Below are 48,545 nucleotides of genomic sequence, written 5' to 3' on the forward strand. Positions count from 1 at the left end.
TAGTTTCAATGATGGTTACCCCTAATTTGGATGCGGCAAGGGCGTTGCATTGCTGCTCGTACTGGCCACGCATAGGTATCATCAGCACTTTTTTGCCCAGGAAAAGAGCTTCTGCCGGGCCTTCAAAACCGCCGCCGGTAAGCAGCCCCTCGCAGTTGGCCAGGCTGGTGTTAAAGGCCTCGTTATTCACCGGGAAAACCTTTACGTTACCTTCGGTGTAGGCCGTTTTGGTGCGTTTGCTAAAAATGTGCCATTGCGCATCTGTCTGGCTTAGGTTCTTAACCAATTTGGTATCGCTGTAAGCAGGCAGGTAAACCGTGTAATGGCCATGGTTGGCGGTTGCCATATTACGAATGTCGCTGCGGATTACCGGTGTATGGATAAAATCGGCATAGCGCTCAAAATGAAAACCGATGTGATGCGTAGTGGGCGAATAATATTTAAACAACCACTCGGCATAGTTCCATTTATTTGGCCGGGGTGTGTTCTTAGAAACGAACGAGCATTGGTGGCTTAATGATACCGATTCTTTGCCCTGCAGCCGGCAAGCCCAGGCACTAACGGGTTCAAAATCGTTAATGATCAAATTATAATCGTCAAGCGGCAGGCTGTGCATATCCTTCCAAAGCTGGCGCAGGTTCATGAGTTTAAAGGTGGCCCAGTTATCAACCCCGCCATTTTTACCAAACACAAAGCTAAATCCGTGGAATTTGTATTTAAGCGGCTGGCTCAGGCTCACTTCGGCCTCGGTACCGCTTACCAGCAGGTCTACCTCGCCATACTGTTGTAACAGCGGCACAATTTCACGGGCCCGGCTTATGTGACCGTTCCCTGTACCCTGTATACCAAACAATATTTTCATGCAGATAGAATTCCCGGCAATTTAGTAAAACAAATATGTTTTACAGATGAATAAATAGTAAAGAAGGGGTAAAGCGATAGTAAAGTGGTTGGGAATAAAGGCCCTTAATCAAAAACGGACATGGAAAGGCCGATGACATCGTCAAAAAATTCCCGGTCATTTGTTGATTTGGCCGATACCCGTATGCCTTTTACGGTATTTACGGTAAACCGGGCCAAAGCGCGGGCATCCTTACCTGCAGGTATTTCGCCATTATCCTGCCCTTTTTTAATGGCAGCGTAAAATGCATCTTCTATCTTCACGTCGTTCTCGCAAATTAAACTGTTCACCTGCTCATCATGGGGGCCCGTTTCAACTTCGGCATTAACCATAAAACAGCCTTTGCGCTGCACATCGGCAGATAGCTGGCCGATAACCAGTTCTAACAATTGCCGTATAGCTTGCTTTGCCGACGGCGCGTTACTTACAATTTTGCACATCGCGCCCGACCCTGAATCACGGTAGCTTTCTAACGCTTTAATATATAGCGTATGCTTATCCCCAAAAGTATCATACAGGCTCGACCGGCTGATGCCCAATCCATCTACCAGCTCCTGCATAGAGGTTGCGCTGTACCCTTTGTGCCAAAAAAGCTCAATCGCTTTTTTGAGCACCGCTGTTTCATCAAAATCTTTGGTTCTTGCCATAACGAAAAAGCCTTGCCCTTTAAAGGCAAAGCTATATAAATTAAAATTGTTTTAACCCCTGCCTGCCGGCAGGTTGGTGCTTAACGCACACCGCCGCTGGCAACAATAGTTTCGCCTGTTAACCAGCGCGATTCATCAGATGCCAGGAATGTGGCCACTAATGAAATATCTTCTGGCTGGCCAATACGGCCCAGCGGAGTGGTGCGTTCGATTTCTGTTTGGAAACCACTGCCTATAAAACCTGCGGTATGTGTACCTTCTGTTTCGACCATGCCGGGATTCAACGAATTAACACGGATGTTTTTACCGCCCAGCTCTTTAGCCAATACTTTGGTGATAGATTCAACGGCACCTTTAGTAGCGGTATAAACGGCACTTTCTGGAGGGGTGATTGCGGTTACAGCCGAGCCGATGTTGATAATACTGCCACCTTTTTCGTTAAAATTATTTACTGCTTCGCGCGATGCTAACAACAGGCCCAGCACATTGATGTTAAATTGGCGGTGAAATTCATCTTCGTTAATATCTGCCAACGCGCCAAACTGGTAAACGCCTGCATTATTTACAAGGATGTCTATAGCGCCATAATTGCTTTTTGCCTGGTTGAACAGGTTAATTACATCTGCAGATTTTGATACATCGCCCTGTATGGCTATGGCCCTGCCGCCATTGGCAATAATATCGGCGACTACTTTATCTGCGCCTTCTTTAGCCGAAGCATAATTTACTACAACTGCCGCACCGTTTTCGGCTAGACTTTTTGATATCTGTGCACCTATACCTTTTGAAGCGCCGGTAACTACTGCAACTTTGTTTTCTAACTTTTTCATTTGTTTTGTTATTGGAATGTTTGTTCCACAAATGTACAATCATAATGGAATAATCGTTCCGATATTATTTTTTGTTGTTTTGAAATGACAAATGGTAGCAGGCTTGTCTTAGATGAGCAGTCGAAGCTTTTAATAAGCGAAGCGCCGGGTAGATGACTTATGTAGTCGGCTAATTAGCTTTAGCACTGAATTGATTTTAACCCGGTTCCTGCCTAAACCGTTCCAGCAGTTTATTGACATCCAGTTTGGCGTCCAGATCTTCTGCGTCGGTTATATCGTCTTCGTCGCTATCCGTCTTAAAGTCATCCGCGTGGTACTTAAATACCTTCCAGTCGCCGTTGCTGTACTCCAGTGAGGTAAGGCTTTCTACCCAGTCGCCGCTGTTAAGGTATAATACAGAACCGGTATCCTCTGTAGATTGTATAGTACGGATCTCGGCGTGGTGAATGTGGCCGCAAATTACATAGCTGTATTGCTTCTCTACAGCCAGGTCGGCAGCGGTTTGTTCAAAGGCGTTAATAAATTTAACGGCATCTTTAAACTTGGCCTTAATTTTTTGCGAAAAGCTCATTTTTGGCCTGCCTGCAGCGGTAAGCAACCAGTTACTCATACTGTTGATCAGGATAAGGGTATCATACCCTACTGCGCCGAGTTTTGCCAGCCATTTGGAGTGCTGCATGGTAACATCAAACACGTCGCCATGAAAGATCCATGCTTTTTTGCCATCAATGTTCAGTACAATTTTATTAAGCAACTGAAACGAGCCGAGGTTAAGATCGGTAAACTTGCGCAGCATTTCATCATGGTTGCCGGTAAGGTAATAAACCGGTACCCCCTCGGTAACAAACTTAAGGATGCGGCGCACCACTTTCATATGGCTTTCCGGCCAGTACGATTTGCTGAATTGCCAAATATCAATGATATCCCCGTTAAGGATCAGCATTTTTGGCTTGATAGATTTAAGATATTTAAGGAGTTCTTTAGCGTGGCAGCCGTAGGTGCCCAGGTGCACATCTGATATAATTACAATGTCTACTTCGCGCTTTGCCATCAAAGTTTTGAGGTTACTGTTCCGGCCGGTAAAATGTACCGGTAATTAAGGGCAGGGCTGCTATGTAGACTGTTATTCGTCGTCCTCGTCCTCATTAACCTTAAGTTCGTAAGGGCTAAGATAAAAAATGCCTAACAGTACCAGCAATCCTACTACAAACAAATAAGCAAATTCAAAATTCATCTTGTATTGTTTTTACAAATATCCTATAATCAAGTAATTATATTGTTAAGACTTTGTTAAATGTAAAAGGTTACTGATAACTCAACTTAATTTAACGCCGGCTTATATACGGCCTAAGCCCCTTAGCAGATGTTAAGTTACAGGTTCTGTATGAAAACAGCATGAAATAACCGGCGGGGGGTGTTTGGGGTAGTTTCGGCATATCATTTTCTTTCAGATTAGTGGTGACAATGCTCTGTCACCTGCCAAAAATGAAAATGGTTGATTATGTGATGTTTAACGTTTCGTACAAGTGTTCACGGCCGTGAACATGAACACTATTTGAAGTTTTGTTGCGAAAAGTTACTTTTTATACGCTCCAATTGCTTTAAATGATGCAATAAGTGGATACGGATAAATTTAAACCATTGCTGCGCATTGAGCATACCCATACGTGGGTGCTGCCACCGCGCATTTTTAGGGGCGCCTGCTACAAGCCCTTCAATAGCCTCGATGCGTTTACGGCACTTGATAATAAGGTTTTTGCCTTCTTCCTGATCTATCTTTTTAGGGGCCATTTTTTCGGCAATAGCTTCAGGGACTTTAATTTTAAACGGCGGGAAACTTTCTGTAAGTAAAAGGTACCAACCAATAAGGGTTACCCCTTTTTTAGTGGCAGGGCAATTGTTATTGGTGCAGCGTTCCAGCGCTATGGTTGATGCCAGTGTAGCTTTCATGATATGATCATACACTTCTGCATAGCTCCACCCGCCCATTTGAGGCGTTTGCAAAAACTCGCTATTGGTGATAGTGTCCAGCCAATCGCGGTAAGCGTTTAAGGCATCTTCTATTTTGCGGCGCTCGCTGGCAATATTCATAGCATTAAAGTTAGCTCTTTTAAATGATTGATCTGCACGGGCACATCTGCAGGTTTTTCCAATCCCAGCGGGTTAAAATAAATAGCGTCCATGCCAAATGCCAGGGCGCCGCGTACATCGGCTTCCAGGCTGTCGCCAATCATCAGGCTTTCCTGCACAGTGGCACCTGCAAGGTCAATCGCATGCTGAAAGATCAGTGGATCAGGTTTGTTCACGCCTACCACCTCAGATATGATCACATTTTGAAAATAAGAGGCAAGATTGGTGCCGGCTACCTTTATTTCGGTAGATTCTTTAAACCCGTTAGATATCAAATGCAAAGTATACTTGCTTTGCAAATAAGCCAGCGTTTCATGCGCATGCGGGAACAGGTTTGTTTTAGTTGGGCCGAGGGCAACGTAAGCATCTTCAAAATCAACAGGCACAAGATCCGGCGCTACACCTAACTCGATAAACGTAGTTTTGAAACGCTCCTCTCGCAGCTCATCTTTCGTGATTTGCCCCAGGTGATATTTAGCCCAAAGCAGGTGGTTGTTTTTGGTATAGGTTTCAATGAACAGATCAGCGGAAGGAAGGCCCAGGTTACTTAGATTGTGGATTCCATAAAGCTCGTGCAGGGTTTCCTCGGCATTTTTATCAAAATCCCAAATGGTGTGGTCAAGGTCGAAGAAGATGTGTTTGTAAATTTTAGATGTTGGATTGACGATTTCTGACTGAAGCATGAGGCAAAGTTAGTGGTACTTCAATGTAAACAAATAGATAACTAAAATTGGAATGGAAAAAGGCAAGGCGAAGGAAAACCAGTAACCGATATTATACAACTTAACCCTAAATGATTCTGCACTCTGAGGATTAAACCATGTGTCTGCAATATATCCTAAACTATAGAAAACATTAGCGATTAGTATCATAAGTAAATACCCCACTCCTTGAAATGCGATTGTAAATAGGGTGACTTCAAATTCCTCGTTCGGTGCAATAAAAATCTCTCCGACAATACAATATGCTAAAAACGCCAAAACGCCTGCAACCACTAAACCTTTATTATACTTAAGTCGTCTATTCTGCCACCATAGCCAGCAGTCTTTCTTTTCAGGTTTAATCATTCCAAATCGTAAATCTAAGATCTTCCATTGTAAATTCCCCTTACGCTTTCTCCCCAAACGCCAAATCCCCTGCATCACCTAGGCCGGGTACAATATAACTTTTGCTGGTCATCTCTTCATCAACCGCGCAGACCCAAATTTTGGCTTTGGGCAGGTTGGCGCGCACGTGGGCTATACCTTCCATACTGGCTATAACCGATACAATATGCAGATCGGCAATATTGTATTGCGCCATCAGCTCTTTACAAACCAGCACAAGGCTTTGGCCGGTGGCCAGCATGGTATCTATCATTATTAATGTTTTGCCATCAAGGTTGGGGGTACTGATATGGTCTACCTGTATGGTAAAGCTGCCACTTTTTTTAACCTTACGGCAGGCGGTTACAAAGGCACTGTCGGATTGATCAAAGATGTTCATAAACCCCTGGTGCAGCGGCAGGCCGGCACGCAGGATGGTGGCCAGCACGGGCTGCACATCGGGCAGGTTTACGTTGGCAATACCTAAAGAAGTGGTTACTTCGCTTTCGGTATAGCTAAAGCTTTTACTCACTTCATAAGCCAGTATTTCGCCCAGTCGTTCCTGGTTTTTACGGAAACGGAATTTGTCCTGCTGCGAATTTACATCGCGCATTTCGGCCAGGAACTGGTTGGCTATACTGTTGGTTTGGTTAAGTACAAAAAGCATTGTTAAGGTATCGTTGTTACCGCTATCAGAGGATTAAATATAGCGTTAAAAATTGCAGGAGTAAAATAATTCCGCCCATCAATCCTCTGCTGACATAGGGCTGTCATTGCACAGCATTTATTTTGTATGAACTTTAGGCCAGGATAACGGTTGTAAAATGATGGCGGTTGACTAAAATGCTTAGCAAATCCTGACAGCCTAATCACAAATCTATGCCCTTAAATCACTATTTTTGAATAATGGATTTTAAAATAACTTCTCAATACGTACCTACCGGCGATCAGCCCGGCGCCATCAAACAATTGGTTGAAGGTGTAAACAGCGGCGATCCGTTTCAAACCCTTTTGGGGGTTACCGGGTCTGGTAAAACGTTCACTATCGCCAACGTTATTGAGCAAACGCAAAAGCCAACGCTGATTCTGAGCCACAACAAAACGCTGGCTGCACAGCTATATGGCGAGTTCAAGCAGTTTTTTCCGGAGAATGCGGTGAACTATTTTGTATCCTATTACGATTATTATCAGCCCGAGGCATTTATCCCCTCGTCAAATACTTATATAGAAAAAGATCTGCAGATAAACGAAGAGATTGAGAAGCTGCGTTTGCGTACCACATCGGCTTTAATGAGCGGCAGGAGGGATGTAATAGTGGTATCGTCCATATCCTGCATTTATGGTATGGGTAACCCCGAGGATTTTGCCAATTCGGTATTTAAGTTTGCCGTAGGTACGCGCATTAGTCGCAATGCATTCTTACACCGCCTGGTAGAGATACTTTATGCCCGGACTACCGCCGATTTCAAACGCGGAACGTTTCGCGTTAAAGGTGATACGGTGGATATCTTTCCGGCTTATATGGATTTTGCCTATCGTATCAGTTTTTTTGGCGACGACATTGAAGAACTGAGCACCTTTGACATTACCACCGGAAAAACCATCGAGAAGATGACACACATGGTGGTTTATCCGGCTAACCTTTATGTTGCCCCGCGCGAGCGTTTTCAGCAATCGGTTTGGGCTATACAAGAGGAGTTAGAGAGCCGTAAGAAGCAATTTATCGATGATGGCCGCTTTATTGAGGCCAAACGATTAGAGGAACGGGTCAATTACGACCTGGAGATGATCCGCGAATTGGGTTATTGCAGCGGTATTGAAAATTACTCCCGCTTTTTTGACGGCCGTGCGCCGGGTATGCGCCCCTTCTGTTTGCTGGATTACTTTCCGGATGATTACCTGATGGTGATTGATGAAAGCCACGTAACCGTTCCGCAGATCCGTGCCATGTATGGCGGCGACAGATCGAGGAAGATCTCATTAGTTGATTATGGTTTTCGTTTGCCTGCGGCGATGGATAACCGCCCGCTTAACTTCCAGGAGTTTGAGCGCCTTGCCCCGCAAACCATTTATGTAAGCGCAACTCCTGCCGATTTTGAATTGGAAAAATCGGGCGGTGTAGTTGTGGAGCAGGTGATCAGGCCGACGGGTTTGCTGGATCCGCTGATCGATGTTCGGCCGGTAATCAACCAGGTGGATGACCTGCTGGACGAGGTGGACAAAACCATAAAAATGGGTGACCGCATTTTGGTGACCACCCTTACTAAACGTATGGCCGAAGAACTGGCCAAATACATGGACAGGCTCGGTATTAAGTGCCGTTACATCCACTCGGAGGTAAAAACACTGGAAAGGGTTGAAATTTTAAGGGGACTGCGGCTTGGCGAATTTGATGTCCTTATCGGTATCAACTTACTGCGTGAAGGGTTGGATTTGCCCGAGGTGTCATTAGTAGCCATTTTAGATGCTGATAAAGAAGGTTTCCTGCGGTCGGAGCGATCATTGATCCAAACCATCGGTCGCGCCGCGCGTAATGACCGGGGGAGGGTGATCATGTATGCCGATACGATCACAGATTCGATGCAGATAACCATGGATGAAACCATGCGCCGCCGGGAACTACAGATAAAATATAACGAAGAGCATGGCATTACCCCCAGAACAGTGGGCAAAAGCAAAGCGGAGATTATGGAGCAAACCTCTGTTGTGGACTTTAAAGGCGGTGTACAAAAGGCGTATGTAGAGGCTGACACTGTATCAATGGCTGCCGACCCTATTGTGCAGTACATGACCAAGCCTGACCTGAAGAAATCTATCGATAATACCCGTAAGGATATGGTGGCGGCCGCCAAAAACATGGACTTCCTGCTGGCCGCTAAATTGCGTGATGAAATGTTTGCGCTTGAAAAGATGATGGAAGAGAAGTTTAGTTAAACTGACACCGTTATCATATTGAAACTTTTTTAACGTTATATACTTATATTTGTAAGCTAATTTTTAACAAATGATACTTATTCGTTTTCTGATCATATCTATTTGTATTTTATATATCCTGCGCGCATTGGTACGTATTTTTTTACCTATGTTTTTTAGCAGCGTAGTTAACAAGGCGCAGGAACAAGCACGTCACCAGCAAAATTATCAACAGCAGCCACGGCAGGACGGCCGTGTACGGGTTGACCATGTACCCGCCGGAAAAAAAGGCACTGTGCCCGATTCTGAAGGTGAATTTGTTGATTACGAAGAGATTAAATAATATACATGCTGCCCGAAGGATTATACAAACGCCGTAAGCACCACACTACGCCTCCAACGGTGTTGCTGGTGCTAACTAATTGTATTGTACTGGCAGTTTTAATCCAGCTTTTTACCGGCTGCACCAGTATTAATAACTTTTTTTGGGCAGCGATAGCCGCCCTTGCACTCTACAATGTGTACACCATCAGGCGTAACCCTGACGAGTACAACCGCATAAATGCCATCATCTACGTTTTAACCATCCTCTTGATGGTCGGCTTCTTCTTTTATTTTAGCAGTCAACCCCATAACTGCTAAGCGGATATCTTGTAAAACTTATCGTTTCTATTATCATTCAATTTTCTATTTTTGAAGATTAATAATATTATCCCTTAAAAGATTTAAATGAACAACTGGTTTAAACGTAATGGCACGCACATAGCTGTTATTGCACTTTTTTTAGCTATCTGCTTTTTATACCTTACGCCTGCATTCCAGGGCAAAACGTTAGGCCAAAGTGATGTTATCGGCGCGCAATCAACTCAAAAAGAGATCAACGATTACCGTGCAAAGGATACTACCATTTTGTGGACTAATCAGATTTTTGGCGGTATGCCGGTGTTCCAGATCTGGGCCCCATATCCTGCTAACATTACCACACACATCGTATCGGCTGTTAAGGCAACTTTCCCTAACCCGGTAGATACAGTGCTTATACTTTTGGTGGGTACTTACTTTTTATTTAATGTACTAAAACTAAACCCATGGCTTGCTGCAGCAGGCGCCATCGCGTTTACATTTTCAACCTATAATATTATTTTGCTGGTTGCAGGCCACTCTAACCAGGCCTTTGCAATAGCGTTTTTTGCGCCGGTGCTGGCCAGCATTATCCTTACTTTAAGAGGTAATTATTACCTGGGTGGTGCCTTATCAGCACTGTTTCTGGCGATGGAGATACGTGCCAACCACGTACAGATGACTTATTACCTGATGCTGGCTATAATTATTCTTGTAGGTATTGAACTTTATCATGCTGTTAAAGCTAAAACTACTGCCAGGTTTGTAAGATCAATGGCGTTTTTGGCGGCTGCAACCGTGCTGGCACTTGCAGTTAACGCGTCTCTTTTATGGAGCACTTACGATTATGGTACCGAAACCATACGCGGTAAATCAAACCTTACTAAAAATACTAAAGAACCAAGCAACGGGTTAGACCGCGACTATGCCTACCAATATAGCCAGGGTGTAGCCGAGAGCTTTACCTTTTTAGTGCCTAACGCTGCAGGTGGTGGCTCAGGTATGGATAACATTGATGAGAATTCTGAATTTGTAAAGGTATTTGCCCAAAAAGGCATTCCGCAAGAGCAAATTGGTACCGCTATCAGCCAGATCTCACGCTTCCCCGGCTATTCGATGTATTGGGGGCCCAAACGCCCGTCAACCTTTGGCCCATACTATTTTGGGGCTGCAATATGCTTCCTGTTTATACTGGGGCTGATTGTGGTTCGCAGCAGGCTTAAGTGGTGGCTATTGGGTACAGTAGTGTTAACCATGCTGCTGTCATTTGGTGGTAACTTCCCGTATCTGTCGGATATTTTCTTCAATTACTTCCCATTGTATAACAAGTTCCGTGCGGTCGAGTCGATCCTGGCGGTTACCGGGTTGTGCTTTCCCATCCTTGCGTTTTTAGCAGTTAAGGAATTTATTGACAATCCGGATAAAACATACCTGTTCAACAAACTCAAGATCGCTTTCTTTATCACCGGAGGATTAACACTGATACTTATCGTTATCCCTGAATTGTTATTAAGCTTTAAACCGTTTGACCAGGCCGAAGGGATCAAAACCCTTGCCCAGGCTTTAAATAACGACAGCGCTACAGCAAATGCCGCAGCAAATGCGTTAGTGCGCGACAGGACAGCCCTGGAGCGCAATGATGCCATCAGGTCGATGATATTTATTGTAATTGCCTTTGGGTTGCTTTGGGCCTTTGTAAAGCAAAAGATAAATGTTACCATCATGTCTGTTGGGTTTTTGGCTATTGTTTTGGTAGACATGTGGCAGGTAGACAAGCGTTATCTGAAAGAAACCAACTTTCAGGATAAGCAGGATGCTGCACAGGCGGTACAGCCCCGTGAAGTGGATACTTTTATTATGAAAGATAAAGATCCAAACTTCCGCGTGTTTGATATGACTGAAAACGGCGCTTACCTTAAGCAGGATACCTACAACCCGTTTTTTCATAAATCTATCGGCGGCTACTCGGCAGCACGCCTAAAACGATACGAAGAGTTACTGGATAATCAGTTCAGCAAAAGCATTAATCAGGATGTGTTGGATATGCTGAACACCAAGTATATTATTACCACCGACCCTAAAACTAACCTGGCCAGTATGCATGCCAACGCAACTGCCTGCGGCAATGCCTGGTTTGTAAAAAGTGTTAAGTATGTTGCCGATGCCGACGAGGAGATGCTTGCGATTAGCAGCTTTAGCCCGAAGGATGAGGCGATGATAGATAAGAGCTATAAGTCTTTAGTGGAATCGAAACAACTTGGTAGTGATGCAAACTCAACTATTAAACTGGTGAACTACAACCCGGATCATTTGGTTTACCAAAGCAGTTCGGCCGCCAACCAGGTAGCGGTTTTCTCTGAGATCTATTATAACAAAGGCTGGAAAATGACCATTGACGGCGTTGAGCAGCCTTTTTATCGTGCAGATTACCTGTTGCGTGCAGCAACCATTCCTTTGGGTAACCACACCATTAAGTTCGACTTCCACCCGGCATCTTACTACACCGGCGAAGGAATTTCAATGGCAGGCTCGGTACTGTTAGTGCTTGCCCTTGGCGGTGCAGCCTTTATGGAAACAAAAAAGAAGAAATTAGCGTAAGGGTTTCAGATCAATATTTAAAGCAGCGATGAGAATTTCATCGCTGCTTTTTTTTGCTCTTTATATTTGATTGCTATCTAAACAGGTTACGCGCCCTTTTTTACAGACAGGCTCTTCATCAATTGATCGTAAAGGTCGGTACCGGTGGTTTTGTGCGGTTTAAGCTTCTTAACTTTAGCTGTTTTCCCTTTTGCTTTTGCGGTAATGATCTTCAGCAATTCATCTGTATAATCGTTTTTAAATTTGCTTACATCAAATTTTTCGGCGTACTGATTAATTAGTGCCAGGCCTACATCAAGCTCCTTTTTACTCACGTTTACATCATCTGATATGTTCAGGTCGTCTGTCTCGCGGATCTGTTGGCCAAAGCGGATGCGGGTGATCACCAGCACATTTTTTACCGGGTGCACTATGCAAAGGCTTTCGGTGCTGCGCAAAACAAACCTCGCCAGGCCGGCCTTTCCGGATTTTTTTAGGGCCTGGAGCAACAATGCATAGGCTTTGTTATTTTTGGTATCCGGCTCTGTGTAGTATGATGTTTCGTAAAACATAGGGTTAACATCGGCAATATCTACAAAGCTTTCTATCTCAACCACTTTGCTTTTTTCGGGCGCGGCGGCTTCAAAATCAGCATCGTCCATTATTACGTAATCATCGTTGAGTTTATAGCCTTTTACGATTTTATCATATGGCACCTCTTTATGCGTGCTTTCGTTTACCCGCTGAAAACGGATACGGGAGTGGTCGCGCCCGTCAAGCATGTCAAAGTCAAGTGAGGTAGTTTGTACCGCCGAATACAGTTTTACCGGTATGCTTACCAGCCCAAAACCAAGTGAACCTTTCCAGATAGATCTCATAACAGTACTGATTTTTGTACCTGTTATAACTACTTAAACGCCGAACGGTTTTAACATCAGCAGATTAAGTGTTTCGCAGTTGTGGCTTTTTCCAGGTGATAAGCCGCCACATCACTTCTGCAGTAAGTAGCGTGGCTACCGCAAACGTGGCCGCCTGGATAGATTTAGGGGTGGAGGTGAACGCAGCGGCCACTGCGATTAAGTAAACGCCGAACGGTAAAATAAGTGCCGCAAGCAACCCGAAAGTATTTAGCGGGATCCTGAACGGGCGTTTAATATCCGGTGCCGAGATGCGCAATTTGATGAGCGAAATGTACTCGAGCGATAGACCCGCGCCGTAAACGGTTACATCGATGATCATTAGCGAATCAAATGGCCATAATATCATAAAGCTAACCACTGCCGAGCATAAAAAAATGGAGTTATAAGGCGTTTTAAACCGCCTGTGCAAATTGTTGATCCGGGTGGGCAGAAACCCGTCATCGGCCATGGCCTTTGGCACGCGGGATACGGAAAGGAGAACAGCCGAATAGATGCCCAGCGAACTGGCCATGCCGCCAGCGGCTAAAATAGCGCCCAGCCAGCGCCCTTTTACTAATTCGCCTAAAGCCGGGAAACCACTATCGTTAAATAAGTCATGATTAATACCTGCCTGCAAAGCTACTACTACCGCAAAAAAGTAAATCACCATGGTAAGGGCAAATGCTATCAGTGTCGCTTTAAGGTATGACCGTACCGGACGCTCCACCTCCTGTGCGTAAGTAGTTACATTATCCCAGCCCTGGCAGTTCCACATAACCGTATAAAGCGCCATACCCAGTGACGAGAATTTTAAACCATGCAAACTTTGTGCGGGTACGCTAATGCCACCGTAACGATATATGCTGATGACAAAGAGAATGATGAGTGGCGACAGTACTGCTGCACCTAAAAATAACGACACCTTGCCTACCTTAACAATTCCTAAAATATTTAACCCCGCAGCCAGCCACACAATTGTGATGCATATAGGTACCCGGTAAGCCTCTATCCCCGGGCAAAAGAACGCCGCGTAACCCACAAAAAGTACCGGATAGATAGCAAGGTCGATAAATGTGTAAAGCACCGTCCACCAGCCTTCGTAAAAGCCCCAGCGGTTGCCCAATGCGTGGCGCACCCATTCGTAATAACCGCCGGTAACTGGCATCATGCTGTTAAGCTCCAGCACGGTAAAAATTGCCGGCACATCCCAAAGCAACGGTGTTATTAATAAAACTAAAATTGCGGCATGCTCACCTGCATAGGTCAGCAACGGCTCCAGCCCGTAAGGTCCGCCAGATACAGTAAAAAACACCAGGGCAACCAACTGATAGGGTTTTATTTTCCTGTTGATACGGGGTGGTTGCATGCCCCTAAAATATCATAAATATTTAAAGCTTAAGCGGGGCTGGCTCAATTGGTAAATTTCATTGCCTTAAATTATGTGTTTTAGTGTAACTTTTGTTAACTAACTTTATCCAGCAATGCGTGTCTGCACTGGGCACCTGTTTATAACCTCTTTATCTTGTTAATAACCTTTGCGTTGACACCTCAACCAATTTTTGCACATTTGTAGTGTTCACATTACACTTTCGGCACATGGATCAGTACTTTATAATAGATTTCGACAGTACGTTTACACAGGTTGAAGCTTTAGATGAATTAGCCCGCATCTCGTTAAAAAACCACCCTGACAGGGAAGCTATCTACAAACAGATTGAAGACCTGACCAACGCATCGATGGAGGGCAAGCTGTCGTTTACAGAAAGCCTGCAGGCGCGGGTACGGTTACTTTGTGCTAACCGCGACCACCTGAAACAGCTGATCAGTCACCTGAAAAAGAAAGTGTCGACATCCTTTACCCGCAATACCATATTTTTTAAAAACCACCAGGACGAGGTGCTGATCGTATCGGGCGGGTTTAAAGAATTCATTACGCCGGTAGTTACCGAGTATCATATCAAAAAAGAAAATATCTACGCCAATACCTTTGTATTTGATGATGAAGGCAACATCATCGGTTATGATAAAGAGAACCCGCTATCGCAAGAGGGCGGTAAAGTGAAACTGCTTAAAGAATTGAATTTACAAGGTGAGATCTTTGGAATTGGCGACGGCTATTCTGATTTCCAACTAAAAGAATCGGGGATGATCAAACGCTTTTTTGCCTTTACGGAAAATATTGAGCGTAAATCTGTTACCGAAAAGGCAGACCACATCACCCCAAGTTTTGACGAGTTTTTATACATCAATAAGCTCCCGCGTGCTATATCATACCCAAAAAACCGCATCAAATGTTTGGTAGTGGGTAATATTGAAGAAGAGTCGCTGGCGCAAATGAAACGCGAAGGTTACAACATCCGCCACCGGGATAGTGTAGAAGAAAAATATCTGGATGAAGCAGGCGTGCTGTTTTGTGACGAAACTAACCAGCCTACACCCGACCAATTGCAGAATGCGGGCAGGCTAAAGGTGATTGGTTGTTTTGGCAAGGTAAACAGCCGCAAACTGGCAGATACAGCCTGCGAGAAAGGCATTATCATTTTTGACGACCCCAAGCAAAACCCCCGCAATTTTGACTTTATCCCCCGCAGAGTAATGGCTTTTATGAACGAGGGCCGCACCCACATGAGTTGCAACTTTCCCGATCTGCAACCGCCACGCAACAACAACGCGCACCGTTTAATTCACATCCATAAAAACGTGCCGGGCATCCTGGCCAAGATTAACGAGGTGTTTGCCAGTCATAACATTAATATAGTGGGAGAATTTTTGGTGACTAACCCGCAAATTGGTTACGTAATTACCGACGTTAATACAGGATACGATCCACAGGTGCTTAATGAACTAAAAGGCATTGATCAGACGATCAAATTTAGATTGCTATACTAATCCTATAAATCATTGAGCTTGCCAGCCTGAAGGATGTTAAAGGATGACGGATAATTTAACAGGAATGGCATAAGGTTATAACCGTCAGTAATAGGAGTTCCTGCCGTTCCTAGCGTAACGCCTTAACGTTTGTAAATTGCTTTAGCTACCACTATTCATTTCCCAGCATCGGTACAACCAATACAGGTACTTCAGAATTACGCACAACAGTTTCGGCAACACTGCCCATCAGCAAACGGTCTATACCGCTGCGGCTGTGCGTACCAATTACAATCAGATCGGCACCAAACTCTTTGCTGCAGCTCAGGATGCCGTCGGATGTTGATCCAAACTCGTTAAAATGGGTAACTTGCAAATCGCCGGCGTAGCTTCTGATGGTGCGGTCAATAATATTTTCACCGGCATTATTTTGTATTTCCATCAGCTCAATCTGATTAATTGCACTATCCTGCATAGGCATGCCCATAATGGTATCGGTGGTGGTAACAGGGGCTACACCTGGCTCAACAATGTGCACCAGGCCAACATGCGCGTTAAACGTTTTAGCTAAATCAAAGCCATATGAAGCTGCGTATTCCGCAAACTTACTATCGTCTATCCCTATCAGTATCTTGCTAATTTTCATGATTGTAGCGGTTTGGTTTTACCTGTTATAACAAAATTGGGCTAATATGTTTTTACTACTTGTTCGCGCCTTTGTATACTTTTCATAAATTCTTGCAATATTTGGGCAAATCTTAAATGAAAGATCTCGCTTTGGTATTTGTTGGCGGCGGCGCCGGTAGCCTGGCCCGTTATATGGTTGGTAAATTTTACCAGCAGTGGCAGCCCGCGTTCCCCTATACAACATTAACAGCGAATTTTTTAAGCTGCCTGGTGTTTGGCTTTGTGCTGATACTTGGGGTTCAAAAGCTCAATATTAATTTTTCCCTTAAGCTACTGCTGATAACCGGTTTCTGTGGTGGTTTCAGCACCTACTCCGCCTTTACTTTCGAAACTGTTGAGCTATTTAAGGCGGGGCAAACCGGGATGGCGTTTGTAAACATTGTGATCAATTTTCTTTTATCGGTAACGGGGCTGTACATTGGCCTGTGGTTTGGCCGTTTAGTTTTTAGCATATGAGCATCACTCCCGAGATAGAAAAAAGGCTTACCCAACTGCAGGAAAAATACAATGCCATGGGCCAGGATATGACATCGTACCTGGACGGGCTGTTGCATGCCGATTTTTTAACTTATTGGGATTATATTCACCTGGATACCCTGCTAAGTTTGCAAAGCCCTAAAACGCCCTTTCCGGATGAAGAGATCTTCATCATGTACCATCAGATAACAGAGCTGTATTTTAAACTGTCGTTACATGAGTGTAAGCAAATAGCAGGGCACGAAAATTTGACCGTAGCTTTTTTTACCGCACGCTTAAAACGTATTAACCGGTATTTCGAGGCGCTTACCCAATCGTTCGAGATCATGGTAGATGGTATGGAAAAGGAGCAGTTCCTGCAATTTCGGATGTCGTTATTGCCGGCCAGCGGGTTTCAAAGCGGGCAGTACCGCATGATAGAGATTTACGCCACCGATTTCATCAACCTGGTAGCGGCAGATCAGCGCCAAACCATGTCTACAGCACCTATCGGGGAACAGTTTGAGCATATTTACTGGAAGTTTGGTGCGACGGAACTATCTACCGGTAAAAAAACGCTTACCCTTAAACAGTTCGAGCATAAATACGCAAAAACGTTTATTGAATTGGGGAAATCGGTAAATCAGACCAATTTTAACGCTTTGTTACAAAACTTCAAATATAAAGCACAGATTACCAGTGAATTAGAAAAACAACTGCGTGAGTTGGACGTGAACGTGAACATCAACTGGCCGTTATCTCACTACAAATCTGCAGTGCGTTACCTGCACCGCGAACCCGAAGAGATTAAAGCCACAGGTGGCACCAACTGGCAAAAATATCTGCCTCCGCGTTTTCAGCGCCGGATTTTTTACCCGTCACTATGGAGTGTGGATGAACTGGAAAACTGGGGAAAAGCCTGGGTAGAAAAAGTTGTTGGCGAGTTGTAATTAAGGTGGCAGTTGTATTTGGTTGGCATTTAAGGATCAGCTACTGATCTTTTTTCTTAGCAGCCTTTCTATTTCATCAAGCTTCTCAAACTCATTTATGATAACTATTACCCGCGGTTGATTGCGCTTACTCAGCAGTTCGATGCCGCGCTTAGTGATGTTAAGTTTTCTGATATTGTTAAAAGCCAGTACTTTATCAGGAACATTTAGCGCGTGGAGTGTTAATTGATTACTTTCAATTATCAGCTTGCTGCCATCTACTCCGTCGAAATACTTCTTACGGCCAAAAAACACCACCACAAATAACACTATTGATACAGCTACAAATATAAACAGGTGTTTGTTGTCGCCACTTTTATATACCAGGCTGTAATAAAACGCGGCGGTGATGGCCAGGTAGGCAATTATCATAGTAATTACCCAGCTGCGTTTCAGCCCTGCGGCTCCTTGTTCTGTTAATTTGTAAACGGGCATGTTTGTTGTAGATAAGGTGCTGTAATATACGGCCTCAAATCGTTAATTATATACAAAATTTCCTAACTTGCCATTTTTCGAAATAATACATACTGCCATGACCGACACACTGGACATCAAAATAACCAAAACCCAAAATTCCCGTTTATCTGAAACGGACTTTAATACGCTGCCTTTCGGCAAAGTTTTCTCCGACCACATGTTTTCGGCAGATTATATAGACGGGGAATGGAAGAATTTCGAGATATTGCCATATGGCCCTATTTCTTTAAGTCCTGCTATATCGGCACTGCACTATGGGCAATCATTTTTTGAAGGCATTAAAGCCTATAAGCATGCAGACGGTAAGGTTTCTATCTTCCGACCGGATAAAAATGCAATCCGTTTCAATAAATCGGCAGACAGGTTGTGCATGCCGCAATTGTCAGAAGAATTGTTTGTACAAACTATAGCAGCCCTGGTCGATATCGACCGCGACTGGATTCCGGGTAAAGCGCACCATGCGTTGTACATTCGCCCTTTTATGTTCGCTACAGATCCGTTTCTGGGGGTAACGCCATCGGCTACTTATAAATACATGGTGCTGATAGGCCCGGTTGGCCCTTACTTTTCTAAGCCGTTAAGAGTAAAGGTAGAAACGCATTACACCCGCGCTGCCGAAGGTGGTATGGGCTATGCTAAAGCTGCCGGTAATTACGGCTCGTCTATGCTGCCAGCCCGCAAGGCTGCCGAAGAAGGATTTGACCAACTGATTTGGACAGACTCCAAAGAACATAAGTACATTGAAGAAATGGGTGCCGCTAACGCGATGTTCCTGCTGGATGGTGTTTTGATCACTGCCGAAGCTAAGGACACCATTCTTGATGGCGTTACCCGCGATACGGTGATTGCTTTGGCTAAAGATTGGGGCATCCCGGTAGAAGAGCGTAAGGTATCTGTTGCCGAATTGATTGAAGGTGCCAAAAATGGCAAACTAACCGACGCTTTTGGTGCCGGTACTGCTGCGACTATAGCATCCGTAGCGTCGATTAGCTATAACGGAGAGGAGCATTTCTTAAGTGACCCTGCAACGCGCGAGTTTTCAAAGAAAGTTTTAACTACGCTCGATGATATCAAATACGGCCGCGCAGAAGATACCCACGGCTGGAATTATATGGTATAGTTTTCTAAACCGGAGATTGAAAAGCCCTGCTGAAAAGCGCGGCTTTTTTAGTTATAATGAAGCGCAAAAATCTATAAAACGTTCACGTTCACCGCCGTGAACACCTGTGAATGTTGTTAGTTATCTGATAATTAGACTTTTGATAAATTGACTACTGACACGACATTGCCACCATTAAAGCTGCAAAATTCCTTACGTAAATCTACAGCGTTGCCCTCACTACAATATATGGGGATAATGCCTTACTCTCTACCGGTACCAGTTTGGTAAAGATCTTACCGGCCATCCAAATTGTTTTGACCAGTGCCTTAGCGAAACCGGATTGCTCGGATTTATTTTCCAGCCAAACGGAAAATTTAAAGTGGTAATAAGCCTCAACGTTTTTAAGCCCAAGATCGGTACAGGTATTTTTTAGCAGGTTAAGATCCATGCTGCTGATGTTATGCTTGTCGTAGTTGTCTTTATCAAAATTCTTTTGCACCCAGCCGTTTACGCTTTTAAAATTAGGCAGTGTAATAAAAAGTGTGCCGCCGGGCTTTAAAAATTTAAGATGCTCGTTAATAATGAACCTGGTATCGTTAAAGTGCTCTATCAAGCCGAAAGAAAGAACAAGGTCGAATTTTTCAGCAGGTTGATAGGTGAACAGGTCGGCCTCTACAATGTCTATGTCGCCGGGTTGCATATCGTTAACCTGCAGCAGTTCGTTTACCAAACCTGGGTGGATAAAGTAATCCAGTAATGTGGTTTTTAAATGCTGATATTTCTTTAGATAGATGGCATAATAGCCTGGAAAACCACCTAATTCTACAGCGTTTTGTATGCCTTTTTCTTTAATGATACCGGCCAGTATATCGCCGAAAACATAATTGGGTTTTATCTTAAATATCAACCCTTTTCGTGATTCCCAAAAAGCTTTCCAGAAGGCCCGGTCGGTTAAATTATTCTCCATTAACTATTTTCAATACGGTTTACCGTTTCCGAATTACTTCCTAAAATACGTGCGGGGTTCCCAACCGCAACGCTGTTGGCGGGGATGTTTTTCACTACGACCGCACCGGCGCCTATTGTCACATTATCACCAATGGTAATATCGCCAATCACACATACATTGGCGCCTATATCCACATTATTGCCTATAACAGGGCAGGCGCTCAGGCTGCCGTTTGCCAGTTTCTTGTGTCCGATGGTAACACCGTTACGCAACGTGCAGTTATCGCCAATGATCGTTTTAAAATTAACAACCAATCCCTGCCCGTGGTAAAAGACCAGGTTTTTGCCTGCTGTTAGTTTACGGGGCAGCTCAATTCCCAGCACCCACTCCACAAAAAAACGATAGATGATCAAATACCAAAAAAACAGGATCTTGAGTAACATATACCTGTTTATAGCATTTACCAGCCTAAACATAAACAGCACCAATCGCCCTTTTATATTGCCCCGGTTGGCCGTCCAATCCTGGAATAAATAAGCGAAAAAGTTCATCTTTACTGCGGGTTTAGCTGCTGCACTTCGTAATGATACCACGAAGTGTTCAAAAGTAAAATTTTTAATTTTAGTATCATTATACTTGCCACGATAAATGATCCGGACGGAATGAAGGTTGCGCTTATAAATACATCTGATGCTGGCGGGGGCGCTGCAGAAGCTTGTATGCGCCTGTTAGCTGCCCTGCTGCAACAGCAAGTTGATGTTAGCATGGTAGTGCAAAACAAGCGCCGGGATAATGACCGCGTTTATACAGTGCAGCACAACGCTATCGATAAACTCCGCAGCAATTTCAACTTTTTTTGCGAGCGGCTGCCATTCATCGCGTTTCAGGAACGGGACCGGAGGGTTAGGTTTGCTTTTTCGACCGCAAATGCCGGGACGGATATCAGCAACGAGCCGGTGATCCGGCAGGCAGATATATTGCACATCCACTGGACAAACTCCGGCTTCTTATCGATTGATGACCTTAAAAAACTTTTGGCCCTCAACAAGCCAATCGTTTGGACACTGCATGATATGTGGGCGTTTACAGGTGGCTGCCACTATGCGGGCACTTGCAATCATTTTTTGAACCAATGCGGTAATTGTTACTTTCTGCGGAAACCCGATAACAACGATATATCACATAGCGGATGGCTGCGCAAAAGCGACATGTACAGTGCGGCAAAAAATATCAGTTTTGTAACTTGCAGCAACTGGCTGGGGCAGGTAGCTAAAACAAGCTCATTACTTAAAAATGCAAGCATCCGCGTAATTCCTAACCCAATTGATACAGCGCTGTTTTCTCCTAAAGACAAATTGTTAATGAGGAAAAAATGGGGTGTTAGTACGGATGCAAAAATCATATTGTTTGGTGCTGCCAACATTAACGACAGGCGAAAAGGCATCACTTACCTGGTAGAAGCTTTAGCTATATTAAAAGCTAATCATCCGCAGGGAGAAAAGGTGGAAATGGTGATCTTCGGTAAAAACAACCACTTCGATATCAACACACTGCCATTTGCGGTTACGCAATTGAATACTATCACATCGCCTAACGACATGGCCGAAATTTATGCTATGGCAGATGTGTTTGTTAATCCTTCTATTGAAGACAACCTGCCCAACACTATTATGGAAGCTATGGCTTGCGGCACGCCCTGCGCAGCCTTTAATACCGGCGGCATACCGGATATGATTGATCACCAGCAGAACGGCTACCTGGCCAATTATAAATCATCGGCAGATCTGGCTGCGGGTTTAAATGAATTGTTAAACCTTAAAACTGAGCAGTTCGCCACTGCCGCCCGCAATAAAGTTTTGCGGGAATTTAACAACGATAAGGTGGCATTACAGTATATAGATTTATACCGGTCTGTTTTGGAGGGAAGTGCGGTATGATGCCCACGCTATCCGTCATCACCGTAGTTTATAATAACGCCCGCGATGTGGAGCGGACCATTCTGTCTGTTTTAAACCAAACCTACGGGCAGATAGAATATATTGTGATTGACGGTGCATCAACAGATGGCACTTTGGATAGCATTAAAGGCTACGAAAGCCGCATCACTAAGTTTATTAGCGAACCGGATAAAGGCATTTACGATGCCATGAACAAAGGACTAAAACTGGCTACCGGTGATTATGTAATCTTCATGAACTCAGGCGATGAATTTTATGCGGAGGATACCATTGCCAGAGTTTTCGGTACTGCAGATGATGCGGATATTTATTATGGCGAAACAGAGATGATCAACGATGAACTGCAAAGCCTTGGCCAACGTCGGCATAAAGCCCCTCACAACTTTACCTGGCGCAGCTTTAATTACGGGATGAGTGTAAGCCATCAGGCTATCTATATTAGACGCTCGCTTGTTGATCTATACGACCATAAATATCAACTCAGCGCCGATGTGGACTGGATCATTCGTGCTGCTAAAAAAGCTAAAACGAGTGTTAAGGTTAACGGCTATGTTGCCAAATACCTGGTAGGCGGCATGTCAAAGGCTAAACACAAGCAAAGCCTTCTGGAGCGTTTTGATATTATGAAAAAACATTACGGTTTAATACCTACTGTTTTTAATCACATGATTATTGCCTTTAACCTGGGCTGGTACTTTCTTAAGAACAAAAGAACGAATGACTGATCTAACCGTACTGCGCGACATTTTATATAAAAACTAATCTTCTTTTAAATTAAAAATATAAATAATTAATATAATTAGTCAAACTATTGGTTGTAAACCACGTTGTTATATCAAACGAAACAAACAACCAAAGATATGGCAACTACAACAAAAGCAGCGCCAAAAAAGGCAGCTACAAAATCTACATCAAAAACGGCAACCAAGGCTGCTAAAGCACCTAAAGTTCCGGAAAATACAGAGATAGCTGAAGAATCGGCATTAAATGAACTGTTTATAGATGAATTAAAAGACATCTATTGGGCAGAGAAACATCTTACCAAAGCGTTAGCTAAATTATCTAAAAAAGCTACTACTGATGAATTGCGTGGCGCTATCCAAACCCACATTACGCAAACAGAAAATCAGATCACCCGCCTGGAGCAGGTATTTGATGTAGTAGGTGAAAAAGCTACTGCGAAAAAATGTGAAGCTATGGCTGGTTTGATCAAAGAATCTGAAGAGATTGTTGAAAGCACCGAAGACGGCAGCATAACCCGCGATGCAGGTATAATTTCTGCATGCCAGAAAGTTGAGCATTACGAAATTGCTTCATACGGTACGCTTAAAACGCTTGCCGGTGTACTAGGTTATGCCGAAGCAGTAGAATTGCTTGATGCAACCCTGCAGGAAGAAAAACAAACTGATGAAATTTTAACACAGGTTGCAGAAGGTACTATCAATCAATCAGCTAAAACAGAAAAAGCATAAGCTGAAATACTTAGTCATTTATAGAAAGGCGGCCTTATGGCTGCCTTTTTTTGTTGATAACCGCCACTTTCTAAAATGTACGTTTTAAAAAGCAGGTTGCCAACATTATCATACAAGCAGGTTGTAAACAGGGGCACCTGGTATTCATTTAAATGACTAATTAAATAAAACAGTTGCCCTTGATAAAGATTAACCAAGTTTTATAGGTTATTTAATTTGAACTTAAACTTGGCAGGGTAGTTGTATAGTTAGTAACAAAACAAACAATATCTACTATTATGGAATCTACAGAAAAATCAGTTGAAGTTTTAAATGATCTAATTGAAATTAACAACGACCGTATAGATGGCTTTGAGCGCGCATCAAAAGATTTAGGCAATGTCGACGTTGACCTTAAAGCAGTATTTGAGAAATTCGCGAGCGACAGCCGTCGTTACGTACAAGAGTTAAGCCAGGCAGTTGGCGAAGCAGGTGGCGAGGTTGAAACAGGAAACACTGCAACCGGTACAATTCACCGTGCATGGTTAGATGTTAAAGCTACATTTAGCGGCCACGACCGTAAAAGCATTTTAGAAGAATGCGAGCGCGGCGAGGATGCTATTAAAAAAGCATACCGTGATGCATTGGCCGAAGGTGCTTTGTCTACACAGCATACCCAGGTTGTTTCACAACAACAACAAGGTATTAACGAAGGTCATGATAGCATCAAAGCGTTAAGAGACGCACAGGTGTAACCTGAAATTTATATACAGAAAAGCCGCCTGGTGTATTGCCAGGCGGCTTTTCTTCATTTTGGGGTATTAGTTAACACTAATTTTAAATCGCTTTACAGGTTAAAACCGTATATTTGTAATCGTTATAAATAACATCAACACACTAATTTTTATTTTGTGATTATATTAATTTTCTTCCTGGGGCATTGGTTTCTATCCTTGTTCTTCCAAACATTTTTTCTGCATCGTTACGCTTCGCATAAAATGTTTACTACTAATAAATTTTTCGAGCGTACGTTTTACATCATGACTTACGTTTTTCAGGGGTCATCGTTCCTTAACCCGCGCGCATACGCAATTATGCACCGCGAGCACCACGCTTACAGTGACACCGAAAAAGACCCGCACTCTCCGCACTTTTTTAAAGATGTTTTTCAGATGATGTGGCATACCGTATTAAGTTACCGCGATCATATCAAAAGAAATAAAGAGCCTGAAGAGCGCTTTAAAGGCAATTACCCGGAGTGGAGGTTTTTAGATTACATTGGCTCGTCTATTTTATCACGGTTAATATTCGGCGCATTTTATGTTGCCTTTTACGTTGCATTTGCCACCCAGTGGTGGATGTATCTTTTAATCCCCATCCATTTTATGATGGGCCCGCTGCATGGCGCCATTGTAAACTGGTGCGGCCACAAATACGGCTACGCTAATTTTGATAACAATGATAAATCAAAAAACACCACTCCGTTCGACTTTTTTATGCTGGGTGAATTGTTTCAGAATAATCACCATAAACGCCCTAACAATGCAAACTTTGGTGCTAAATGGTTCGAGATCGATCCTGTTTACCCGGTGATGAAAGTGATGCACTGGGCGCGCATAATCAGGCTGCGTAAGGCATATTTGTAGGACAATTTATTTGTTAAAGTATAAAGCGAAGACGTCAGATTGGCGCTTCGCTTTTTTTGTAAAAAGCTTTCTGCTTTTACCTTTCTGCATTTAGCTTATATTTGCCATCTATATTATTCTACACATGAAAGTATCAGTATTAGCGCAGAATTTAAGCGGTTCGGAAATTATAAAAATAGCCGGCGAAATAAACGAGTTAAAAAAGCAAGGGCAAAATATTGCCAATTTAACCATTGGCGATTTTGACTCGAACATTTATCCTGTCCCTGCCGAATTAAAAGAAGGCATTATTGAGGCCTATAATCAAAACCAAACTAATTATCCGCCGGCCGATGGTATGCTTAGCCTGCGCGAGAGTGTATCAGGTTTTTTAAGCAGCCGAATGGGTTTGGATTACTCCGCTAACCAAATCCTTATCTCGGGTGGTTCGCGCCCGCTGATATACTCTGCGTACCTGGCGTTGGTTGATCCGGGCGATTGGGTAGTTTTCCCTACACCTTCATGGAATAACAATCACTACTGCGATTTAACCGGTGCGGAACCTATTCTGGTACAAACCCGCCCCGAAAATAATTTTATGCCTACTGCGGATGAATTGCGCCCGCACTTGAAAGGCGCTACACTGCTTGCACTGTGCTCGCCGCTGAACCCCACGGGTACCATGTTTGGTAAAAAGGACCTGGAAGAAATTTGCGACCTGATAATTGCCGAAAATAAAACCCGTACGGAAGGCGAAAAGCCGCTTTATCTGCTTTATGATCAAATTTATTCGCAATTAACCTTTGGCGGTCATACCCATTTTGACCCCGTTACCCTACGGCCGGAATTGAAAGATTATACCGTATTTATTGATGGCGGATCAAAATGTTTCGCGGCCACAGGCGTGCGTGTGGGCTGGGGCTTTGGACCGTCGGCTATTATCAACAACATGAAGGCTATTGTTGGCCACATGGGTGCATGGTCGCCCAAAGCGGAGCAGGTTGCTATGGCCGGTTATCTGGGTAATGATACTTATGTAGATGCTTACCTCGATCAGCTTAAGACGGACATCCAGGCCAGCTTAAGTACTTTGCACGAAGGAATGCAGCAACTAAAAGCCGAAGGGTTTAATGTCGACTCGATTGAACCGATGGGCGCTATCTACCTAACCATCAAAGTTGATTACATAGGCAAAACTACGCCGGATGGTATAATCCTGAGCAACAGCACCGACGTGAACTTTTACCTGATCAAAGAAGCGGGTGTAGCCTTTGTGCCATTCTCTGCATTTGGAACAGGAGATGACGTAGCCTGGTTCCGGGCATCGGTTGGTGCAAGCACACTGGTAGATATTCAGCAAATGATCCCGCGCATCCGCGAGGCATTGGCAAAGCTGAAATAACAAGAATATAAAAGAGACGCGAAACTTCGCGTCTCTTTTTGCATTATATAAGTTACTATGCCAAACGGAACTCTCTTTCTAATACCCGTGCCACTTGCTGATGAAGCTGCTGCAAAGTCTTTTACCCCTTACCTGGTCGATACGATCAATCATATCAAAGAGTACATTGTCGAGAATGAAAAAACCGCGCGTCGTTTTTTGAAGGAGGCAGGCTTAACAACACCGCAAAGCGAATTACTGATCCACGATTATGGTAAGCATAACCGGGATGCAGGTTTGAAGCAATTTTTTACAGGATTAACTGCCGGTAAAGATGTTGGGCTGATGAGCGAAGCCGGCTGCCCCGGTATAGCAGATCCTGGTGCGGATGTTGTTGCTGAAGCGCACCGCAGAGGTGTAAAAGTGGTGCCATTAGTTGGCCCAAGCTCAATTTTGCTTGCACTTATGGCATCAGGTTTTAACGGGCAGAGCTTTACTTTTAATGGCTATATACCCATTGATAAAATAGAACGCGCTAAGAAATTGAAGGAGCTGGAAAGCCTGGCCGAAAAGAATAAGCAGACGCAGATCTTTATCGAGACGCCTTTTCGTAACGATAGTATGCTGCAGGAAGTTTTAAAGACTTGTAAGGCATCAACAAGATTATCTATAGCTTGTGACATCACGGCGCCTACAGAGTTTATCAAAACGCTTACAATTGCCGACTGGCAAAAGCAGGTGCCTGACCTGCGCAAGCGTCCTGCCATATATTTACTCTTTCATGCGGGATAAATGATCAGCCTGCCAAAACATACCAGCGTGCTTATAGTTGGCGCCGGCCCATCCGGGTTGATGATGGCCGCACAACTATTGCGTAACGGTGTGCAGCCGGTTATTATTGACAGCAAACAAGGCCCAACTAATCAGTCAAAGGCGCTGGCCGTGCAGGCCCGCTCGCTCGAGATTTACCGGCAATTAGGCGTTGTAGATAAAGTATTAAGCGGCGGCAAGCAGGCCGGTGGTATGTCTTATTATCAAAACGGGATTAAACTGGCCCACGTATCTCTTAAAGATATGGGTACCGCGCAAACCTTGTATCCGTTTATCCATCTGTATCAGCAAAGCAAAAATGAGCGACTGCTGTTGGACTATCTCACCCAGGCATGCTGCCCGGTATTTTGGAACACTACTCTTACAGCACTTACCCAAAATAATCACAGCATTACCGCGTCTTTACAAGATGGTGATAATACAAATACTCTCACCTGCGATTATGTAGTAGGCGCCGATGGTGCGCACAGTGCAGTACGTAAACAATTAAATATTTCGTTTACAGGCGATACCTACCAGCATCAATTTTACCTTGCCGACCTGAAACTGCTTAATAGTCCTGGTCCTGATGTGGTAAGCCTTTACCTTGATAAAAAAGGTTTCGCAGGGTTTTTTCCTATGCCCGAGGATCGCTCGTTCCGCATTGTAGCAAGTTTGCCCGACGGATTAGAAAATAAACCTGATCTAAGCCTTACCGATGTGTTACCGGATCTGGAACAGATCACTAATACTAAAATTAATGTTGAACATGTAAATTGGTTCACCATTTACAAACTGCACCATCGTATGGCCGATAAGTTCAGCCAAGGCAGGTGTTATCTGATTGGTGATGCGGCGCACATCCATTCGCCGGTTGGCGGGCAGGGTATGAATACCGGTTTGCAGGATGCTTACAACCTCGGCTGGAAAATGGCTGCAGTTATCAACAGGCAAATAAAGCCGGCTATATTAAACAGCTATACTGCCGAGCGAATGCCGGTAGCCAAAGACCTGCTTAACACAACCGACCGCATCTTCAACATTATTACATCGCGAAGCTGGTTTAGTAGCCTGTTAAAAAAATACGTAGTACCCAGTGGATTTAAATTTGTATGGGGTAATAACAAGTTAAGAGATTATTTTTTTAAGCGGGTATCGCAAACGGGTATTGCCTATCCGCATAGCAAGATCAATTTACAGTTAGGTAAAGTAACCCGTGTTAAAGCCGGCGACCGGCTGCCTTTTCTAACTATTTATGACGAGAAACAACAAGCCGATACCGATATCCATGCATGGTGCAACAAACCCGGTTTCACACTGATTACATTGGGTGAGGTAAGCGAAACGTATCTTTTTACACTGGCTAAATGGATTACACAAAATTATGCCGGTGCACTAAATTTCTTCCATCTGCCGCCATCAGATAAAAACCAGCAAGTGTTCGATGCATTTGAAGTTGCATCCAAAACCCGCAAAGCGATTATCGTTCGCCCGGATATGTATATCGGTTATATGAACGATCTGATCGACATTGACATGATGGATAATTATCTGCGCAATATAGTCGGCTTCGAATCGCTTTAAATAGTGCGTTAAAATTGCATATCACTTATCAGGCCAGACAATGTCTGAATTTAATTTTCGTTGTCAGCCAACTATATATTTGGGTTTACAGTTGGTAGGAGGGATATATGTTGATATATTACCCGTGGATAGTTTCACCCTTGCCGTAGTTTTGAATCACTTTGGCTTCATACGCCAGGAATTCTTTCCAGCGGCTATCAACATCAATATCTACAGCATGTTTTTTAGCCAGCCTTAAAAACATGGCATAATGAGTAGCCTCGCTGATCATCAGCTCATGATAAAATTCAGAAAGTTCCTGGTCGTTAATATTTTCTGACAGTACTTTGAACCGCTCGCAGCTTCGGGCCTCTATCATTGCCGATAGCAGCAACCTGTCAATAAGTTGTGCCTCGCGGCTGCCCCCTGCTGTCATAAATTTGCGCAGCTCATTCACATAGTTATCACGGCGCTCTTTACCCAGTGTGTAGCCACGCTTTAATAAAATAGCATGCACCATTTTAAAGTGCTCCATTTCTTCCTGCGCCAGGGCAATCATCTCCTGCACCACATCGCTTAAATTAGGGTTCTGAACAATTAATGTGATTGCATTGCTGGCCGCTTTCTGCTCGCAGTAGGCATGGTCGGTAAGTAGCTCTTCGATATTACTTTCTACTACATTTTTTACCCAGAGCGGGTCGGTAGGCAGTTGTAGTTTTAAAATGGTTTTTTCGCTCACATTGCAAAGATAAACTTTGAAAATTAAACCCTGTATAGCCCTTTACTTTCAATAAAGCTGAGCACTGCGTCGGGAACAAAATACTGGATGTTTTTTTTCTCGGCGATTGATTTGCGGATAAAGGTTGCCGAGAGTTCCATTTGCGGTGTCATGGTGATGGTTACCGATGGGTGAGCGGCCAGTTCAGCGTTTTCATAACCGGGGCGGGGGTATACAAATATCTGGTAATCGCGCAGGATAAGGCGGTAGTTTTTCCATTTATGCAGCGTAGCCAGGTTATCCGATCCCATGATAAGCACAAATTCATATTCCGGGTGTTTTTCCTTTAAGAACGCAAGGGTATCAATTGTGTATGATGGCTGTGGTAATTTTAGTTCGACATCGCTTACAGTGATGTTAACCGAGTTGTCTGTTGCCAGTTTGGCCATTTCCAACCGGTCATAAGTGTTTATCAGGTCGCCGTATTTTTTGAGCGGGTTTTGGGGCGATACCACCAGCCAAACCTTATCTAACGCTGTGTGGTTAGCCATGTAATTGGCTATAATTAAATGCCCTATGTGGATAGGATTAAATGATCCGAATAGCAGGCCTATCTTCATTCGTATTGATTGTTAATAGTTGATGGATCATAGCAAACATTCCGTTTGTTATGCAAGCATTTGTTTGCAGCTGCCGTTGATTACGAGTTGTGGCGATCAGTTACCATCAACTAAGAACCTATGAAATCGCCCACCAATTTCTCGGCTTCTGCACATGCCGTTTCAAGATCGTAATTTTTAAGGATAATATCAAACTGGGGGGCGTAGTTTAATTCTTTCTCAGCTTTTGCATAACGTTCCTGCAATTTCTCCTCGCTATCAGTACCCCGGCCGCTCAGGCGTTCTTTTAATACTTCTAAAGATGGTGGCTGTACAAAAATAGCCAGGGCCTGGCCATCATACTTACGTTTAAGGTGCATACCGCCCTCCACATCGATATCAAAAATAACGGTTTTGCCTTTTTGCCATATCCGCTCAATTTCTGTGCGCAGGGTGCCGTAAAAAGTGCCGGAGTAAACCTCTTCAAACTCTACAAACTGCTTTTTGGCAATGCGGTGCAAAAACTCTTCTTTACTAATAAAGTAATAATCCTTTTCGTGTTCCTCATCGCCACGGGCCGGGCGGGTAGTTGCTGAGATAGAAAACTCAAGATTAGGAATTTTACCCAGCAGGTGGTGTACAATAGTGGTTTTACCGGCACCGGATGGAGCAGAAAATATGATGAGTTTACCGTCTTTCATTTATTATGGTAATGTTATAAGGTTTTATAGTTATAAAGTGGAAGCGCTTAACATTTCAACCTTATAACGTTTCAACTTTACAACACATTTAAAAGTTGTTCCTTAATTTTTTCAAGCTCTTCTTTCATGCCAACAACTAGCTTCTGCATGTTTGCATCGTTAGCCTTAGAGCCTAGTGTGTTAATCTCACGGCCAATTTCCTGCGATATAAAACCCAGCTTTTTACCGTTAGCATCGGCATTTTTTAAGGTTTCTAAAAAATAATCGCAATGGCTTTTTAGCCGTATTTTTTCTTCTGTTATGTCAAGTTTGTCGATGTAGTAGATCAGTTCCTGCTCAAAACGATTTTTATCGATGCTTTCGGCACCTGTTGCTTCGGTTAAAAACTGATTTAGGCGTTCACAAATAGCGGGGATGCGTTTAGGCTCCTCTACTTCTACCAATTCCAGGTTTTTCAGGATAATGCCAATACGCATTTTAATATCCTGCTCCAAAACGTTACCCTCGTCGCTGCGGAATTGCTGAAAAGCCGCCATTGCCTGTTGAAAGGTTTTTTCAACCAATTTCCACTCATCGTCAGATACCGATTCTTCTTCATATTTCACCACCTCGGGCAAGCCCAGGGCCAGCTGAAGTAAGTTATCCGCAGGTTGGTTCAGTTCTTCACTTACCGATTTAAGCTGATTATAATAATGTTTAAGCAATTCCCGGTCTATCCCGGCGGCTTTAACGCTCGAGTTAGCTTGCTCTACATTGATAGACAGGTTTACCTTGCCGCGATCGATCTGTTTGCTGCAATCGTTACGCAGCTGAAATTCTTTTTCAGAAAAGATCTTGGGCAAACGTAAAGACAGTTCGAGAAATTTGCTGTTCAGGGATTTTATCTCAACGGTGTATTTGATCCGGCCCGAATCGAAGCTGGCAATTCCATACCCTGTCATGGATTTTATCATGTGCAAAGATAAGTTTTTAGACCGAAAGTCCGAATACTCTGATAGTCCGCAACATATAACTTTCCAAATTATCAGCCCAGCGGTTACCTGCATATCTTTACTTTAACATTTTTTCACATTTAAAGCCATCTGCAATAGTTAAGTTTGTACAATTAATTACCCCGGTTTGAAGCGTATTTTTGCTTTTTTGATATTCTGCTTTAGTGTAACCACATTTGCCAATGCCCAGCAGGCAAATGCTGTTAAGGGCACGGTGTATAAGAAAATCTCTTCAGAACGATTGGCTAATGTACTGGTAACCAATATGCGTAGCCATTTAATTATGATGAGTGATGACCGCGGAGGCTTTTTAACTACAGCCATAAAAGGTGACACATTAATATTTAACAAAACAGGGTTTACGCCGCAAAAGCAAAGTTATGACGGGTATGATATGGTGGTTTACCTGCAGCCCGAGATTCAGTTAGACCAGGTAGTGGTACGCGGGCAAACCAAGAAGCAGGAACTTGGGGAAGTAATGAGTATATATCGCAAAAAGGGTTTGTATTATGATGGTAAACCTCCCGTTACTACCTTCTTGCCTATAGGTGGTTCGCCCATTACAGGTATGTACGAGCTATTTAGTAAAGACGCTAAAAATCTGCGCCGTTTTGCGGCTTTTGCAAAACGCGAAAGTGAAGAAACCACGGTAGACACCAAGTATACCAAGGCGATGGTAATGCGGGTTACCGGTGCCCCGGATAGCACAACAACAAAATTTATGGAATATTACCGGCCGCAATTTATTGATGTAAAAACATGGAGCGATTACGACCTGATCAACAACATCAAAAAGGCATACGAAGGCTACAAAAAGGGCGGGGATAAAATGAAACTGGAGAAGTTGTATTAGAAAACAGATTGATCAAATTCCTAAAGCGGTACATGCTTTTTCGGCTGCTAATTTTTCAGCATTCTTTTTGCTGAATTCCTTGCCCGACCCCATGATCTCGCCGTCTACACTGGCTTGTACAGTGAAAAGTTTAGCGCTTTCGCCTTCCTGGTTGGTTACCAGGTCAAACGTAATATCCTTGCCGTGGCGCTGGCACCACTCAATCAGCTTACTCTTAAAATTTGTTTCGGTTTGTTCAAGCGTATGGATGTCAATATGCGATTTAATGATATGGTTCACCAAAAAGTTCCGGGTAAAATCGTAACCCTTATCCAGGTAAACAGCTCCTATCAAAGCCTCAAAGGCATCGCCCAATAAAGAGCCTTGCCTGCCGGAAGCCATCATTTTGCTATCGAACTCGATCAGCTTATCGAAACCCAGTTTTTTACCAAGGGCGTTAAGGTTGTTACGGCTTACTATCTTAGATCTTAATTCGGTTAAAAAGCCTTCATCCTCATACGGATAAAGCTTAAAAAGCACTTCGGCAACCACGCTGCCCAAAACCGCATCGCCCAAAAACTCCAGGCGTTCGTTGCTGTTCTTTACACCCTTTTTAATGTTTTGCGCTGCCGATTTGTGACGGAATGCTAACCGGTATAAAGATAAATTGCCCGGTACAAAACCGAGCAAATTCTTTAAAACCTTAACATACTTTCTGTTGGGTGAAAAATAAAGCTTGTAAAAGCGACTAATAGGCATCCAACGAGATTATTGCTGATATTTTTTAAATATCACCGATGCGTTATGGCCACCAAAACCAAAGCCGTTGCTTTGTGCTACATTAACCACGCGCTTTTGTGCCTTGTTAAATGTAAAGTTAATTTTAGGGTCAAATGCAGGGTCGTCTGTAAAGTGGTTAATGGTTGGCGGTATAATATCATTTTGAAGTGCCAGGATACTGGCAATTGCTTCAACAGCACCGGCAGCACCCAATAAGTGGCCTGTCATTGATTTTGTTGAACTGATGTTGATATCATAGATCCGGTCGCCAAAAGCGTCTTGTATAGCTTTCACTTCCTGTGGGTCACCAATGGGGGTTGATGTACCATGAACGTTAACATAATCGATATCGGCAGGGGTTAAACCTGCATCTTCCAGAGCGGCTTTCATTACCAGCGATGCACCTAAACCATCCGGATGCGGAGCGGTCATGTGATAAGCATCAGCGCTCATGCCGCCACCTACCATTTCGGCATAGATTTTTGCACCGCGTTTTAAGGCGTGCTCCAACTCTTCCAAAATAATAGTACCTGCACCTTCACCGGCTACAAAACCGTCGCGGTCCAGATCAAATGGGCGCGATGCCGTAGCAGGATCATCATTGCGGGTAGATAGCGCGTGCATAGCATTAAAACCACCTATGCCGGCTTCGTTGATAATAGCCTCAGAACCACCTGTGATAAACATATTGGCCTTACCAAGGCGCAAATAGTTAAAGGCATCAATAAGTGAGTTGTTTGATGATGCACATGCAGAAACCGTGGTAAAGTTGGGCCCGCGTAAACCATATTTGATAGATATATGGCCGGGTGCTATGTCTGCTATCATTTTAGGGATAAAGAACGGGTTGAATTTTGGTACGCCATCACCTTTTGCAAAGTTGACAACCTCATCCAAAAACGTCTTTAAACCACCAATGCCTGATCCCCAGATAACGCCGATACGGTTGGTATCAAGCTTATCAAAATCTAAACCGGCATCTTTAACAGCTTCCTCTGTCGAGAATAAAGCATATTGAACAAATGGATCCAGCTTACGGGCTTCCTTACGGCCCAAAAAACCTTCAGCGTCAAATCCCTTTACTTCGCAGGCAAATTTAGTTTTGAAGTGGGTTACATCAAAACTCTTAATTAAGGCAGCGCCGCTTACCCCATTGATCAAACTGTTCCAATATTCAGAAACGGTGTTACCAATTGGAGTAAGCGCTCCAAGCCCGGTCACTACAACTCTTTTGAACTCCATTTAACAGATGTAAGGAGTTTATTTAACGTTTTTTTCAAGGTAAGCAACAGCCTGGCCTACAGTGCCGATAGTTTCAGCCTGATCATCAGGAATTGCAACGTTAAATTCTTTTTCAAACTCCATGATCAATTCCACGGTGTCTAACGAGTCAGCACCAAGATCGTTGGTGAAGCTTGCTTCTGGTGTAACTTCACTTTCGTCAACACCCAGTTTTTCCACGATAATAGCTTTTACTCTTGAAGCGATATCAGACATAGTCTTTATAGTTTAATGATTAATAAAATTTCAGTGCAAAGAAAAATAAATTCTGTTAAATATCAAATCTAAAAACATTTGCATAATTGTACGAACAAAATTTTATTGCAAAGGTTTCGATTTGTAATTTTAACGCAGTAAAAGTAATGATTTTGAACAGGAAAAATTTAAAGTTTGAGATCGATTTTGATTTTATACTTATCGCCCTCACGTCGTCCCTAAAAGATTACCGGATCTGCTACCTTATAAACAAGTATTTGAACTTTAATTTCGCTAAAGCAGATGATCTTAAAATAGATATCAGCCAGGCAAGCGGCCCTGTATTATTTTCGTTATACAACTATCACTGGGAAACTACCGAAACAGATTTTTATTTTATTGGTAATAAGGGCAGCGAAGGCTATCTTGTGCCCGAAATGCGCGAGGCCGATTATTTTATTTTGATAAAGAATTATATTGATGATACCGACCTGGAAAACATGATTTATAACCTTAATAAAATACCCGAAATTGTTGCCGCAGTAAAGATTGACCCAAAAAAAATAAAATCACGCGAAAATCTATTATTTTAGCGGAAATTTAGATGTGTAATTAATACACATTCTGTAACACGAATACAGCCAGATTAACCTGATAATATGAAATTTTACTATAACCGTACTAAGATTGTTGCCACAATGGGCCCGGCTTGCGCTAAAAAAGAAACTTTATTAGCCATGATCAGAGCAGGTTTAAACGTATGCCGTTTAAACTTTTCGCACGGAAAGCCTGAAGACCACAAGAAATTTATCGACCTGATCAGGGAGATAAACGCCGAGTATAAAACCAACGTAGGTATCCTTGCCGATTTGCAGGGCCCTAAAATTCGTATTGGTTTGGTAAAAGACGGTGGTATCCATTTAATAAATGGTACCCGCATTAATATTACTACCAATGAGTGCATTGGTGATGATAACCAGATTTACATTACCTATGAAACATTCCCCCAGGATGTACAGGCTAATGAAATTATTTTGCTTGATGATGGAAAGCTGCAGCTAAGGGTTATTGAAACCAACCGTAAAGACACCGTTATTTGCGAGGTTGTGCACGGTGGTATCTTAACATCACGTAAAGGGGTTAACTTACCAAATACCAAAGTTTCCATCCCAAGCTTAACGCCGGAGGATCTGGAAAACCTGCAATACGCCCTGGATTGGGATGTTGATTGGGTGGGGCTTTCATTTGTGCGTACCGGTGCTGATATTATCGATCTTAAACGCATCATCCGCGAAAGCGGCAAAGCTGCCCGTGTTATTGCCAAGGTTGAGAAACCGGAAGCGATTGACAATATTGACGATATTATTGCCGCTACTGATGGTGTAATGATTGCCCGTGGCGATTTGGGTGTAGAGTGCCCGTTAGAGGAAGTACCATTGTTACAAAAGATGATAGCGCGTAAATGCCGCGATGCATCTAAACCGGTAATTGTTGCCACGCAGATGCTGGAATCAATGATAACCACACCGCGCCCAACACGTGCCGAGGTGAATGATGTGGCCAACTCTGTACTTGATGGTGCCGATGCGGTAATGCTAAGCGGCGAAACATCTGTTGGTGAATTCCCGGTTATTGTTATCGAAACGATGGCTAAGATTGTCCGTAATGTGGAAGACCTGGGTTATCCGTTTAATGCTTCAAAAGCAGAGAATAGCGACACAGCATCTGCAGGTTACCTGAGCGATGCACTTTGCGGTTCGGCAGTTTATCTGGCAGAGCATACCAATGCTAAAGGTATTGTGAGCATGACGGTTAGCGGTTACACTGCTTTTGAAATATCAAGCTACAGGCCTAAAGCCGGTACTTACATCTTTACATCGAACAGGCACCTGCTGAATGCATTAAGTTTGGTTTGGGGTGTAAGGGCATTTTATTATGACAAAACAGAAAGTACCGATCAAACCATCGCGGATGTTAATAACATCCTTAAAAGCGAGCAATTGCTTAATGCTGGTGATGTGGTAATTAACACTGCTGCTGTGCCAATTGTAAAACAAGGCAAAACTAACATGCTTAAGGTTAGCGTGATAGAATAGTATATGTTTTGAGCTTACGCTCAAACGTTTGCGAAGGGTTAGTGCTAAAAGCAGTAACCCTTTGTTTTTTTAAGTGATTTAAAGAAAAGCCTTAATTGATTTTAGCCTTCATGATCATCGATTTCCACAAGTAGGGGTAACGGCCGCATCCTACAAAATCTGTCACGGTAAAACCGGATTGGGTTAAGAGCCTCCCTAAAGTGTCCTGCGACCAGAATTTGATATGCGCACCTACTGCTACAGGATTAGTATGTATATCCCACTTGTTGAAAATACTTAGCACCAGGTTTTTAAGGTAACCGTGGTAAGGGGTTGATATGATCAATTCTCCTTTTGATTCACGTAGCACATCTTTACACAGATCCATAAACGTAAACGGATTGTACAAGTGTTCGATAACTTCTGTTGAAATTACCGTATCAAATTTCAAATGGCGGATCTCTTCAGGAAGATTATTTTCAGACAGGTCTTGCAGGTAAAAGTTATCCGGATGGGTTTTTTTTGCGATAGCTATTCCCTGGGTAGACGCATCTATACCATAAGCGTTAAAGCCTAAAGATAACAGGTGTTTTACAAAATAGCCGTTGCCGCAACCTAAGTCAAGGATGCAGCTGTTGTTATCTTTGTTCAATAAGGATAATAGCGGTTGTTGAATGTAGTTCCATAAATGACTGGGTTTCTCGCTGTGGAACTGATGATCTTTGTAGGTTGACATTATGCCGCTGAAAATACAAATTTTTGCTGAGAGGTAAATGTTCCGAAATTTTCTGTAGTAATCAAAGCGCAAATCCCAATCAGAGTGTACATAATCAAAAAGCCCCGCGTTAGGCGGGGCTGTATGCTATTGTGTTTGTTAAGCAGCGTTATGGCTGTGATAGTTGTAACTACCGCGGTAAGTCACGGAAGCTTTCTCGGGATTAGATGATGCATAAGGCATGTTGCGGTTACTAATCTGATCTGAACTGTTGCTGTTGTCAGGTGTTTTTAACCTGCCTCGCAGCAAACGGCGTCGTCGTCTTTTTAATCTGTAACGATCTCCCCAGTGATCAAATGAACCGGTTGCGGCAAGTATGCCACCTATTACAAAGATGGCCATCATTAAAATAACAAAGATGTGTAGCGCCGTCGCTAAAATATCTCTCATGATTAAATTATTAAGTTAAACACCTAAGGCAATAGCCGTGCCCATAGTCTATTTATTAATTAAAACCGTTGATAAATCGATTATCCGGCAATAAAAACGCTATAATTAGTAAACTTTTTAACTTTTAAATTATTGCCTTGAGGCATGAGAACTGTGTACTCTATACACTACAACACTTGCCAACTCACTAAATTAGGCTGATCTTAGATTAAAAATCACGTCATTATACCTTGAGCGCATGATAAACGTGTGGCAATACAAAGGGTGCCTAAGCACCCTTTGTATTGATATAATATAACGGCATAAATGCGTTTGCTACATATTTCGGCGGTATTGGCCGCCTACCTGGTAAAGGGCGTTGCTTATTTGGCCCAGGCTGCAATATTTACAGGCATGCATCAAGCTTTCGAATATATTATCACCGGCAATGGCGCGCAACTGCAACTCTTTTAAAAGTGCCGGCGCACGGTCCTGATTACGCATCTGGAAGGAATGCAGCGCGGCTATCTGGAATTGTTTCTCTTCTTCGGTAGCCCTGATCACTTCTGACGGAACAATAGTAGGCGAACCTTTTTTATTCAGGAAAGTGTTTACACCAATAATCGGATATTCGCCGGTGTGCTTAAGTGTTTCGTAGTAAAGAGATTCTTCCTGGATCTTGCTGCGCTGATACATAGTTTCCATTGCGCCCAGCACCCCGCCACGATCATTTATTGCCTTAAATTCTGTAAGCACGGCCTGCTCAACCAGGTCAGTTAGTTCCTCAATAATAAATGCACCCTGGATAGGGTTTTCGTTTTTAGCCAGCCCTAACTCGCGGTTAATGATCAGCTGGATTGCCATGGCCCTTCGTACCGATTCTTCGGTAGGGGTGGTGATGGCCTCGTCGTAAGCATTGGTATGCAGCGAGTTGCAGTTATCATAAATGGCATACAATGCCTGCAGGGTGGTACGAATGTCATTGAAATCAATTTCCTGCGCATGCAGCGAGCGGCCGCTGGTTTGGATGTGATATTTAAGCTTCTGCGAACGGTCGTTACCTTTATACTTATTTTTAATAGCCTTTGCCCATATACGCCTTGCCACACGGCCGATAACCGAATATTCCGGATCGATACCATTACTGAAAAAGAATGACAGGTTAGGTGCAAAGTCATCAATGTTCATCCCCCGGCTCAGGTAATATTCTACATAAGTAAAGCCATTGCTTAGTGTAAAGGCTAATTGCGTTATAGGGTTGGCGCCTGCCTCGGCAATATGATAGCCGGATATAGATACCGAATAAAAATTGAGCACCTTTTGATCGATAAAATATTGCTGGATATCGCCCATCATCCGTAAGGCAAATTCGGTACTGAAAATACAGGTATTTTGCGCCTGGTCTTCCTTTAGTATATCCGCCTGAACGGTTCCACGGACGGTAGCAATAGCATATGCTCTTATCTTTTCATAAACATCAGCAGGTAGCACCTGGTCGCCGGTTAAACCAAGGAGCATTAAGCCGAGGCCGCTGTTGCCAGTTGGTAACGCCCCTCCCTGGTATTGCGGGCGGCTAATATTGTGTTGATCATAAACCGTTTGATAAGCGGCTTCAACTAAATGCGCTAATTTATTTTCGGTGATATAGCGCTCGCATTGCTGGTCAATAGCGGCGTTCATGAAAAAGCCGAGCAGCATTGGCGCCGGGCCGTTTATGGTCATGGATACGGATGTGCTGGCATGGCATAAGTCGAAACCCGAATACAATTTTTTAGCATCATCCAGTGTAGCAATGCTCACACCGGAATTACCTATTTTGCCGTAAATATCCGGGCGCACGTGCGGGTCTTCTCCGTATAGCGTCACCGAATCGAACGCGGTAGACAACCTGTGTGCGGGTTGCCCAAGCGATACATAATGGAAACGCTTATTCGTACGTTCGGGGCCACCCTCGCCGGCAAACATCCGGGTGGGGTCTTCTCCCTCACGCTTTAACGGGAATACACCGGCGGCATAAGGAAATTCGCCAGGTAAGTTCTCGGTAAGTAACCAACGCAACACATCGCCCCAGGCTTCGTATTTAGGCAGCGAGATTTTGGGCACCTTCAGTTGCGACAATGAGGTATAGTATAAAGGTTGTTTGATCTCTTTATCGCGTACCTTGTAAATAAAGTTTTCGGCTTTATATTTGGCAACCGTCTCCGGCCATTCTTTCAAAAGGCGTTTACAATCGGCATGTAAATGATCCTCCAGGTTCTGGTAGATCTCTTCCAATCCTTCCGTAAAGCTATTTTCTTTTGAGAGTGTTTGGGTAAAGCTGATGGTACCCCTTATGTTGAACATTTGCTGCGCTATTTTGCATTGCCCGTTTACCCAATCGGTGTATGCGGCGCTGCTTTCAGCGATCTCTGCCAAATATCTTATCCTATCAGGTGGGATGATATAAATCTTCTCCGATTCGCCATCTGCCACAGTCAGCCTTTCAGTTTTTCCTTCAAACAGGTCAACACCTGTTTTATCCTTAATGGTTTTCATCAAGGCGGTAAACAACGTGTTCATGCCCGGGTCATTGAATTGCGAAGCCATGGTGCCATATACCGGCAGGTCATCGTCCTTTGCCTCAAAAAGCATGTGGTTACGCTTGTATTGTTTGCGCACATCGCGCAGGGCATCTAAAGCACCGCGCTTATCGAATTTGTTAAGTGCTACCAGATCTGCAAAATCCAGCATGTCAATTTTTTCTAATTGTGTGGCAGCACCAAATTCCGGTGTCATTACATAAAGTGACAGGTCGCAGTAATCGGTAATCATCGTGTCCGACTGTCCAATGCCGCTGGTCTCTACAATTACCATGTCGTACCCTGCAGCTTTACAAATATCAATGGCCTCCTGCACATGCTTGCTAAGTGCAAGATTTGCCTGGCGTGTGGCTAACGAACGCATATAAACACGCGGGTTATTTATCGCATTCATGCGTATCCTGTCGCCCAGTAAGGCGCCGCCCGTTTTACGTTTACTTGGATCGACAGAAATAATGGCCAGCGTTTTATCGGTCTCCATTAAATACCGGCGCACAATTTCATCTACCAGGCTTGATTTTCCCGAGCCGCCCGTACCGGTAATACCGAGCACAGGTGTGCTGATTTGAGTTTGGTGAGCAGTGAGTGGTTTTGGATTGCCTAATTCGGCAGCCGTTATCCACCTGGCGATTGTTCCTTTATCGCTAACTTCGATACTTCCTGTTTCTTCGTTATTAAATAAGCTTTCTTCATTCGTGATGCCCGGCGTAAGAAAATCACATTGCTGCATCATATTGTTGATCATGCCCTGCAGGCCCATGGTGCGGCCGTCATCGGGCGAGTAGATCTTGCTGATTCCATAAGCCTGTAGTTCGGCGATTTCCTGCGGAAGGAATACGCCGCCGCCGCCACCAAAAATTTTAATATGGCCGGCGCCACGTTCGGCCAGCAGATCATGCATATACTTAAAGTATTCTACGTGGCCGCCCTGGTAGCTGGTAAGTGCTATGCCCTGCACATCCTCTTGTATTGCGCAATTTACAATCTCATCAACACTACGGTTATGGCCCAGGTGAATTACTTCGGCACCGGTGCTTTGTAAAATGCGGCGCATAATATTTATGGTAGCGTCGTGCCCGTCAAACAGCGATGCTGCAGTTACAAAGCGGATTTTGTACTTAGATTGGTAAGGAGCAATGCTTTCCATAAAGGGCGTATAATGGGTAAAAGTACAAAGCTAATTATTTTGAATAACTATGCATGCATAAGAAATACCGACTATGGGAGGCTACTTATAAATGTTAATTTAGTACATGGACAATAAGCCAATTACAAAGCCGGAATGGATACCTCAAGCCTACAGTGATCTCCCGACAGATATTTTAGCTGTACCGGCCATTTTAGAAGATAAAAAGATGAGGCAGGTAAAGGATAAACCGTTAAACCATGGCAGTAAACGCGGAAACTATAGTTTAGGCCGTTGTTTAAAACGCATAAAAAAACCATACAACGGTTAGTTGTATGGTTTTAAAATATTTCCGGTTATCTGTTAACTTGCCAGTTCAACCTCATAGTGTGGCTGCAACAAATGATCTATTTGTATCGTTGGCATAAAGTCTATTTGTTCAACCGGCCTTAAACGGATAGTAAACTCATGAACATTTTTACCGGCAACATCAATGGTACGTTGTGCAGCATACAAGTTATACTTGTTAAGAATGCTTTGAACCATGTAAGCCTGGTCATCGCCAGTATAGATTTTGTCACCTAATTTAACGTTCTTTTTAACTGCACCGGCTTCGTCGAAGTCCCTTATATTAATAGTAGTAAATAGCGCCATATCGTGTCTTTCTAAGATAAATAGTTATTGCGTTAACATCAAAGCTTTAATACAATATATAGATGTTTACAAAGTTTGATTTTATTTTAGTCATTTGCAATACGTACTTCTACGCATTTTTAGCTATAAATAAACCAAGTGTTATTCCTGATTGAAACTTTCGCAGCGTAAAGCAGCATTTAGTGCCCATGTTTTTAAAAATCGTACCTTTGTAAGGTAATAACGAAAAATACAGGGTAAACGTTACAGGGTTTGGAAGATTTAATTTTAGATAAAACGCAGCTGCAAAGCTACAAGGGTTACAACAACTATGGGGCCTGGCTTAAAAACAAGTACAAAGGCCACCGCGTTTTTAAGGTTATTGTAGATGGTGGCTTTACCTGCCCCAACCGTGACGGCAGCAAAGGCTACGGCGGCTGTACCTATTGTAATGTAGATTCTTTTACACCATCGGTTAGTCGTAACGCCCCAACGCTGCGCCAGCAGGTTGAAGAAGGTATGGAGCGTGCTATTAAAGGTAATAAGGCCGATAAGTTTATTATATACTTTCAACCCAATACCAATACGTACGCGCCGGCGCATTATTTAAAAATGCTGTACGACGAGGCTTTGAGCATCAATACCGAAAACATTGTAGGATTAAGTGTTGGCACCCGCCCGGATTGTATCGACGCGGAAAAGATAGCCTTATTAGAAAGTTATACGGATCGTTTTGATGTAGACCTGGAAATGGGTATGGAAAGTATCTACAATGAAACCCTAAACCAAATTAACCGGGGCTGCAGTCATGAGGAACTGATCAGCGCACTTGCCCTTACCGAAAATACTAAACTGGATGTTTGCGTACATACCATCTTTGGTTTCCCGTGGGAGAGCAAGGAAATGATGCTGAAGTACGCTGATGAAATTAATCGCCATGCACAAATCAAATTTGTAAAATTTCATCACTTGCATATTGTTGAAGGTAGCGTAATGGGTGTTAAATATAAACGCGATCCATTTAAATTGTTCAGCCTGCCGGAGTATGCCGACTTTTTATGCGAGCTGCTGCCGCTGGTGCGTGAAGACATTGTGATACAACGCCTTTTTGGGCTAAGCGACCGCGAGCTACTCATCGCCCCTAACTGGGGTTTGAAGAAATCGGAGATCCAATTCTACATCGATCAGCAGATCCTTAACCGGGGGATAGTGCAGGGCAGTGCCTTGTAATTAGTGATTCATTAAGTTGTGATGGGAAGGATCATGCAATCTTTTATAAGACAGCTCTGCATCTAAAAAGGAGAGTTCCTATCCCTGCGCTATCCTCTAGCAACAAAAGCGGCTCTTGGCTCAACTTTTGCATCCCTCTCTATAATAATTTATCTTAGGCTGTTTAATTACTGATATTGTTTTGGCGCAAAAACCTTTGCTTAACTATATACCAGCCCTAACGGGCGTGCGCGCGCTGGCTGCATACCTTGTATTTATATCGCACTATGCTTACACTTTTGATGAGAACTTTCCCCATGCTGTGCAACGTTTTCTTAACGAATTTCATATTGGGGTTACTATCTTCTTCGTCCTGTCCGGGTTTTTAATTGCTTTCCGTTATTTCGATAGTTTCAAACTCACCGGCGACTGGTTCGGGCAATATTTAAAAAACCGGGTTGCGCGTATTTACCCCATGTATTTTTTACTTACCGCAGGTGCGTTCATCAGCTTTTACTTCACCGGCGATCAAAAAATTACTAACGGCTATCAGCACCCTATTGGTTTATTTTTAATGCATATAACTTTTGTCCGCGGTTTTTTTGATCAGCTAAAATTTACCGGTATCGCACAGGGGTGGAGCCTTACCGTCGAGGAGCTTTTTTACTTTTCGGCGCCGTTCATATTTTACTTTGCACAGCGTTATAAAAAATTCTACATCCAGCCCATCGTTATAACCGGATTTGGGGTTTTGCTGGTGCTGCTTTTCAGAAACGTTAACTGGTACGGCTTTTTCGGCAACTTCACTTTCATGATGCTGTACACCTTTTTGGGCCGCTGCTTTGAATTTTTCGCAGGCATTCAACTGGCGCTTATCGTAAAAAATAAAACACTTACCGGTGATGCCAAAACCGGGTTCACCTATCTGGGCTTCGTGCTTATATTTGTATGTGTTGGTATCATGAGCGTATTGCCAATACCCAAGGGTGAGATTGCCGGCCTGCACCACCCGGTTGGTATAATCACCAACAACTATTTGCTTGCAATGGCAATAGCGTTGTTTTTTTATGGATTACTAACCGAAACCACACTGCTTAAAAAACTACTCTCTAACAAATTTGTTGAGCTGCTGGGCAAAAGCTCGTATATATTTTACCTGATACACCTGGGCTATATGTACGATTTTTTACACTTTGGGTTTAACTGGCTTAACGATTACGTATTTGAAATTTATGATAAGTTGGGGGTAGACTGGAACTCACCCTTCCAGTATGATAGCTTGAACGTATTGTATGCCTTCGTGATCTTAAATGCGGTATCTATTCTTTTATTTAAGCTGATAGAAGAACCGCTGAACCATTACATACGTAAATCGGATTTTTTGATCAAGGCAAAACGCACAACAACCATAACCGGGCAATAACCGTTAAACAGGATTACGATAAAATGCATTCACTACGGACGATAAAACTTTACTTAATTACCGCAACCATATTGCTAGCAGGCGGTTTCAGCGCGTATCCCCAGGATAACAAAGACGATGATGGTGAGGTAACCATTGAGGTAAAGCCTGCCAATAAAAATGCGATTTTTAAAGACGACGAAAACGTTGAGTATAAGCTTAAAATCAAAAGTACTTATAAAGAAACCCAGGATGGTAAGCTTACCTACAATGTGTTAACAGACGATTTTACTAAGATCTCTACCAATTCGTTGCCGGTGCATTTAACCAAAAATTCTACCGGAACTTATAATGTAAGCATCCCTAAAAAAACAGCTGGATTTTACCGCTTGCATTTTATTGTAAATACCACCACTTATGACGATACCATAAAAAAGGTATTTGGTGTAAGCCCCGAAAAGATAGTGACCCAGTTACACCGCCCGCCAGATTTTGATGCGTTTTGGAAAGGCACATTAGATACCCTTGCCAAGGTTGCCCCTAATTACAAGGTTACGTTCCGTAAAGACTTGTCAACAAAAGCTAAAAAAGTTTATTTGGTAGAAATGCGGTCATATGAGAATGTGCTGATACGGGGTTGGCTGGTTATACCTACTTATAACGCTAAAAAGTTGCCTGTACATTTACGCTTGCCGGGTTACGTAGTGGCCCTTAAACCGAATATGGATAACGACGATTTTATCGCTTTTGATCTTAACGTACGCGGTAACGGCAATGCACGCGACGAGATCTCGGTTGGTACAGAGACGTACTGTCTTGTCAATATCGAGAACCGTAATAAATATATTTATCGGGGCATTTACATGGATTGTGTGCGGGGAATGGATTTTTTAATGTCCCACAGGAGTTTGGGGATTGATACGTCGCGCATTTATATTGAAGCGGGCAGCCAGGGTGCCGCTTTGGCCATTGCAACCGCCGCGTTGGATAAAAGGGTAAAGGTGCTCACTGTACAGGTACCGCTTTACGCAGATATACGCGATTCGTGGCATATCTCATCGTTTTACGATGAGCAGGTTTTCCCTTTTAAACAATTCCGAAACTATAACCGCGCGCATCCGGATTTTACCTGGGACAAATTCTTTAAACTATTTGATTATTACGACCCGCAGAATTTTGCACCCCTTATTAAGTGCCCGGTGCTGATGGGGGTAGGGTTGCTGGATCAGTTTTGCCCGCCGCGCTGTAGCCTGGCCATGTACAATCATTTAGGAACAAAGCCAAGCGAGAAGGAATGGATAAGCGTACCTAATTCAACCCATGAGGTAAACTTCGACTACTTTACATTTCAAAACAACTGGTTGCGCGAAAAATTCCGGATCCCATAACATCCTTTACCTATGAGAAAAATTTATATTGCTCTACTCACTTTCATAATTATCGGGTCGGCCTGGCAGCAGGCATTTGCCGGTTTCCCTATTGGGAAATACCGCAGCATTGTGGTACCCTCGTTCAGCTATTATTCATCTAAAGATACCTACAACCGCGATGGTAAGCGTATTGCAGGCGCAAACGGTTCGGGCTTTAACTCTTATGCTTTTGGTTTGTACCTGGGCTACGGGCTTACCCGCCGCATGGATTTGCTGGTGAATTTATCTGCACCATTTCAAACCAGCAAATTCGCAACTGCGAATGGCATTATTTCACAAGCAAGCTCAGGTCTGGGCGATTTGCAGGTAGGGCTAAGCTATGCGCTTGTCAACTTTAATTATAACAGTTACCTGTCGGTGCAAGTATCTGGCATTGCGCCATTGTATAACAACAGCAACAAGGCCGTTGCACTGGGTTATGGTACTTACGGATCTGAGGTTAAGCTGATGTACTCGGGTGGGTTAAGCGGAAAGTTTAAAGGCTATTATAACCTGGAAGCAGGCTACCGACGCTTTTTTGATTACCAGGGACCTAATGTGTTCATTTATTCGGCAACGCTGGGTACACCAATACCGGGCCGTAACCAGATCACCGCCGAAATTGGCGGGCAGTCATCTTCAAGCCGTGATAAATCATTCAGCCAAAACCTTAGTATCAACCGCGATTTTTCTTTTACCAAAGCAGGTCTTGGTTTTGGCCACTCGTTTACCCGCAGGTTCTCGTTATTTGCCAACGGCTTTTACACCTTCAGGGGTTACAATTCGGGGGTAGGTTCCGGCGTATCAATGCAGGCGGTATTAAAAATTTAATAGTACAGCAACGCCTGGCTTAAACTATTTCGCCGGGTATTTCCCAAACAAATCGTCTATAGCCTTCACCCGGTAATCAAAGATCTTTTTTATCTGCTTACCAACCAGTACTGTATTGCCCAGGCGGCCTATAACTCCATAACCAACAGCGTAATGCAGCAGATCGGTCATTTCTACCCCGCCTTCAATCTCTTTAAAGTGATGCTGGTGGTGCCATAACGCGTAAGGGCCAAAACGCTGTTCATCCACAAAATATTCATGGTCCTGCACATGGGTGATCTCTGTCATCCAATTCATTTTAATGCCAAACAGCGGCGTGATCTTGTAAGTGATGATCATACCGGCGTACATTTTTGTATTCTCGCTATAATCTGATGTTACAACGAAGTTCATATCCGACGGGGTGATCTTAGCCAGGTTTAGTGGCGAAGAAAAAAAGTCCCAGGCCTTATCCAGACCGATCGGGATATTTTGTTTTAACTTTAATGCGTATGTTTTCACAATGAGCTAACGCTTTAAACACCATGAAGTTTGCCTAGTGGTAGTTTTAGGAAGAACCCCGTTGGTCTTTAACAATAATTGATGTAGCCTTTAAATCCGGATGTTAAAGCCCGTTGGTTTCGTTAGCAATAGGCAGGCCGCGTCGGCTCCATTCGCTCCATGATCCTACATATAGTTTTGCGCCGGTAATGCCGGCATGCGCCATGCCGAGTAAGGTATGGCATGCGGTAACGCCAGATCCGCAGTGCACAATAATGTCTTTAGCTTCAATATCTCCTAACTTTTCATTATAAAGGGTAGCCAAAGCTTGCGAAGTAAGGTATTTGCCTTCGGGCGAAAGGCTGTTTTGATAGAATAGATTTGCTGCGCCGGGTATGTGGCCGGCCAGCAGGTCGAGCGGTTCGGTATGGCCGTTGTAGCGCGCTTCCTCTCGTACATCAATCACCAGGCGGCCTTTGTCATCAACGGCGGCTTTAACCTCTTCAATATCGGCCGTATTGCGGTACGCTGCCGGTATAGGATAGGGCGTAACGGTTGCAGAGATCGGTTGATCGGTGCTTAATGCCACCCCAGCGTCGGTAGCGGCTTTTAGTCCGCCGTTTAAAACCTGTACATCAAT

General features: G+C 43.6%; 51 protein-coding genes. 24 read left to right on the forward strand and 27 right to left on the reverse strand.

The features are described 5' to 3' along the window. From ACE5CV_RS08125 to upp, 8 genes are all read right to left on the reverse strand, one after another. Positions 1-862, reverse strand: an 862-nt coding sequence (locus ACE5CV_RS08125; RefSeq protein WP_374949669.1) for a glycosyltransferase family protein, incomplete at its 3' end; no start/stop codon positions are given. A 104-nt stretch (positions 863-966) separates the two neighbouring features. Continuing rightward, positions 967-1,548, reverse strand: a complete 582-nt coding sequence (locus tag ACE5CV_RS08130) for a TetR/AcrR family transcriptional regulator (protein ID WP_374949670.1) — start codon at positions 1,546-1,548, stop codon at positions 967-969. Positions 1,549-1,628: 80 nt separating this feature from the next. Beyond that, positions 1,629-2,378: an SDR family NAD(P)-dependent oxidoreductase gene (locus ACE5CV_RS08135; protein ID WP_374949671.1), complete on the reverse strand. Its 750-nt coding sequence runs from the start codon at positions 2,376-2,378 to the stop codon at positions 1,629-1,631. Positions 2,379-2,574: 196 nt separating this feature from the next. Next, positions 2,575-3,429 carry a UDP-2,3-diacylglucosamine diphosphatase gene (locus ACE5CV_RS08140; protein ID WP_374949672.1) on the reverse strand — a complete coding sequence of 285 codons (855 nt, stop codon included), beginning with the start codon at positions 3,427-3,429 and terminating at the stop codon, positions 2,575-2,577. Positions 3,430-3,929: 500 nt separating this feature from the next. After that, a complete protein-coding gene (locus ACE5CV_RS08145; RefSeq protein ID WP_374949673.1) occupies positions 3,930-4,469 on the reverse strand; it encodes a DinB family protein in 540 nt (179 codons plus the stop codon). Further along, positions 4,466-5,191: a YjjG family noncanonical pyrimidine nucleotidase gene (locus ACE5CV_RS08150; protein ID WP_374949674.1), complete on the reverse strand. Its 726-nt coding sequence runs from the start codon at positions 5,189-5,191 to the stop codon at positions 4,466-4,468. The genes ACE5CV_RS08145 and ACE5CV_RS08150 overlap by 4 nt, the downstream gene beginning before the upstream one ends. Before the next feature lie 9 nt (positions 5,192-5,200). Continuing rightward, complete coding sequence (locus ACE5CV_RS08155; protein ID WP_374949675.1) at positions 5,201-5,575, reverse strand: hypothetical protein; 375 nt, start codon at positions 5,573-5,575, stop codon at positions 5,201-5,203. Positions 5,576-5,615: 40 nt separating this feature from the next. Next, complete coding sequence (upp, locus tag ACE5CV_RS08160; RefSeq protein WP_374949676.1) at positions 5,616-6,260, reverse strand: uracil phosphoribosyltransferase; 645 nt, start codon at positions 6,258-6,260, stop codon at positions 5,616-5,618. A gap of 239 nt (positions 6,261-6,499) precedes the next feature. Here upp and uvrB point away from each other — a divergent pair, with 239 nt between their 5' ends. From uvrB to ACE5CV_RS08180, 4 genes are all read left to right on the forward strand, one after another. Beyond that, positions 6,500-8,527, forward strand: a complete 2,028-nt coding sequence (gene uvrB, locus ACE5CV_RS08165) for an excinuclease ABC subunit UvrB (RefSeq protein ID WP_374949677.1) — start codon at positions 6,500-6,502, stop codon at positions 8,525-8,527. 70 nt (positions 8,528-8,597) lie between these two features. Further along, positions 8,598-8,849, forward strand: coding sequence for a DUF4834 family protein (locus tag ACE5CV_RS08170; RefSeq protein WP_374949678.1), 252 nt, complete (start codon positions 8,598-8,600; stop codon positions 8,847-8,849). 5 nt (positions 8,850-8,854) lie between these two features. Beyond that, on the forward strand, positions 8,855-9,148 hold the full coding sequence (locus tag ACE5CV_RS08175; protein ID WP_374949679.1) for a hypothetical protein: 294 nt from the start codon (positions 8,855-8,857) through the stop codon (positions 9,146-9,148). Between the two features lie 87 nt (positions 9,149-9,235). Then, on the forward strand, positions 9,236-11,725 hold the full coding sequence (locus tag ACE5CV_RS08180) for a YfhO family protein (protein ID WP_374949680.1): 2,490 nt from the start codon (positions 9,236-9,238) through the stop codon (positions 11,723-11,725). Between the two features lie 86 nt (positions 11,726-11,811). On the opposite strand, the gene ACE5CV_RS08185 is transcribed toward ACE5CV_RS08180, so the two are convergent. Together ACE5CV_RS08185 and ACE5CV_RS08190 are read right to left on the reverse strand one after the other, a co-directional pair. Then, on the reverse strand, positions 11,812-12,582 hold the full coding sequence (locus ACE5CV_RS08185) for a Ku protein (RefSeq protein ID WP_374949681.1): 771 nt from the start codon (positions 12,580-12,582) through the stop codon (positions 11,812-11,814). A 64-nt stretch (positions 12,583-12,646) separates the two neighbouring features. After that, positions 12,647-13,969: an APC family permease gene (locus ACE5CV_RS08190; RefSeq protein WP_374949682.1), complete on the reverse strand. Its 1,323-nt coding sequence runs from the start codon at positions 13,967-13,969 to the stop codon at positions 12,647-12,649. 230 nt (positions 13,970-14,199) lie between these two features. Here ACE5CV_RS08190 and ACE5CV_RS08195 point away from each other — a divergent pair, with 230 nt between their 5' ends. Continuing rightward, a complete protein-coding gene (locus tag ACE5CV_RS08195; protein ID WP_374949683.1) occupies positions 14,200-15,492 on the forward strand; it encodes an HAD-IB family phosphatase in 1,293 nt (430 codons plus the stop codon). Between the two features lie 151 nt (positions 15,493-15,643). On the opposite strand, the gene ACE5CV_RS08200 is transcribed toward ACE5CV_RS08195, so the two are convergent. After that, positions 15,644-16,117, reverse strand: coding sequence for a universal stress protein (locus ACE5CV_RS08200; RefSeq protein ID WP_374949684.1), 474 nt, complete (start codon positions 16,115-16,117; stop codon positions 15,644-15,646). Positions 16,118-16,233: 116 nt separating this feature from the next. On the opposite strand from ACE5CV_RS08200, the gene crcB reads away from it, so the two are divergent. Then, entirely contained in the window at positions 16,234-16,614 is a 381-nt protein-coding gene (gene crcB / locus ACE5CV_RS08205) for a fluoride efflux transporter CrcB (RefSeq protein WP_374949685.1), read from the forward strand. Beyond that, positions 16,611-17,564, forward strand: a complete 954-nt coding sequence (locus ACE5CV_RS08210) for a tryptophan 2,3-dioxygenase family protein (RefSeq protein ID WP_374949686.1) — start codon at positions 16,611-16,613, stop codon at positions 17,562-17,564. The genes crcB and ACE5CV_RS08210 overlap by 4 nt, the downstream gene beginning before the upstream one ends. A gap of 36 nt (positions 17,565-17,600) precedes the next feature. Here ACE5CV_RS08210 and ACE5CV_RS08215 read toward each other — a convergent pair whose 3' ends face one another. Next, positions 17,601-18,038 (reverse strand): hypothetical protein, encoded by a 438-nt coding sequence (locus ACE5CV_RS08215; RefSeq protein WP_374949687.1) that lies wholly within the window; start codon positions 18,036-18,038, stop codon positions 17,601-17,603. Between the two features lie 97 nt (positions 18,039-18,135). Between ACE5CV_RS08215 and ACE5CV_RS08220 the strand changes: the two genes are divergently transcribed. Next, positions 18,136-19,200, forward strand: a complete 1,065-nt coding sequence (locus ACE5CV_RS08220) for a branched-chain amino acid aminotransferase (protein ID WP_374949688.1) — start codon at positions 18,136-18,138, stop codon at positions 19,198-19,200. A 202-nt stretch (positions 19,201-19,402) separates the two neighbouring features. Here ACE5CV_RS08220 and ACE5CV_RS08225 read toward each other — a convergent pair whose 3' ends face one another. Then, positions 19,403-20,149: a class I SAM-dependent methyltransferase gene (locus ACE5CV_RS08225; RefSeq protein ID WP_374949689.1), complete on the reverse strand. Its 747-nt coding sequence runs from the start codon at positions 20,147-20,149 to the stop codon at positions 19,403-19,405. Further along, positions 20,149-20,682, reverse strand: a complete 534-nt coding sequence (locus ACE5CV_RS08230) for a serine acetyltransferase (RefSeq protein ID WP_374949690.1) — start codon at positions 20,680-20,682, stop codon at positions 20,149-20,151. Before ACE5CV_RS08230 ends, ACE5CV_RS08225 begins: the two co-directional genes overlap by 1 nt. A gap of 45 nt (positions 20,683-20,727) precedes the next feature. On the opposite strand from ACE5CV_RS08230, the gene ACE5CV_RS08235 reads away from it, so the two are divergent. The 8 genes from ACE5CV_RS08235 to ACE5CV_RS08270 all read left to right on the forward strand — a co-directional run bounded on the left by ACE5CV_RS08235 (position 20,728) and on the right by ACE5CV_RS08270 (position 28,940). Beyond that, a complete protein-coding gene (locus tag ACE5CV_RS08235; RefSeq protein WP_374949691.1) occupies positions 20,728-22,068 on the forward strand; it encodes a glycosyltransferase family 4 protein in 1,341 nt (446 codons plus the stop codon). Then, on the forward strand, positions 22,065-22,814 hold the full coding sequence (locus ACE5CV_RS08240; RefSeq protein ID WP_374949692.1) for a glycosyltransferase family 2 protein: 750 nt from the start codon (positions 22,065-22,067) through the stop codon (positions 22,812-22,814). Before ACE5CV_RS08235 ends, ACE5CV_RS08240 begins: the two co-directional genes overlap by 4 nt. 135 nt (positions 22,815-22,949) lie before the next feature. Next, on the forward strand, positions 22,950-23,561 hold the full coding sequence (locus tag ACE5CV_RS08245; protein ID WP_374949693.1) for a ferritin-like domain-containing protein: 612 nt from the start codon (positions 22,950-22,952) through the stop codon (positions 23,559-23,561). Positions 23,562-23,839: 278 nt separating this feature from the next. Next, the gene (locus ACE5CV_RS08250) at positions 23,840-24,295 is read left to right on the forward strand and encodes a PA2169 family four-helix-bundle protein (RefSeq protein WP_374949694.1); all 456 of its coding nucleotides are present in this window, start codon (positions 23,840-23,842) and stop codon (positions 24,293-24,295) included. A gap of 156 nt (positions 24,296-24,451) precedes the next feature. Continuing rightward, positions 24,452-25,186, forward strand: coding sequence for an acyl-CoA desaturase (locus tag ACE5CV_RS08255; RefSeq protein ID WP_374949695.1), 735 nt, complete (start codon positions 24,452-24,454; stop codon positions 25,184-25,186). A 124-nt stretch (positions 25,187-25,310) separates the two neighbouring features. After that, positions 25,311-26,567 (forward strand): pyridoxal phosphate-dependent aminotransferase, encoded by a 1,257-nt coding sequence (locus ACE5CV_RS08260; protein ID WP_374949696.1) that lies wholly within the window; start codon positions 25,311-25,313, stop codon positions 26,565-26,567. 57 nt (positions 26,568-26,624) lie between these two features. Continuing rightward, complete coding sequence (locus ACE5CV_RS08265) at positions 26,625-27,338, forward strand: SAM-dependent methyltransferase (protein ID WP_374949697.1); 714 nt, start codon at positions 26,625-26,627, stop codon at positions 27,336-27,338. Then, entirely contained in the window at positions 27,339-28,940 is a 1,602-nt protein-coding gene (locus ACE5CV_RS08270; RefSeq protein WP_374949698.1) for an FAD-dependent monooxygenase, read from the forward strand. Positions 28,941-29,058: 118 nt separating this feature from the next. Here ACE5CV_RS08270 and ACE5CV_RS08275 read toward each other — a convergent pair whose 3' ends face one another. From ACE5CV_RS08275 to ACE5CV_RS08290, 4 genes are all read right to left on the reverse strand, one after another. After that, entirely contained in the window at positions 29,059-29,658 is a 600-nt protein-coding gene (locus ACE5CV_RS08275) for a tRNA-(ms[2]io[6]A)-hydroxylase (RefSeq protein WP_374949699.1), read from the reverse strand. A gap of 23 nt (positions 29,659-29,681) precedes the next feature. Continuing rightward, a complete protein-coding gene (nadD, locus tag ACE5CV_RS08280) occupies positions 29,682-30,257 on the reverse strand; it encodes a nicotinate (nicotinamide) nucleotide adenylyltransferase (protein WP_374949700.1) in 576 nt (191 codons plus the stop codon). Positions 30,258-30,367: 110 nt separating this feature from the next. Further along, positions 30,368-30,937, reverse strand: coding sequence for a guanylate kinase (gmk, locus tag ACE5CV_RS08285; protein ID WP_374949701.1), 570 nt, complete (start codon positions 30,935-30,937; stop codon positions 30,368-30,370). Positions 30,938-31,014: 77 nt separating this feature from the next. Further along, positions 31,015-31,890: a YicC/YloC family endoribonuclease gene (locus tag ACE5CV_RS08290; protein ID WP_374949702.1), complete on the reverse strand. Its 876-nt coding sequence runs from the start codon at positions 31,888-31,890 to the stop codon at positions 31,015-31,017. A 166-nt stretch (positions 31,891-32,056) separates the two neighbouring features. Between ACE5CV_RS08290 and ACE5CV_RS08295 the strand changes: the two genes are divergently transcribed. Next, positions 32,057-32,782, forward strand: a complete 726-nt coding sequence (locus ACE5CV_RS08295; RefSeq protein WP_374949703.1) for a hypothetical protein — start codon at positions 32,057-32,059, stop codon at positions 32,780-32,782. A 12-nt stretch (positions 32,783-32,794) separates the two neighbouring features. Here ACE5CV_RS08295 and rnc read toward each other — a convergent pair whose 3' ends face one another. The 3 genes from rnc to ACE5CV_RS08310 are packed head-to-tail and all read right to left on the reverse strand — an operon-like array spanning position 32,795 to position 35,038. Beyond that, a complete protein-coding gene (gene rnc, locus ACE5CV_RS08300) occupies positions 32,795-33,520 on the reverse strand; it encodes a ribonuclease III (RefSeq protein WP_374949704.1) in 726 nt (241 codons plus the stop codon). A 9-nt stretch (positions 33,521-33,529) separates the two neighbouring features. After that, positions 33,530-34,783: a beta-ketoacyl-ACP synthase II gene (gene fabF, locus ACE5CV_RS08305; RefSeq protein ID WP_374949705.1), complete on the reverse strand. Its 1,254-nt coding sequence runs from the start codon at positions 34,781-34,783 to the stop codon at positions 33,530-33,532. An 18-nt stretch (positions 34,784-34,801) separates the two neighbouring features. After that, a complete protein-coding gene (locus ACE5CV_RS08310; protein ID WP_031266521.1) occupies positions 34,802-35,038 on the reverse strand; it encodes an acyl carrier protein in 237 nt (78 codons plus the stop codon). A 146-nt stretch (positions 35,039-35,184) separates the two neighbouring features. Here ACE5CV_RS08310 and ACE5CV_RS08315 point away from each other — a divergent pair, with 146 nt between their 5' ends. After that, on the forward strand, positions 35,185-35,610 hold the full coding sequence (locus tag ACE5CV_RS08315; protein WP_374949706.1) for an IPExxxVDY family protein: 426 nt from the start codon (positions 35,185-35,187) through the stop codon (positions 35,608-35,610). Between the two features lie 66 nt (positions 35,611-35,676). After that, positions 35,677-37,113, forward strand: a complete 1,437-nt coding sequence (gene pyk, locus ACE5CV_RS08320) for a pyruvate kinase (RefSeq protein WP_374949707.1) — start codon at positions 35,677-35,679, stop codon at positions 37,111-37,113. A 91-nt stretch (positions 37,114-37,204) separates the two neighbouring features. Here pyk and ACE5CV_RS08325 read toward each other — a convergent pair whose 3' ends face one another. From ACE5CV_RS08325 to ACE5CV_RS08335, 3 genes are all read right to left on the reverse strand, one after another. Beyond that, positions 37,205-37,828 (reverse strand): class I SAM-dependent methyltransferase, encoded by a 624-nt coding sequence (locus tag ACE5CV_RS08325; protein ID WP_374949708.1) that lies wholly within the window; start codon positions 37,826-37,828, stop codon positions 37,205-37,207. A 138-nt stretch (positions 37,829-37,966) separates the two neighbouring features. Further along, on the reverse strand, positions 37,967-38,257 hold the full coding sequence (locus ACE5CV_RS08330; protein WP_374949709.1) for a hypothetical protein: 291 nt from the start codon (positions 38,255-38,257) through the stop codon (positions 37,967-37,969). A gap of 315 nt (positions 38,258-38,572) precedes the next feature. Beyond that, positions 38,573-41,962: a methylmalonyl-CoA mutase family protein gene (locus tag ACE5CV_RS08335; RefSeq protein ID WP_374949710.1), complete on the reverse strand. Its 3,390-nt coding sequence runs from the start codon at positions 41,960-41,962 to the stop codon at positions 38,573-38,575. 106 nt (positions 41,963-42,068) lie between these two features. Here ACE5CV_RS08335 and ACE5CV_RS08340 point away from each other — a divergent pair, with 106 nt between their 5' ends. After that, on the forward strand, positions 42,069-42,272 hold the full coding sequence (locus tag ACE5CV_RS08340) for a hypothetical protein (protein ID WP_374949711.1): 204 nt from the start codon (positions 42,069-42,071) through the stop codon (positions 42,270-42,272). Between the two features lie 32 nt (positions 42,273-42,304). On the opposite strand, the gene ACE5CV_RS08345 is transcribed toward ACE5CV_RS08340, so the two are convergent. Beyond that, entirely contained in the window at positions 42,305-42,595 is a 291-nt protein-coding gene (locus tag ACE5CV_RS08345) for a hypothetical protein (RefSeq protein WP_374949712.1), read from the reverse strand. Between the two features lie 252 nt (positions 42,596-42,847). Here ACE5CV_RS08345 and ACE5CV_RS08350 point away from each other — a divergent pair, with 252 nt between their 5' ends. From ACE5CV_RS08350 to ACE5CV_RS08365, 4 genes are all read left to right on the forward strand, one after another. Beyond that, entirely contained in the window at positions 42,848-43,804 is a 957-nt protein-coding gene (locus ACE5CV_RS08350) for a TIGR01212 family radical SAM protein (protein WP_374949713.1), read from the forward strand. Positions 43,805-43,985: 181 nt separating this feature from the next. Next, positions 43,986-45,206 (forward strand): acyltransferase family protein, encoded by a 1,221-nt coding sequence (locus ACE5CV_RS08355; RefSeq protein ID WP_374949714.1) that lies wholly within the window; start codon positions 43,986-43,988, stop codon positions 45,204-45,206. Positions 45,207-45,229: 23 nt separating this feature from the next. Beyond that, entirely contained in the window at positions 45,230-46,573 is a 1,344-nt protein-coding gene (locus ACE5CV_RS08360) for an acetylxylan esterase (protein WP_374949715.1), read from the forward strand. A 12-nt stretch (positions 46,574-46,585) separates the two neighbouring features. Then, positions 46,586-47,425, forward strand: a complete 840-nt coding sequence (locus ACE5CV_RS08365; protein ID WP_374949716.1) for a hypothetical protein — start codon at positions 46,586-46,588, stop codon at positions 47,423-47,425. Positions 47,426-47,449: 24 nt separating this feature from the next. Here ACE5CV_RS08365 and ACE5CV_RS08370 read toward each other — a convergent pair whose 3' ends face one another. Together ACE5CV_RS08370 and ACE5CV_RS08375 are read right to left on the reverse strand one after the other, a co-directional pair. Continuing rightward, on the reverse strand, positions 47,450-47,926 hold the full coding sequence (locus tag ACE5CV_RS08370) for a hypothetical protein (RefSeq protein WP_374949717.1): 477 nt from the start codon (positions 47,924-47,926) through the stop codon (positions 47,450-47,452). A 103-nt stretch (positions 47,927-48,029) separates the two neighbouring features. Next, on the reverse strand, positions 48,030-48,545 hold a 516-nt coding region (locus tag ACE5CV_RS08375; protein ID WP_374949718.1), incomplete at its 5' end, for a sulfurtransferase.

The organism is Mucilaginibacter sp. (assembly GCF_964263795.1).
Taxonomy (GTDB): domain Bacteria; phylum Bacteroidota; class Bacteroidia; order Sphingobacteriales; family Sphingobacteriaceae; genus Mucilaginibacter.

Coding starts and splice junctions, on each gene's coding strand:
- ACE5CV_RS08135 (WP_374949671.1), bottom strand. CDS start 2,378: ATGAAAAAGTTAGAAAACAAAGTTGCAGTAGTTACCGGCGCTTCAAAA.
- ACE5CV_RS08330 (WP_374949709.1), bottom strand. CDS start 38,257: ATGAGAGATATTTTAGCGACGGCGCTACACATCTTTGTTATTTTAATG.
- ACE5CV_RS08220 (WP_374949688.1), top strand. CDS start 18,136: ATGACCGACACACTGGACATCAAAATAACCAAAACCCAAAATTCCCGT.
- ACE5CV_RS08310 (WP_031266521.1), bottom strand. CDS start 35,038: ATGTCTGATATCGCTTCAAGAGTAAAAGCTATTATCGTGGAAAAACTG.
- ACE5CV_RS08210 (WP_374949686.1), top strand. CDS start 16,611: ATGAGCATCACTCCCGAGATAGAAAAAAGGCTTACCCAACTGCAGGAA.
- ACE5CV_RS08290 (WP_374949702.1), bottom strand. CDS start 31,890: ATGATAAAATCCATGACAGGGTATGGAATTGCCAGCTTCGATTCGGGC.
- gmk (WP_374949701.1), bottom strand. CDS start 30,937: ATGAAAGACGGTAAACTCATCATATTTTCTGCTCCATCCGGTGCCGGT.
- ACE5CV_RS08175 (WP_374949679.1), top strand. CDS start 8,855: ATGCTGCCCGAAGGATTATACAAACGCCGTAAGCACCACACTACGCCT.
- ACE5CV_RS08130 (WP_374949670.1), bottom strand. CDS start 1,548: ATGGCAAGAACCAAAGATTTTGATGAAACAGCGGTGCTCAAAAAAGCG.
- ACE5CV_RS08250 (WP_374949694.1), top strand. CDS start 23,840: ATGGAATCTACAGAAAAATCAGTTGAAGTTTTAAATGATCTAATTGAA.
- ACE5CV_RS08155 (WP_374949675.1), bottom strand. CDS start 5,575: ATGATTAAACCTGAAAAGAAAGACTGCTGGCTATGGTGGCAGAATAGA.
- ACE5CV_RS08335 (WP_374949710.1), bottom strand. CDS start 41,962: ATGGAAAGCATTGCTCCTTACCAATCTAAGTACAAAATCCGCTTTGTA.
- pyk (WP_374949707.1), top strand. CDS start 35,677: ATGAAATTTTACTATAACCGTACTAAGATTGTTGCCACAATGGGCCCG.
- ACE5CV_RS08170 (WP_374949678.1), top strand. CDS start 8,598: ATGATACTTATTCGTTTTCTGATCATATCTATTTGTATTTTATATATC.
- ACE5CV_RS08345 (WP_374949712.1), bottom strand. CDS start 42,595: ATGGCGCTATTTACTACTATTAATATAAGGGACTTCGACGAAGCCGGT.
- ACE5CV_RS08245 (WP_374949693.1), top strand. CDS start 22,950: ATGGCAACTACAACAAAAGCAGCGCCAAAAAAGGCAGCTACAAAATCT.
- fabF (WP_374949705.1), bottom strand. CDS start 34,783: ATGGAGTTCAAAAGAGTTGTAGTGACCGGGCTTGGAGCGCTTACTCCA.
- ACE5CV_RS08270 (WP_374949698.1), top strand. CDS start 27,339: ATGATCAGCCTGCCAAAACATACCAGCGTGCTTATAGTTGGCGCCGGC.
- ACE5CV_RS08230 (WP_374949690.1), bottom strand. CDS start 20,682: ATGAACTTTTTCGCTTATTTATTCCAGGATTGGACGGCCAACCGGGGC.
- upp (WP_374949676.1), bottom strand. CDS start 6,260: ATGCTTTTTGTACTTAACCAAACCAACAGTATAGCCAACCAGTTCCTG.
- ACE5CV_RS08145 (WP_374949673.1), bottom strand. CDS start 4,469: ATGAATATTGCCAGCGAGCGCCGCAAAATAGAAGATGCCTTAAACGCT.
- ACE5CV_RS08185 (WP_374949681.1), bottom strand. CDS start 12,582: ATGAGATCTATCTGGAAAGGTTCACTTGGTTTTGGGCTGGTAAGCATA.
- ACE5CV_RS08195 (WP_374949683.1), top strand. CDS start 14,200: ATGGATCAGTACTTTATAATAGATTTCGACAGTACGTTTACACAGGTT.
- ACE5CV_RS08140 (WP_374949672.1), bottom strand. CDS start 3,429: ATGGCAAAGCGCGAAGTAGACATTGTAATTATATCAGATGTGCACCTG.
- ACE5CV_RS08215 (WP_374949687.1), bottom strand. CDS start 18,038: ATGCCCGTTTACAAATTAACAGAACAAGGAGCCGCAGGGCTGAAACGC.
- ACE5CV_RS08225 (WP_374949689.1), bottom strand. CDS start 20,149: ATGGAGAATAATTTAACCGACCGGGCCTTCTGGAAAGCTTTTTGGGAA.
- ACE5CV_RS08180 (WP_374949680.1), top strand. CDS start 9,236: ATGAACAACTGGTTTAAACGTAATGGCACGCACATAGCTGTTATTGCA.
- ACE5CV_RS08240 (WP_374949692.1), top strand. CDS start 22,065: ATGATGCCCACGCTATCCGTCATCACCGTAGTTTATAATAACGCCCGC.
- ACE5CV_RS08325 (WP_374949708.1), bottom strand. CDS start 37,828: ATGTCAACCTACAAAGATCATCAGTTCCACAGCGAGAAACCCAGTCAT.
- ACE5CV_RS08150 (WP_374949674.1), bottom strand. CDS start 5,191: ATGCTTCAGTCAGAAATCGTCAATCCAACATCTAAAATTTACAAACAC.
- ACE5CV_RS08260 (WP_374949696.1), top strand. CDS start 25,311: ATGAAAGTATCAGTATTAGCGCAGAATTTAAGCGGTTCGGAAATTATA.
- rnc (WP_374949704.1), bottom strand. CDS start 33,520: ATGCCTATTAGTCGCTTTTACAAGCTTTATTTTTCACCCAACAGAAAG.
- ACE5CV_RS08360 (WP_374949715.1), top strand. CDS start 45,230: ATGCATTCACTACGGACGATAAAACTTTACTTAATTACCGCAACCATA.
- nadD (WP_374949700.1), bottom strand. CDS start 30,257: ATGAAGATAGGCCTGCTATTCGGATCATTTAATCCTATCCACATAGGG.
- uvrB (WP_374949677.1), top strand. CDS start 6,500: ATGGATTTTAAAATAACTTCTCAATACGTACCTACCGGCGATCAGCCC.
- ACE5CV_RS08200 (WP_374949684.1), bottom strand. CDS start 16,117: ATGAAAATTAGCAAGATACTGATAGGGATAGACGATAGTAAGTTTGCG.
- ACE5CV_RS08190 (WP_374949682.1), bottom strand. CDS start 13,969: ATGCAACCACCCCGTATCAACAGGAAAATAAAACCCTATCAGTTGGTT.
- ACE5CV_RS08340 (WP_374949711.1), top strand. CDS start 42,069: ATGGACAATAAGCCAATTACAAAGCCGGAATGGATACCTCAAGCCTAC.
- ACE5CV_RS08265 (WP_374949697.1), top strand. CDS start 26,625: ATGCCAAACGGAACTCTCTTTCTAATACCCGTGCCACTTGCTGATGAA.
- crcB (WP_374949685.1), top strand. CDS start 16,234: ATGAAAGATCTCGCTTTGGTATTTGTTGGCGGCGGCGCCGGTAGCCTG.
- ACE5CV_RS08315 (WP_374949706.1), top strand. CDS start 35,185: ATGATTTTGAACAGGAAAAATTTAAAGTTTGAGATCGATTTTGATTTT.
- ACE5CV_RS08365 (WP_374949716.1), top strand. CDS start 46,586: ATGAGAAAAATTTATATTGCTCTACTCACTTTCATAATTATCGGGTCG.